Raw genomic sequence first — 56,541 nt, 5'->3', positions numbered from 1 at the left:
CCGGCCAGATCACCCAGACCTCGAACCAGGTTGCGGCCGTTGACGGCGCAAGCGCCTCCACCGAGGACGGCTCCGTCTCCGTGCAGGACGTGACCGTGGTGCTCGCTGAGGACGGCCAGGCCGCACTGAAGTTCACCGCCACCAACCAGGACACCTCCATGAAGGACCACACCTTGAAGTCCGTGGAAGTTGACCGCAAGCCGGCGACCGTTTCCAGCACCTCCGCAATCGCCTACAACTGCGCGCTGGTCGCGGATTCCAAGGACGGCCTGGAGCGCATGCCGCAGGACAAGAACGACAACTGCATCGAGTACACCGCCACCTCCCTGGTGAACGAGGGCTTCGCCTACGGCGGTAACGTCCCGGTCACCTTCAAGTTCGACACCGGCTCGGTGGACGTGGATGCGACCGTGTCCGCACCGACGTTGGCTTCCGGCCAGGTGGACCGCGAGGTTTAGTTCCTCTTTTAGAATTTGCCGCTGGTTTGACCAGCGGTTTTTTCGTGTTCGAACGCCGTGTCGGGGCCGTGTTATACGGTGTGGCGCATGGCAAAGAAACCCCGTGTTATCCACACCTGCACCGAGTGCGGCTACTCCTCCCCGAAGTGGCTCGGCCGCTGCCCTGAGTGCGGGTCCTGGGGCACGCTCCAAGAGGAGGCGCCGGTTGCGTCGGGCCCGGTGAAGACGTCCTCGCTGACGCCGTCCGCCCCCGCAAGCCCGATCACGAAGGTCGAGGCCGCGGCGACGAAGACGGTGAAGTCCGGCATCCTGGAGCTGGACCGCGTGCTCGGCTCCGGCGTGGTGCCCGGCTCTGTCGTTCTGATGGCTGGCGAGCCCGGCGTGGGCAAGTCCACCCTGCTGCTGGAAGTGGCGTCGCGCTGGGCGAAGCAGGGACGCAAGGCGCTCTACGTCACGGCGGAGGAGTCTGCGGGCCAAGTCCGCGCCCGCGCCGAGCGCACAGAGGCACTGGTGGACACGCTGTACCTGGCCGCCGAGTCCAACCTGGACGTGGTGTTCGGGCACGTGGAACAGCTCAAGCCCTCGCTGCTGATTGTGGATTCGGTACAGACCATGCACGCCGCCGGCGTCGAAGGCGTGGCCGGCGGCGTGGCGCAGTCCCGCGCGGTCACCGCGGCGCTGACCACGCTGGCCAAGACCACCAATATCCCGGTGCTGCTGGTGGGGCACGTGACCAAGGACGGCAACGTCGCCGGCCCGCGCGTGCTGGAGCACCTGGTGGACGTGGTGTTGAACTTTGAGGGGGACAGGCAGTCGTCGCTAAGAATGCTCCGGGGCATTAAGAACCGCTTCGGCGCGACTGATGAGGTCGGCTGCTTCGAGCAGACCTCCGGCGGTATCCGGGAGGTGCCGGACCCGTCGGGGCTGTTCCTGTCGCACCGTGGACAAACGCCGGACGGTTCCGCTGTGACGGTGGCGATGGACGGCGTGCGCCCCATCCTCGCCGAGGTGCAGGCACTGACCGTGGACCCGGTGAACAAGAGCCCGCGGCGCGTGGTCACCGGCCTGGATTTCAACCGGGTGCCCATGGTGTTGGCGGTGCTGCAAGCGCGCTGCGGGGAGCGCACGAACGACAAGGACGCGTACGTGGCCACCGTCGGCGGGGTAAAGATCACGGAGACGGCCACGGACCTCGCCGTCGCGCTTGCCACGTGGTCGAGCCTGCACGAGAAGCCGCTGCCTGCGAAAACCGTGGTTGTGGGCGAGGTGGGGCTGGCGGGCGAGATCAGGCGCGTGCCCAACCTCGGACGGCGCCTCCAAGAAGCGGCGCGCATGGGCTACACCGGCGCGATCGTGCCCGCGGGAGAGGAGCTGTCTATCGACGGCCTGACGGTCCGCCCCGTCTCCACCCTCGCGGAGGCGCTGTCCTTGCTACAGTAGGCGCCATGAAATCGGGGGAAATTCAGCGGGCTATTCACGTGCTCCGCGAACACACGGCAGATCCACACCACGTAGTTGCAGTCATCGAGACGGCGACGTTTCTGTTGCGGGGAGGGCTGCACGACCAGGCATTGGGCCTGGTCTCCGGCACCGAGCCGTTCATCGAGCATCCGGCGGAGGCGATGGGCGCGCTCGGGGAGTTCTTCGCGGCCGCGTTGGACGCTGGGCTGGGTGAGCGTCCGCTCGTGCGGTTCACCTCCCCGCGCTGGCCGGGCACGGACCCGCAGGTGGCGTCGCTGGCGGAGGCGTTCGGGGGGACGAGCAGGCGCGTGGATGGGTATTGCCTCGACCTGGCGGATTTCGCGGACACGGTGGTGTTTTCGTTGACGGCTCCAGTCGGGGCGCACCTGCCGGAGCCGGACCAGCTGGTGGAGCAGGTGATGGTGCTGCAGGACCTGGATCTGAGCACGGAGCAGGCCCGCAAGATCTTCGACGCCGCCGGCGCGGTGGCGTTCCACTTGTCGCTGGACTACGTGGTGGTGTTCCAGCTCGCCCTGCTTGCGGACGAAGCGCGGCGACCCCTGGACACCCTGGCGTTTCTGAACGCGCTGTCGCAGCTGCCGGAGCGCATGTGCCCCGGCATGGAAGAAGTAGATCTCGCACTGGTGAAGGCCGCGAACTACATGGACTTGGGCGCGATGCGCGACGCCGCGGCCTGCCTGCTGCTGGACACGGCCGGCAAAGAGCCTGACACCGCCCTGCGCCGGTATTCGCTGGTGATGCGCAGGCTTTTGAGCACCGACGAGTTCGACGCGGCGCTGTACCTAGTCTCCCCTACCCAGGACATTGTGGACGCTGGGCACGGTTCGCCGTGGTGGCGTCTGGAAGGGGCGTCGGCGGTGGCGCAGTGGGTCGCCTCCGCGGCCGATCCCGGGTTCGGGCAGCTCTGGCCGTCGGCGCGCGCTCGTCTTGAGCGCGCGTTTTCCGAGTACGTGGACAGCGGCGCGTCGGAAGGCTTGGGCGCGCAGTACGTCGGCAACGTGGTCACCGCGCTGCAGAAAACGCAGCGGGCGGAGGAAGCGGTGGACCTGTCGTCGTGGGCGCTGCCGGTCGCGGCGAAAACAAATAACCCGAAAGAGACCCTGTTTACGCTCTGCGACAATGCAGTGTCCCTGTTTTGCTGCGGGTGCTTCGAGGAATCCGCGATGGTGTTTGAGTCCGTGCACCAGCGGGCGCGCGAAGCCTGCGATGCCGAGGCGATGGGGTGGGCCGTTAACTACCTGCGCGACTTCGGGGTGTTCTCGGGATCGCCCGCGTATTCGCAGGCGCTCCAGCGGCTTAGGTGATGTTGAAGGGGCTGGCGTCGGAAGCGTTGTCCCCGATCACGCCGTGCAGGAAGTAGGAGCCGGCCTTCACTTCCGGGCGATTGTCGCACTGCCCCGGCTGCGATGCAGTGGCGGACCAGCGGGCCTCCCAACGGCGCTTCTCGCCCGGCGCGAACTCGACGTTTCCTGCGGCGACCGGCGGGTAACAGTCGGTGTCAGACCAGATGCGGTCGTTGGTGGCCATGTCGTAGACCTCGAAGCGCAGCAGGTCGTCGTCCAGGTTGATTACGCAGTCGGTGTCGGTGGGGTTTTCCACCTCCATGTAGAACACCGGCTGGACCCCAACCGCATACGAGGGCTGGTTGCTGGACGCGTGGATTTGCAGGTCAGCCAGTTCGCAGCTGCCCTTCTTCACCGGAGCGGCGGCGGTCTCCTCGCTCGGCTCGGTGGGTTCGGTGGGCGCCTCCGAAGATGACGGAGTCGTGCTCTCCTCAGAAAGCTGCACCGTCGGCTCGGTGGCCAGGGTGGTGGACGGGGCTTCCGCCACGGTTTCGGGGGTGGTTTCCGTCTCGTCCGTCTTTCCGCTGCGGGCGAACGCGGACAGGCCCCACACCAAAAGCGCCACAACCACCAGCAGGATGACGAGTGCCGCCACGCGGCGGCGCATGTAAATCTCTGGAGGCAGTGGGCGCTGGTTCGACATGCCTATAACTTAATCGCCGAAGTTTTCGTAGGTGGTCTCGACACGGCCGTCGGACAGGCGGTAACGCGCACCGACCACACCGACCGTCTTGTGCTCCAGCCCGGAAATGACGGCCGGGATGCGCGCCACCAGGTGCTCTGCGCCGTTGCGGGCGTGCGCCTGCTCCACCTGTTCGCCGCGGGTTTTCGCCTCCGCCACGGCCGGCGAAATCTTCTCCACGAACACGCGCGTCAGCCCCGGAGGGATGTCACCGGACTCGAGCGCGGACACCGCGGCGCCCACAGCGCCGCACTTCTCGTGGGCGAGGAAGAGCACCAGGTCCACCCCGAGGCCGTCCACTGCGTACTCGACGGACGCCGACACTGCGGAGTCCACGCAGCCACCGGCGGTGCGGATGACAAAGATGTCGCCGAAGCCGGCGTCGAAAAGCAGCTCAATCGGCACGCGCGAATCGGAGCAGCCCACCACGCACACTGCCGGGTTCTGGCCGGAGGTGAGCTGCTGGCGGGTTGCGGGGTCGCGGCGCGGGTCCGCGGTGTTGCCGGTGGCGAAGCGTTCGTTGCCGGCTTGAAGCAGCTCCCACACCTCGCGGGGTGTGGTGGCGGCCTGGAGATCGGTTACGTCAGTCATGACCACTATTGTTGCACGCATTGTGACGAAACTGCGCCCAAACAAGATCATCGACTGGTACCGAGCCAACGCCCGCGAGCTGCCGTGGCGAAACTCGTCAACGTCCGCTTGGGGCGTGCTGCTCAGTGAGGTGATGAGCCACCAAACTCAGGTCGAGCGGGTCGCCCCCATCTGGCAGGAATGGATGGAACGATGGCCCACCCCGGCGGCGTTCGCGCAGGCTGGCACGGACGAGATCCTGCGGGCCTGGGGCAGCCTGGGATACCCGCGCCGGGCGCTGCGCCTGAAGGAATGTGCGCAGGTCATCGTGGATGAGCATGGCGGGGAGGTGCCGGAGGACGTCGATAAGCTGCTGGCTCTCCCCGGCATCGGCGACTACACCGCGCGGGCGGTGGCGTGCTTCGCGTTCGGGAAAAACGTGCCGGTTGTGGACACGAACGTGCGGCGCGTGGTCGCTCGGGTGGAGCGCGGCGAGGCGCTCGGGGCGCCCGGCAAGAAGGAGATCGAACAAGTGGCGGCGCTGCTACCTGCGGAAAACGGCCCCGAGTTTTCGGTGGGTCTGATGGAGCTCGGCGCGCTCGTGTGCACCGCGCGGGCGCCGAAATGCGAAAAGTGCCCGGTGAGTTCTGAGTGCGCGTGGCTCGCAGCCGGCAAGCCTGAGGCCGAGGTGAAGAAGCGAACTCAGAAGTTTGTTGGCACCGACCGCCAAGTGCGCGGCAAGATCATGCGGCTGTTGCGCGAGTCTGAAAGCCCCGTTGAGCAAAAGCTTATCGACGCCCTCTGGCACGACCCCGCACAGCTTTCCCGCGCACTATTTTCCCTGCTCGAAGACGGTCTGGCCGAGCAGGACGAGAAGGGCTACTTCCACCTGCCGCGGTAGTGCAGCCCACCGGGTAGCTTCACGTACACGCCGCCGCGGGAGTTGAAGGTGACCGGCCCGATCTTTTTCGACGCGGACACGCCGGAATTGGAGTAGTTGAGCCAGCTGCCGTCGCTGATCTTTTGGCGCTTGCGGTACTGAATTCCCATGGAGGGGAGCTTACACTGCTTCCCATGCGTAAACGGTGGTGTCTTTTTGCTGTCCCGCTCCTGATTTGCCCCTCGGCACACGCTGAGGATTTGAGCGCGGAATCGTTGTCGTCCCTGTCGTCGGTTGGCTCGTCGACTTTCGAGGTCATCGGCGACGCGTCGTCGCTGTCTTCCATCCCGGAGCTGTCCTCGCATGCGCTGGGCGGCGCGGCGGGTGACGCTGCCGGCGAGCTCGACGCGAAGAAGCGGGTGCCGGGCACCAACGGCAAGCGCATCCGCTACACCTCCGTCAACGAGCGCGGCGAGAAAGTGCCGGTCACCGGCGCGTTGTACGACCGTCCGTTTGCGAAGGGCCTGGTTGTTCTCGCTCCGGGAACGCGCGGCCTGGGCGACCAGTGCGCGCCGTCGGCGGGGTCGTCGATGCTGTCCTCGCTCGGCCTCGACGGCACGGTGAACATCAACTACGAGGCACCGATGGTGCAAATGCTTCTCGACGACGGCTACCGCGTGGTCGTCACCGACTACATGGGCCTGGGTACCGACGGTCTGCACACCTACCTCAACCGAGTCGACCAGGGCCGGGCGGTGATTGACGCCGCCCGGGCAGTATCCAAACGTGGCGAGAAGGTGGCGTTCTGGGGCTACTCACAGGGCGGCGGCGCGGCTGCGGCGGCCGCGGAGCTCGTCGGCGACTACGCCCCGGAGCTCAACGTGGTCGGCACTTTTTCCGGCGCTCCCCCGGCCGACCCGTTGGCCGTGCTGCAGCAGGCGTCCGCGTCGATGCTCACCGCCGTGGCGGGCTTCGCCGCCGCCAGCTACTCGGAGACCTACCCCGAGTTCCGCGACGCCATCCAGGAGTACCTCACCGACGACGGCAGGGCCTGGATGGATGATCTGAAAACGTCGTGCGTGGTGGATGCGTCGATGCGCGCCCCGAAGATCACCGGCGACATCTTCGTCGACGGCAAGACCTTCGCCGACATCGCGGAGGAAGACGAGCGCATCGGCAAATACCTCGAACACAACAAGCTGGGCAAGGTGAAGCCGAACGCGCCGATCATGGTGCTGACCAACCCGGACGACGACCTCGTCCCGGAGCCGCAGGCCACCCAGTTGGCCGAGGACTACTGCGCGATCGGCGCCGATGTGGAGTACCGCCGCGTGGTGGTGCCGGGCTCGCCGACGCAGCCCTTGTCGTCCGGCCGCCGCGAGCTCACCCCGCGCGCGCCGGGTTCCGGCCACGCGCTGCCGCTGGTGCTGCAGACGGGCAACGTCTCGGACTGGCTTTCCGACCGCTTCAAGGGCAAGCCCTTGAAACAGGTGTGCCCCTCCGACCACCCCGAGTATGAGGTAGTGGAGGGGCTCAACGCCGTGGAGATCACTGCGATCGTTGTCGCAGTCCTCGGCGCCCTGGGCTTGTGGGCTTACACCGGCTCGGGGCCGTTGCCCTCGTTGCCTTCGCTACCGTCCTTGCCGTCACTGCCCTTCTGATCGTCGCGCTCATCCGGGAACTCTGAGGCCTCGGACTCCGGCTGGGTGCGCTCCGGCTCGATGTCGCGGACTTCGTCCTCCGGCTCCACGTCGAAGGCCTCGGCCGGCAGCGGGCGCGGACGCGGGGTGAAGGTGAACTTCGCGTCCGGCGCAGCCTTGCCGCGCTCCTTGCGCGCAGCCTCGACGTCGCCGTCCCAGCCTTCGACGTCCACGGTGATGATCTCGCCGGCGCCGATTTCGCCGAACAGGATCTTCTCCGACAGGATGTCCTCGATCTCGCGCTGAATCGTGCGGCGCAGCGGGCGGGCGCCCAGCACTGGGTCGAAGCCGCGGACCGCGAGCAGGTTCTTCGCGTTCTCGGTCAGCTCGATGCCCATGTCCTGCGCGGCGAGGTTCTTGTCCACGCGGCCGATGAGCAGGTCCACCATCTTGACAATCTCGTCCTGGCTGAGCTGCTTGAACACCACGATCTCGTCGATGCGGTTCAAGAACTCGGGGCGGAAGTGCTTCTTCAGCTCGTCGTGGACCTTGCCCTTCATGCGCTCGTACTGCGCATCGGAATCCGCGGCGGTGTCGCCGGTGAAGCCCAGGCCGACCGGCTTGGAGATGTCGGACGTGCCCAGGTTCGAGGTGAAGATCAGCACCGTGTTCTTGAAGTCCACGTTGCGGCCCTGGCCGTCGGTGACGTGGCCTTCTTCGAGCACCTGGAGAAGCGTGTTGTAGATCTCCTTGTGCGCCTTCTCGATCTCGTCGAAAAGCACCACGCTAAACGGCTTGCGGCGCACCTTCTCGGTGAGCTGGCCGCCCTCTTCGTAGCCGACGTATCCCGGAGGGGCGCCGAAGAGTCGCGAGGCGGTGAAGCGGTCGTGGAACTCGCCCATGTCCACCTGGATCAGGGAGTCGTCGTCGCCGAAGAGGAACTCGGCGAGCGCCTTGGACAGCTCCGTCTTACCCACACCGGACGGGCCGGCGAAGATGAAGGAGCCGGACGGACGGTTCGGGTCCTTCAGGCCGGCGCGGGTGCGGCGGATGGAGCGGGAGACGGCCTTGACTGCCTCGTCCTGGCCGATGATGCGCTTGTGCAGCTCGTCTTCCATGTGGAGGAGACGGCTGGACTCGCTTTCGGTGAGCTTGAACACCGGGATGCCGGTCCAGTTGGCCAGCACGTCCGCGATCTGGTCCTCGCCGACCTCGGCGATTTCCTCCAAATCGTCGGAGCGCCACTTCTTCTCCTTGGCTGAGCGCTCCTCCCCCAGCTTGCGCTCGGTGTCGCGCAGGCCGGCGGCCTTTTCAAAGTCCTGGGCGTCGATCGCCGCTTCCTTCTCCTTGCGCACCTCGGAGATGCGGTCGTCCACCTCACGCAGGTCCTCCGGTGCGGTCATGCGCTTGATGCGCATGCGGGCACCGGCCTCGTCGAGCAGGTCGACGGCCTTGTCCGGCAGGAAACGGTCGTTGATGTAGCGGTCCGACAGCGTCGCAGCCGCCTTGAGCGCGTCGTCGGTGTAGGACACGCGGTGGTGCGCCTCGTAGCGGTCGCGCAGGCCCTTGAGGATCTGCACGGTGTCCTCCACGGACGGCTCGTCAACCTGCACCGGCTGGAAGCGGCGCTCGAGGGCGGCGTCCTTCTCGATGTGCTTGCGGTACTCGTCCAGCGTGGTCGCGCCGATGGTCTGGAGCTCGCCGCGCGCCAGCTTCGGCTTCAAAAGCGACGCCGCATCGATGGCGCCTTCGGCGGCACCTGCGCCGACGAGGGTGTGGATCTCGTCGATGAACAGGATGATGTCGCCGCGCTGGTTGATCTCCTTGAGCACCTTCTTCAGGCGCTCCTCAAAGTCGCCGCGGTAGCGGGAACCGGCCACCAGGGAGCCCAGGTCCAGGGAGTAGACCTGCTTGTCCTTCAGCGTCTCCGGGACCTTGCCGTTGGCGATGTCCAGGGCGAGGCCCTCCACCACGGCGGTCTTGCCCACGCCGGGCTCACCGATGAGCACCGGGTTGTTCTTGGTGCGGCGCGACAGCACCTGCATGACGCGCTCGATTTCCTTGTCGCGGCCGACAACTGGGTCGAGCTTGCCTTCCTTCGCGGCCGCGGTGAGGTTGCGGCCGAACTGGTCCAGCACCAGCGAGTTGGAGCGCTCGCCGCCCTGCGGGCCGCCGCCAGTGCGCGGGCCTGCGCCCGCACCTGCGAAGCCCGGCTGGCCCTGCTGCGGGGACTCCGGGTTCTGGCCCTCGCCGCCCTCGTAGCCGGACAGCAGCTGGATAACCTGTTGGCGCACGCGCGGCAGATCCGCGCCAAGCTTGATCAGCACCTGTGCCGCCACGCCGTCGCCCTCACGGATGAGGCCGAGCAGCAGGAACTCGGTGCCGATGTACTTGTGGCCCATCTGCAGGCCCTCGCGCAGGGAAAGCTCCAGCACCTTCTTCGCGCGCGGGGTGAACGGGATGTGGCCGGTCACCGGCTGGGTGCCGTGGCCGATAATGTCGATGACCTCGCGGCGCACGTCGTCGAGGTTGATGCCCATGGACTCGAGCGCCTTCGCAGCGACGCCCTCGCCCTCCTTGATCAGGCCGAGCAGGATGTGCTCGGTGCCCATGTAATTGTGGTTGAGCTCGCGCGCCTCCTCCTGTGCAAGGACGATGACGCGACGGGCCCGGTCGGTAAACCGCTCGAACATGTGGCTGACCCCTTCTTTCCTAAATCAGTTGTCCACCACCATAACGCTGGGGTCCGACATCACTTCCCTGCTTTGTGCGTGCGTTCCCGCATGGACGTCGATAAGCGCAGGTGAGAGGCGATGTTCACCCTTAGCGAACAGGCCGAAAATACACGTCCTCGTGCGCCTTGCAGCCAGGGTTGAAAGGGTGCCCGCAGGAGGGGCAGGACGCGCCGTATTCGGCATACGTCATCATGCGCCCGCACGCGCCGCACATCACGGAGGGCAGTTGCCTATCGACGGGCACGAACCCGTGATCGGCCAACTCATCGTGGCACAGCGAACAGGCCCAGAATTTTTCGCATTCGCCGCACGTGTTGGCAACGACGTCGCGCTCGGAGTGCCAGTGAGCGCAACGCCCTTGCCCGTCGACGTCGATTCCGTGGATCAGAGCAGATCCTTCAGCACCGGATCCGCGAGGTTCAGCACGGCCTCGCGGGCGCCCGCGGCGGTGCGGGCGTCGACGGCGAAGTTGGCCATCTGGCGGCAAGTGTCGAAGTCGTGCAGGCGCAGTGCCGCGCGCACGGCGTTGACCTTGCCTGGGGCCATCGACAGGGACTTCACGCCGAGGCCCACCAGCACGAGAGCCATGAGCGGGTCGCCGCCTGCCTCGCCGCACACGCCGACCGGCTTGCCGGTGGCCTCGCCGCCGCGGCAGGTCTCGCGGATCATGGACAGCACCGCCGGCTGCCACGGGGAGAGCAGCTCCGCCAGCTCGCCCTGCATGCGGTCCGCGGCCATCGTGTACTGCGACAGGTCGTTGGTGCCGATGGAAGCGAAGTCCACCTCTTCCAGCACCTGGCCGGCGCGGATGGCGGCCGCCGGGGTTTCCACCATCACGCCGACCTTTTTCAGCCCGGCGCCGCGGGCGCGCTCGGCGAACCACTTGGCTTCCTCGGCGGTGGCGACCATCGGCGCCATGACCCACAGCTCGGAGTCGGGGACGTTGTGAGCTGCGTTCGCAAGCGCCTCCAGCTGCGTGGCAAGGAGGTCTTCGCGCGCCTGCGACAGGCGCAGGCCGCGGCGGCCCAGGGCGGGGTTTTCTTCTTCGCCGAGGTCCGCGAACGACAGCGGCTTGTCCGCGCCGGCGTCCAGGGTGCGCACCACAACGCGGCGGTTGCCGAACGCCTCGAGCACCTTCGTGTAGGTCTCGGTCTGTTCCTCCAGGCTGGGGGCGGCGTCGCGGTCCAGGAAGAGGAACTCGGAGCGGAACAGGCCGGAGCCCTCGAGGTCGTAGCCGGCTGCCTTCTCCGCGTCATCTGCGGTGCCGATGTTGGCCAGCAGCTTCACCTTGTAGCCGTCGCGGGTCGCACCCTCGCCGGAGGAACCGGCCAAGGCAGCCGCGCGGCGGCGGGAGCGTTCCTCGAGCTCGTCCACGTCGGATGCGTTCGGCGCGACGATCACTTCGCCGACGCCGCCGTCGAGGGCGACCAGCGGTGCGTCGACAGTCGCCTCCGCAATGCCTTTGACCTGCACGGCACACGGGATGCCCAGCTGCGCCGCCAGGATGGCGGTGTGGGACGTCGCACCGCCCGCCTCGGTGACGATGCCGAGCACCAGGTTCTTGTCCAGCGTCGCCGTCTCCGCCGGCGCGAGGTCGTGCGCGATCAGGATGGACGACTCAGTCAGGTCCGGGATTCCCGGCTCCGGCAGGCCGCGCAGGCGCGCGGTGGCGCGGTCGCGGATGTCGTAGAGGTCGGTGACGCGCTCGGCCATGTAGCCGCCGATTTTGCGCAGCTTGTTGGCGTAGAGCTCCACCGCGTCGTGGATCGCCTTCGTCGGGCCGGTGCCCTTCTTCAGCTCCTTGTCGATGCCGCGGATTAAGCCCTTGTCGGTTGCCAAGGAAGCCGTCGCATCCATCACGGCTTTCGCCGAGTCCGAGTTGGCGTGCTCGGCGCGTGCGGAAAGCGACGCCGCGACGTCGTGAAGCACAGCGCGAATGCGCTCGCTGTCGGCCTCCGGATCGGTGGAGGCGGGCTCGTGCTCGTCGATGCCCACTGCGGGCGTGACCACGGCGATAGGTCCGGACGCGGTGCCGGCCGAAACGCCGATGCCGTGCAGGACGGTGCGGTTAGACATTCGTGTTCACCTCAGTTGTGACCTCGAGAATAGGATCGCCGGCGACGACCGTGCCGTCCGCAACGTCACCCACGCCACCAAGCTTCTTCGAGTTCACCACTGTAGTGATTACCGTCGTGTCCACGCCGTGGCCGGCGATTGCGGCGAAGTCAACCTCCGCCAGCGGGTCGCCCGCGTTGACCATCTGCTTCTTCTCTGCCAGCGGGGTGAACCCCTCGCCGCCGAGCTTGACGGTGTCCACGCCGATGTGGACGAGCAGCTCCACACCATTATCGGTCTTGATGCCGTAGGCGTGGCCGGTCTTGGCCACGGAGATGACCTTGCCGGCCGCCGGGGCGACCACGGTGAGCTTGGCGTTTTCGGGGGTGATGCCGACGGCCTGGCCGAGGGCGCCGGAGGCAAACGCGGCGTCCGAAAGCGCTTCCATCGCGACAACCTCGCCCGCAACGGGCGCGAGCACAGTGGCATCCGCATCGCTTGCCGACGTCAGCTTCGCCGGGTCATTCGTGGCCGTGACCTCGTCCTCGACCAGCTCAGCCTCCTCAGCCTCGTCCGCATTGCGCGCGGCAGCGGCGCGGGCGAGCGCCTCCGCCTTCTCCTCCGGCGTGCGGTAGTCCGTGATGAGGATGACGAAGAAGGCGGTGAAAAAGGCCACCGCGATGGCGACCATGTAGACCCACTTCGGGTCGAACACGAACATGGTTGGCAGCGAAGTGAACACGAACGCGTTCGTCTTCACGCCCCCGAACGGGGTGCCCAGGATGGCAATGGTGAGGCCACCGGCGAAGCAGCCCACGAGCATGCGCGGGTAGATTTTCTTGTAACGCAGGTGGATGCCGTAGAGCGACGGCTCGGAGATGCCGCCGAGCAGGCCCGCGGCGAGCGCGGAACCGGAGGTCTGGCGCATGAGCGGGTCGTGGTCGCGGATGGACAGGGCAAGCACTGCGGCGGTGGCGCCGAAGCAGGCGAAGTTCCAGGCGCCCATCGGGCCCTGGATGAAGTCGTAGCCGAGGGTGTCGATGTTCACCAGCATCAGCGCGTTGAGCGGCCAGTGCAGGCCCAGCGGCACTAGGAACGGGTAGAGCATCGGAATCAGCAGGGCGAAGACGAACGGCGCGTTGCCGTTCATCCAGGCAAGGCCGGTGCCGATCCAAGCGCCGAGCAGGTAGCCGAACGGGCCGATAAGGAACGCGGTTACCGGGATCATGATCAGCATGGTCAAAAACGGCACGAAGACCATGTGCACCGCGGACGGGATGATCTTCTGCAGACCCTTATAAAGCAACGCCGCAACCGCGGCCATGATGAGCGGGACGAATACGTTGCCGTCGTAGCCGTTATGGATCATGGGCAGGCCGAAGACGTCGACAACATCGGTCGGCTCGCCGAAGAGCTCCACCACGCGCGCTTCGGGGTGGTCGGCCAGTTCCATGAAGTTCGGGGTGAACAGCGCCAGCATGATCGCGGCCGGCACCCACGGGTCGATGTCCAGCTTCTTGCCCGCGTTGTAGGCCACCGCCACCGGCAGGAAGAAGAACACGGAGTTCCACATGGCGTCCACGAACTGCCAGCCCGGGCTCTTCACTTCCGCGTGGAAGTTCACCAGTTCGAACGCGTCCAGCACCGCGGCGAACGCGATGATCAGCGACGCACCGAGCAGCACACCCAAAATGGGGCGGAAGGAGTCGGAGAGGTACTCGAAGAACGCGTCGAGCCACGGCACCTTGCCCTTGGCACGGTCGCGCTGCTGGGCTTTGAGGTCCTCGTTGGACACGTCGCGCCCGGCCAGCTCCGGCAGCTTGTTCATCGCGTTGTAAACGCTGGCCACGTCGCCGCCGACGATCACCTGGTAGTGGTTGCCGCCCTGCGGGACGGCACCCATGACCTTGGGGTTTGCCTCGAGGCGGTCTTTGTCGGCCAGGGAGACGTCGTTGAGCTCGAAGCGCAAACGTGTCGCGCAGTGCGTCATGGACGCGATATTTTCTGCCCCGCCGACGCCGGCGAGGATGTCGGCGGCCTGATCCTGCAGGCTCGCCTTGGTGGTTGCCATGCTGATGCTCCTTTCAACCACAAAGATTGATCGCATCAAACGTTAGTTGGTTATAACCACCGCACACAACTGCGGATAATTGTTACTTCAGCGGGATACCCCGGCTGTCTCTGTCATAGCCTTCCGCGCCGACAAGCACGAAGATGAATTCCACGAGCACCCACGTGCTCAAACCAAAGAACACGAGTTGCCCGAGAAACATCCACAGGAGCGGCACCGAAAGCAGGAGCAAGAACACCTTGCACGCGCCGCGGGCGTACTGCTTGAGGTAGAAATTGCCCGCCCCAAAGATTCCGAGGAAGAAAAACAGCAGCGCCGCGGTGGTCTTGCTCTTGTGCGGCTCGATGAGCGGTTTCCCACCCTGGTCTCCCGGGTAGTTGGGGTACGGGCTCACACTCACGGCGTATCCGCTTCTATGCTTCCGGCTTCACCATCGGGAAGAGGACCGTCTCGCGGATACCCAGGCCGGTCAGGGCCATCAGCAGGCGGTCCACGCCCATGCCGCAGCCGGCTGTCGGCGGCATGCCCTGCTCCATCGCGGCGAGGAAGTCCTCGTCAAGCTGCATCGCTTCGTCGTCGCCGGCGCTGGCCAGACGCGCCTGGTCCTCGAAGCGCTCGCGCTGGATCACTGGGTCCACCAGCTCGGAGTAGCCGGTGGCCAGCTCGAAGCCGCGCACGTAAAGGTCGAACTTCTCGGTCACGCCCTTTTGGCTTCGGTGGTCGCGAGTCAGCGGCGAGGTCTCCACCGGGAAGTTGACCACGAAGGTCGGCTCGTAGAGCTGGTCGGAGCACAGCTCCTCCCAGATCTCCTCCACCAGCTTGCCGTGCAGCCAGCCGGCGTTCTCCGGCACCTTCAGGCCGATGGTTTCCGCGATGCCCTTGAGGGTGTCCACGTCGGTGTCGATGGTCACTTCCGGCTGGCCCGGGAACTTGCGCTGCAGCGCCTCGTTCAGGCTCGGGTACATCTCCAGGACCTTCCACTCGCCGCCGAAGTCGTACTCCGTGCCGTCCGCAAGCGTGACCTTCTGGGAGCCGAAGACCTCCTCGGCGCAGAACTGCACAAGGCCCTTCATGGTGGCCGCGCCGTCCTTGTAGGTGCCCCACGCCTGGTAGGTCTCCAGCATGGTGAACTCCGGGGAGTGGGAGGAATCCACGCCCTCGTTGCGGAAGTTCCTGTTGATCTCGAAGACGCGCTCGATGCCGCCGACCACGGCCCTCTTGAGGTAGAGCTCGGGCGCGATGCGCAGGTACAGGTCGATGTCCAGCGCGTTGGAGCGGGTGACAAACGGACGTGCCGCGGCGCCGCCGTGCAGCGTCTGCAGCATCGGCGTCTCAATCTCCACGAAGTCCAGGCCCGTGAGGTACTTGCGCACCGCCGCGATGACCTTGATGCGGGTCATGGCGTTGGTGCGCGCGTCCTCGCGCATGATCAGGTCGGTGTAGCGGCGGCGCACCCGCTGCTCCTCGTTCATGTCCGCGAACGCCACCGGCAGCGGATTGAGCGCCTTGGACGCCATGTGCCAGGACTTCGCCATCACGGACAGCTCGCCGCGCTTGGAGGCGATGACGCGGCCGCGCACGGAGACGATGTCGCCCAGGTCGGTATCTGCCTTCCACTGCGCCAGCGCTTCTTCGCCGACCTCAGCCAGGGAGAGCATGACCTGCAGCTGGGTGCCGTCGCCTTCCTGCAGGGTGGCAAAGCACAGCTTGCCGGTGTTGCGCTGGAACATGATGCGGCCAGCGACGGCGACCTCGTCCTGGGTTTCCTCGCCGGGCTCCAGCGTGCCGTCGTACTTGGCGCGCAGGTCTTTCAGAGACGTCGTGCGATCGACTTCGACGGGGTAGGCGTCCCGCCCTTCGTCGATAAGCCTCTGCCTCTTCTCCCGGCGGATTTGCTGCTGCTCTGAAAAGTCCTGCGTAGTCACGGCGAATAATCGTAGCTTATTCGCACACCGGGAGGTCCAGTCGCTGGTTCTCCGCGTCGAAACCGTTGACGATGAACAGGTACTCCGGCTTGTCCTGCGGCGTCATCACGTACGCCGGCGGGTTCGCGTCCGGCAGCTCGTAGGAGTAAATCGTGCACTCGCCAGAGCCGAGCACCACGGCCTCGCTCGGGTCCGGCACCGCATCGTCGCGGTCGGACTCGGAGGCGTACTGCACGACGGAAACACCCAGCTCATCGTTGGCGCAGCGGATCTTGTCCACCTGGTCGGTGTCCAACGAGCCCGGCTCGCACGCAAGGTCCTTCCAGCCCTTCTGGCCCGAACGATCAGAAACAACCTTCGGGTAGTCCTGCGCGATCTGCGCCTCGGCGCCGGCCCACTCCTCGCCGCGGTGGGTGCTCCAGTACCACAGCGCCGCCAGCGCGATCAGCAGCAGCGCAAGGATGGCGATGATCCACGGCCACGGCGCCGTCTTCTTCTGCTTCGTCGGCACCGTGCGCACGTAGTTGCCGTCCGTGCCGTAAGCGTAGGGCTCCGGCGGCTTGCGGTAGCCGTCCTGCGGGCGCGGCGCCACGGACTGGTCCGGCGTTGCAATGTCCACGTGCTCCGCCGGGGCGGTCTCCAGCACGCCGGCGCAGGTGCGCGCCCCGGAACGCGGCGCGTCACCGGTCATCAACGCAACCACGTTGGCGAACTTTTCCACGTTGCCCTTCGCGGCCTCCTCGTCGTTGAGCGCCGGGTCGGTGCTCGGCCCCACAAGGGTGAGCTTGACCGGGGTGGTGGACCACTGCGGCTGCACCAGGAGGCGCTCCGGGGTAATGGAGCGCGAGACGAAACCGGACAGGCCCTTCAAGTCGTAGTCGTCGACCGCCTCGGCCACCGGCGCGAGCAGGTCGCGCACCTCCTGCGGGGTAAAGGTGGCGCCCTTCTGCGCGATCAGCTCCGACAGCGGGGTGCCGGTGGGCGCTTCGCGCAGGACGAACAGTTTGCCGTCCTCGGTGGTACCCACGCTGCGCGGCTGGAACGCGCCCGGGTGCGCCGCCAGCGCAAGGCGGGAGTTCAAGGTGTTGACTTCCTCGCCGATCGCGGAATCCACGGGGGCGTCGAAGACCTCTACTTCAACACCGTGGCCCGTGTCGTCGGCGGCGGTGTAGAGCGTGGACGTCTCGGTGCGCCCGGTTTGTTCAACCTGCTCCGGGGTGAAGGTGAACCCGAAGCGTTCTGCGAGCATTCCGGCGATGGTGGCGTTGGACATGCGCGAAAGTCTACCGGGTGTCATGCCTCAACGTGTTTGAAGCCAACCCCCAGCGGCAGACCCACGTTGTCCGTCAGGTGCACCCCGCCCAAATCCACCGCTCCGAGCAGCCGCGCGTCACCCTCTGCGGGAGCCTCGCGCATGGCTAAATCGCGCAGCTCAAGGTACGTCGGCGTGACGCCGGCGGCCTCCAGGACACCGCGGGCGGTTTCCAGGACTTTCGCTTTTCCGTGCTCCGCGGCGTGCGCCCCGGCGGTCAGTGCGGCCGAGAGCGCGAGAGCAGCTTCCCGCTTATCGACGGCGACAAGCGCGTTCCTGTTCGACAGCGCCAACCCGTCGGGCGTTCGCACCGTGGGCACGCTGTGGAGCTTGCACTCCATGCGCAGCCCGGACACCGCGTACTGGGTTGCCACCAGCACCTCGAAGTCCTTCTCCCCCAGCACCACGTCCGTGGCGTGGGTCGCGTTGATCGCGGCGAGGATCCGCGCGACTGCTGCTTGCGTGAGTTGCGGGTCCTCCAGCGGCTCCACGCCGGAGTCCACGCGCACCGACGTTGCCAGCTCACCGTGGAAGACCACGTCCACCTTCTCGCGGGCGAAGACCTCGGGGACTTCTTTGCCCGAGAACGTGACCGCCACGTAGGAGCCGAGCAGCGACTTCGCCGCGCGGATGAGCTCCACGTGCCCGCCGTGGATGTCCGTGCCCAGCGGCACCACAACCACCGACTTGCCAATCTTGCGGAATGCCCGGCCGTAGGTGGCCAAGAGCTTCTCGTCGGTGACCACCACTGCCTGGCCTGGTTCGAAAGCCATTTATCCTCCCTCGTATTTCTGAATCACCCATAGCTCGGTGTCGGTGTCCTGGTCCACCTCGCCGCGCCTGCGCGCAAGATCCACGAACAGGCGGCGCACGCCCGGATCCGGCAATGCGTGGACGAGCTGGTCCAGCTGCCGCGTGTCGTGGGCATGCCGTGGCGCCGGCGGGGCCTGAAGAAACTGCTGCGCCACCGCATCGAAGCCCGGCACTGCCTCGGCGAGAATCGCCTGTGCGTCGTCGCGGATGACGGCCTCCATCGCCCGCAGCTCCTGGGCGGCGGCGATCGCGGGGCGTGCGTCGTCGTTAATGCGCAAGCTCACCCCGCCGATCTCCGCGATGAGCAGCCCCACCACCGTTTCGCCGAGCTCGTCGGCGGCCGAGGTCACCCACACGTTGTCGAAGATGTTGTGGGCGCACATGGTAATCGCCTGGGCGGTCTCCACGTCGTCGAGCAGCTGCTGGCCCTCGTCCAGCGCGGTGTGCAGGAACATCTGCCGCGGGCGGGCGTGGTCGGCCAGAATTTCGCAGGCGGTGCGGATGTCGGCCGACGGGCCGTCGAGAAGCACAAGATCCACGTGCGCGACCGCACCGGGGTCTTGCTCGATGTCCAGCGCGCGCACCGTGTGGCCGGCGCGCTCGAAGCGCTCCGCGAGCGGCGAGACGCCGAACACCGCCCCCACCAGCAGGCGAGGCGGCATTTACTTCCCCTGGCGGGCGAGCAGCTCAGCCACGGAAACCGCGCCGTCTCCACGCTCATCGGCGCGGCGGCGGCCAGAACGGCGCTCAGGCTGCGGCTCTGGGGTCGGATCCGGGGTGGGTTCCGGGGTTGGTTCCGGCTTCGGCTCTGGGGTTTGCTCCGCCTTCGCCTTCTCCGCCTCCCGCTCGCTGATCAGGTCGGACAGCGGGTTGCGCGCCGGGCGGGCCGGCGGCTGGGTGCCGATGCGGCCCGCGATCGCGTCCGAGCTCGGCGCACCCGTCGGGCGGGAGGGGCGCACGCGGCTGATCACGACGGTGTCGTCCGTGGACGGGCTTTGCGCCGGCTGCGGCTTCGGCTCCGGGGCGGGTTCCGGAGTTGGCTCTGGTTCTGGCTCCTTCTTCGACTCCAACTCGCTGATGCGGCGGGCGCGAGCCTGCACGGCGGCGGGCTCGTACTCGAAGACTCGGCCGTTGAGCTCCTCCAGCTGAGCACGCAGCGCCTGGATCTGCTCCTGCAGCTCGCGCAGCGTCTTCACGTCCACGGACGGCGCGGTCTTGGCCTCCAGCTCTTCGCGGTGACGCTGCTCCTGCTCCTGGATGCGCTGCTCAGCGGCCGCAGCCTCGGTCGTGGCCGCGTCACGGTCCCGGCGCACCTTGGAGTTGATCAGGATCCCGGCTGCACCAGCCCACAGCGCGAAGATCAGCGCGATCTTCAGCGCGTTAGCGGAGTTGGTGAACAGCATGACCACGGTGCCGATGACAGCGACCACAAAAGGCACGATGACCCACAGGCTCGCGCGGTCTGGGGACGCATTCTGGGCACTCATGCCCAACACTCTAGCTAACGCCTTGGCCCTCGTTGGGTGGCGACACCTCGCAGTTTTTCTCCAGCCAGATTCCGGCCGCGCACAGGGCTAGTCCGCCCAGGGTGCCGGCGACCAGCGGTGGGACGTCGCCAGGCGCCGCCTCGAGCACGCCGAGTTTGGTCACCACGTAGCTCAGCGTGCCGCCGTACATGCCGCCGAACACCGCGCCGGCCCAGGCGCTCGCCTTGCCAAAGACCATGAAGTTCGCCGCCTGCATGGGGTTGAGCTGGCTGCGATCCAGCCCGACCTTGCCCTCCTTGCGGCGCTTGCGCACCACCAGCGCGAGCCAGGTGGCGATCACGGCCATCACCCACAGCGACAGCGGCACCACCATGCTCAAGGATTCCAGCAGGTTGTAGAACCTTCGCACCAAAATCACCGCTGCGGCGGCGAAGAACCCGGCGACCGCGATCAACCCCTCGTACGGCGTGCGCTTCATAGCTTCCGCACCCCCTGGTCCTCGAGGTTTTCGAGCAGCTCGCTTATCGACGCTCCGTTGAGCACCGCACCCGGATCCACCTCGAACCAGGGCTCGAGCACGAACTGGCGCAGGTGCGCCCGCGGGTGCGGCACGGTCAGCTCCGGGTTGTCAGAGGTGTAGCCCTCGACCCAGATGATGTCCACGTCCAACGTGCGCGGGCCCCACCGCTCCTCGCGGACCCGGTGCGCGCGCTGCTCCAGCTCCTGGCAGCGGGCTAGTAGTTGCTGCGGGGTGTCGTCCACATCCACCAGCAGGGACTGGTTGAGGAAGTCCGGCTGATTGGTGTTTCCCCATGGCGCGGTGGCGTAAATGGAGCTCGCGGCGAGAGTTTCGCCGGCGAACTCGTCGGCGACCGTCTGCAGGTGGGCGCGCGCGTCGCCAATGTTGGACCCGGAGGACAGCACGGCACGCATTGGCTACATCCGCTTCCGGGAGCGGCGGGCGACCACCGAGACGTCGTCCAACACGGCCGGAATCGGCGCGTGCGGCTTGTGCAGGGTGACCTCCACGGCGTGCAGCGCGTCGTAGCTGCGCATCGCGGTTTCGGCGATCTCCACCACCACCGTCTCAATCAGCTGGCGCGGGGTGCCGGTGGCGATCTTTAAAGCCGCGTCCGCCAGCTCGGCGTAGTTGACGGTTTGCGTGAGGTCGTCGTCGCGCGCCGCGCCGGCGAAATCCAGCCAGCAAGTGATGTCCAGCGAAAACGCCTGCCCGAACTCGGTTTCGTGCTCGAGCACGCCATGGTTGGCGTGGAACTTGAGGCCTTTCAGTTCGATCCGGTCAGCCATTTTTCCACCTTTCCGCCACGTCAACGGCGTCGCGCGAGACCGCCACCTCGTGCACCCGCACGCACCAGGCCCCGGCCTGGGCTGCAAGTGCGGTGACTGCTGCGGTGGCGGGGTCGGCGTCGATAGGCGAATGCTCCAGGCCGCGCTGTTGGCGGATTTCCATGAGGAAGCGCTTGCGCGACGCGCCGACGAGGATGGGGAACCCGCTGGCGATGAACTCCGGCAGCGAGTTCAGCAGCGCCCAGTTGTCCGCGGCCGTCTTGGCAAAACCGAGGCCCGGGTCCAGGGTGATCTGGCTTTCGTCCACGCCGGCAGCCGTCGCCTTGTCGACGAGCTCCGCCAGCACCTCGTGTACATCCCCCACCACGTCACCGCCGTGGTCCGCCGCGCCGGAGGCGTTGACGAATGCGTCCGCCCGCCAGTGCATCAGGCACACCGGGAGCTTCGTCTCAGCTATCACGCGGTACATATCAGCGTCGGCGAGGCCGCCGGAGACGTCGTTGATCAGGTCCACGCCCTCCTCGGCCGCTGCCAGGGCGGTGGCGGCGCGCATGGTGTCGACGGAGGTGCGGATCCCGTCGGCGTGCAGCGCGCGAATCACGGGGCGGATGCGCTGCGCCTCCACCTCGGCGGGGACGCGGGTGGCGCCGGGGCGGGTGGATTCCGCGCCGACGTCGATGATGTCCGCGCCCAAGCGCACCAGCTCGTGGGCGTGCGCGATGGCGTCGTCAGTGGCCAGCCACTTGCCGCCGTCCGAAAACGAATCCTCCGTGACATTGACAATGCCCATCACGCTCGTGCGCCCCGGCACGGTCAGATCGGCAACGGTAGTCATCTTCTATCCCCTAATCAGGCTCAGCACTTCCGCGCGCGAGGCCGCGTTGTTCTGGAAGCCGCCGCGCACCGCCGAGGTGGTGGTGGTCGCGCCCGGCTTGCGGATCCCGCGCATGGCCATGCACAGGTGCTCGCACTCGATGACCACGATAACCGCAGAAGCATTGAGCTTATCGACGATCGCGTCCGCAATCTGCGCCGTCAACCGCTCCTGCACCTGCGGGCGCTTCGCGTACATGTCCGCCACCCGCGCCAGCTTGGACAGGCCGGTGACCTTGCCCTCCGGGCCCGGGATGTAGCCGATGTGCGCTTCGCCGTAAAACGGCACCAGGTGGTGCTCGCACGTGGAGTAGATCGGGATGTCGCGCACCAGCACCAGCTCGCGGTGGTTCTCGGAGAACGACTTCTCCAGGTGCACCTTCGGGTCCTCGCGCAGGCCCGCGAAGACCTCCTCGTAGGCGCGCGCGACGCGGGCCGGGGTTTCCACCAGGCCCTCACGGTCCGGGTCCTCCCCGACCGCGATGAGCAGCTCGCGCACCGCGGCCTCAGCGCGCTCGCGGTCGAACTTCGGGTTAGTCATCGTCCCTCCTGTGCTTCGGCGCGCGCTCCCCGCGCGGCAGCTGCGTGGTCTCCGCATCCGGCGTCGTCTCCGGCTCCGGGCCGCGGGAGGCGTGGTCCGGGCGCTCGTTCTCCGGCAGGCGGAAGCCGATCTGCTCTGTGTTTTCCGCCGGGTAGTTGCGGGTGCCCGGGTGCTGCTGCGGCTGCTCCTGTTTCGGCGCAGGGGCGCCCTTGTACGTCCAGCCTTCCGGCGGCTTCGGGCCGCCGTACTGCGGCTCCTTGTGTTTCGGCTGCTGCCAGCGGGTGGAGCCCTTCTTCGGCGCCGGGTTCTGCTCCGCCTCGCGTTCCTTGCGGCGGCGCTCGCGGGTGGCCTTGGACGCCTCCAGGATGGAGAAGCGCTTCGGCGGCTCCTCGCCGCGCTCCTTGGCAAGCTCCACCGGGGTCTTCACCGGCTCGCGGTCCGCCTGGCGCCCGAAGCGGGCGTCGTGGGCGGGCAGGGCCGGGCGGGTCGGCTCGACGGTGTCGAAGATGGCCTCCAAATCGCCGCGGCGCAGCGTCTCCTTCTCCAGGAGCTTCGAGGCCAGGGTGTCCAGCTCGTCGCGGTAGCGCTCGAGGGTGGCGTAGGCGACCTTGTGCGCTTCGTCGAGAAGCAACTGCATCTCCTCGTCGATCTTCGCGGCAACCGCCGGCGAGTACTCGAGCGAGCCTCCGGAGCCGCGGCCGGAGAAGGGATCGCCCTGCTCCTGGCCGTACTTCACCGCGCCGAGCGCGGAGGTCATGCCGTACTCGGTGACCATCGCACGCGCGATCTTGGTCGCCTGCTCGATGTCGTTCGACGCGCCAGTGGTCGGCGCGCCGAAGACCAGCTCCTCGGCGGAGCGGCCGCCCATGGCAAAGACCATGCGGGCGAACAGCTCGTCGCGGGTGTACATGCCCTTGTCGTCCTCGTCGGCAGTCATGGCAAAGCCGCCGGTGCGGCCGCGGGCGAGGATAGTCACCTTGTACACGCGCTCAATGTCTTTCAGCGCCCAGGCGGCCAGGGTGTGTCCGCCCTCGTGGTAGGCGGTGACCTTCTTCTCGTGCTCGGAAATGACCTTGCTGGAGCGGCGCGGGCCGCCGATGACGCGGTCCGTCGCCTCCTCCAGCGCGTCCGCGGTAATGACGTTGCCGCCGATGCGGGCGGTCAGCAGCGCGGCTTCGTTGAGCACGTTGGCCAGATCGGCGCCGGACATGCCGGCGGTGCGCTTGGCCAGGGCATCGAGCGAGACGTCGTCTGCAAGCGGCTTGTTCTTGGCGTGCACCTTGAGAATCTGCGCGCGGCCGGCCAGGTCCGGGTTGGTCACCGGGATCTGGCGGTCGAAGCGGCCGGGGCGCAGCAGCGCCGGGTCCAGGATGTCCGGGCGGTTCGTCGCCGCGATGAGGATGACGCCCTCGCGGCCGGAGAAGCCGTCCATCTCCACCAGCAGCTGGTTCAGGGTCTGCTCGCGCTCGTCGTGGCCGCCGCCCATGCCGGAGCCACGTTGGCGGCCCACCGCGTCGATCTCGTCGACGAAGATGATGCACGGGCTGTTCTCGCGCGCCTGCTTGAACAGGTCGCGCACGCGGGAGGCGCCCACGCCGACGAACATTTCCACGAAGTCGGAGCCGGAGATGGTGTAAAACGGCACGCCAGCCTCGCCGGCGACGGCACGGGCGAGCAGCGTTTTACCGGTGCCGGGCGGGCCGTAGAGCAGCACGCCGCGCGGGATCTTCGCGCCGAGTTCCTCGTACACGGTCGGGTCGGTGAGGAAGTCCACCACCTCGTGCAGCTCGTCCACCGCCTCGTCGGCGCCGGCGACGTCCGCGAACGTGTTGGTCGGGTTGTCCTTGGTCAGCTGCTTCGCCTTCGAGCCGCCGATGCCGAACGGCCCGCCGCCGCCCGCCTGCATGCGGTACATGAAGTAGAAGATCAGGCCGAACACCAGGACCATCGGCAGCATGAAGCCGAGCATGGACATCAGGAAGGATTCCTGCGTCACGTTCGTCTCGTACTTGTCCGCGCCGGATTCGCGCACCGCGCCGAAGATCTCCGGGGTGGTGCGAGCCGGGTACTGCGCGGAGATTGCCTCGACGCCCTCGCGTTCGTCCACGGTGATCGGCTCGCGCAGGTCGATGCGCACGCGCTGCTCGCGGTCGTCGATCTGCACTTCTTCAGCGTTGTGGTTCTGCAGCTGCTCGATGGCAACAGACGTGTCCACGCGCTGGTAGGCGCGGGAATCGTCCCCGATCAGCGTGAGCAGGTAGAGGACGATCAACGCGATGGCGCCGATGATGCCCCACCGCAAAACCTTGTTATTTTTGCTCATAAACCTTTGTTCTAGTCAGCGTCTGAGTACACGCGCGGGTGCAGCGTGCCCACATACGGCAGGTCCCTGTAACGCTCGGCGTAATCCAGGCCGTAGCCGATGACAAACTCGTTGGGAATGTCGAAACCGATGTCCAGCAGATCAATCTTCGCCGTCTGCACATCGGGCTTGCGCAGAAGAGTAACGACTTCGAGGCTCTTCGGGTTCCGGTTACGCAGATTGCGCAGCAGCCAGGACAGGGTCAGCCCGGAGTCAATGATGTCTTCCACCACGAGCACGTCGCGGCCGGCGATCTCCTTGTCCAGGTCTTTCAGGATGCGCACCACGCCGGAGCTGGTGGTGGAGTTGCCATACGAGGACACGGCCATGAACTCCATCTCCGCCGGGATGGACAGCTTGCGCGCGAAGTCGGTGAGGAAGAACACCGCCCCTTTGAGCACGCAGACCAAGATCAGGTCTTCTTCCGAGTCGCGGTACTTTTCCGAGACCATGTCCGCCAGCTCCTGGATGCGCTCCTGGAGCACGTCTTCCGGGATCAGGATCGCCTCGACATCATCGCCGTAGCGGTTCGCTGGGACATTGAAGTCCTTCTTGTCGTGCAACTCGGTCATGGGCTGGCCCTTCCCTCTCGCGGTTCTAGCGCTTCAGTTTGCGTTTACGTGCGCGTAACTTCCACATCTTGCCACCTGCCAGGCGGTAGGTACAACCATCTGCGGGGTTCGGGTCAGCTAAAACGTTCCGATCAGTTCAGCTCGGTCTCGTCGCGGCTTAGCACCGCGTCATCGAAGAGCCCGTCGCAGTCTTCAAGGATGCCACCCTCAATGCCATGCGCAGCTTGAAATTCCCGAAGACGGCGAACCGCATCGCTATTTCCCGAATCAAAGACCTGCGTTGCCACCTTGTCCATGCAGCACCTCCTGTATGCAAGCAGACCATATACACGGCGGGGTTAGTCCACAATGGTCAATTTTCCTTTTCGAAGCACCGTTGCAAATTTTTGAGCAACCATGCGATGATCGCGTGCAGGAACTCCGAGAGAGACTCCGTTGGTTCACGACCAAGATTTCCACGAAAGAGGGAGACTCGGGTTCGATTCCCGGCCCACCTTGGTGGTGTAGCTCAGTGGCAGAGCCCCTCTTTACTTTTATCCACTGTGGAACTCCCCCAAAATAGCCAGCTGTCCGCCCTCACGCACCACTGCGCGCCCGCCCGCGACAGCCACGGGCCCTTGCCCGTGCCAATCGACGACCAAGGCTTCCACCGCGTCGAGCTGGTCCCCTTGCACCGGCACGCCTTCCCCCAAGAGCCATGCTGCTAATCGACGCCTCCGGACCGGCTCCGCATCCGCCTTCAACTCCGCACAGCAGGTAGTCGGCGCGAGGTCTGTGAGCGACGCGATGAGAGCCTGGTCCGCCGCGATCCGGTCTGCCGTTGCCGCGAGCGCGGGGACAGCGTCGCCGCCGAGGAGCTCGCTGAGCAGGGGCACAACCTGGTTGCGCATGGCCACGCGGCGGAAGGCCGGGTCGGCGTTCATCGGGTCGTGCCACGGATCGAGGCCGAGCTCCCCGCAGGCGCCGACGGTGTCCGCGCGGCGGATGCCCAGAAACGGCCGGACGATGCGCCCGTTGCGCGGCGCCATTCCGGACGGGTTTCCGCGCAGCGCGCCGAGCAGAAGCGTTTCCGCCTGGTCGTCGTCGGTGTGGCCGACCCAAACGTCACTGCCGTACGCCAGCAGGGCCTCGTACCTGGCGCTGCGCGCGGCCGCCTCCAGGTTGCCCTCGCCCACCTCGACGCGGACGACTTCGGCTTCGAGGCCAAAGGCTTCGACTGCCTGAACTGCGCGCCTGGCTACCTCCGCCGATTCGTCCTGGAGGCCGTGGTCCACCACCACGCACCGCACGTCCTTCTTCTCTGCCGCTGCCGCGGCGGCCAAGGCGAGCGAGTCGGGCCCGCCGGACAGGCCGATGATGGCGGGGGCGTCGAAGGGGCGGAGTGCTCGTCGGCAGGCAAGGAAGTGCGGCGAGCGGCGCGGCCAGAATGGGTCCATCAGAACTCGCGCAGTGCGGAGGTGAACTCGTCCATGGCGCGGCGCGCGGCGAGGACGTCGGCGTCGTTGCAGATCAGGGCGAACGTGTAGACGTTGCCGTTCACGCTGGTCACCGTGCCGGCCAGCGACGCGGTGCCGTCGAGCGTGCCCGTTTTCGCGCGCACCCAGCCGCGGCCCGCGAGGTCGCTGTAGCGGTCCAGGAGCGTGCCCTCGCCGGCGGCCACGGGCAGCGCGGACAGCAGAGGACGCAGCGCGGGCTGGGCGGTGGCGTCGTACAGCAGCGCGTCCAAAAGCTTCGGCGCGATGCGGTTGTCCGCGGACAGCCCGGAGTTGTCGTGCAGGACGAGCCCGGCGGTGTTGAAGCCGCGCTCCTCCAGCACGCTCTGGGTCGCGCCCGGCGCGTCCGTGGTGCCGCGCGCCAGCGCCACTTCGCGCCCGATGGCTTCGGCGTAGACGTTGTCGGAGTTTTTCATCATCAGCTCGAGCCGCTCCACCAGCGTCGGCGACTCCACCGCGGCGACAACCTCGCCGTCGCCCTGGCCTTCACCGACGTTCTGCGCGCCGACGCGCTCCGCCAGCGCCTGCGCCACCTCGAGCGCCGGGGTGTGGGAGCGGGGCACGTCGCCGGAGGTCTCGCCGTTTAACCGCCCGCCGGACAGCATCGCGGGCTGCAGAGGCGCGACGAACCCGCCGTCGATGTCCAACGGGTCCCAGCCCGGCATGAGCTCCGGCATGCCGTCCCAGGCGGAGGTGTCGATGAGCACCGTGCCGGCCTCCCCCACCTGCGCCGCGAGCTCATCCAGAGCTTCACTGTTCAGCCACACGTCGCCTGCCGCCTTGATCACTACTTCCCCCGGGTTCGCACCGCGCACCACCTCCGTGGTGATGCGGTCCTGTGCGCCCAGGCTCAGCAGCGCCGCCGACGCGGTGAGCACCTTCGTCACACTCGCCGGCTTCAGCGCCTCGTCGGAGGCGCGGTCGAACACCGCCTCGCCGGTGCCAGCCTGTGTGACGTGGCCGTGGAACACGCCCAGGTCAGGGTTGTCGGCGAGTGTTGCCAGGGTCGTTCGCAGCGAAGCGTCGTCGATAGGCGAAGGCTCCGCGGGCTCCAACACGGTCGGGGCCGACTGCAGCTGGTACGGCGGCGCGTGCGTGATCTCGGAGAGCTGCTCGTGCGCCGCGATGCCGAAGCCTGCGACACCGCCAACCGCAGCGAGCGCGACGGCGCCTGCGACCCAAGTCCATACCTTCATCGGCCAAAATGGTAGCCGAAGTATGATGGCGTGCGGACATTCACCAAATTCAGGCACCGAACAAAGGAGAAGTAATGGCTATCGAGGTCATCATCGAGATCCCCAAGGGCTCCCGCAACAAGTACGAGGTCGACCACGAGACCGGTCGCGTCTTCCTCGACCGCTACCTGTTCACCCCGATGGCGTACCCGGCGGACTACGGCTTCATCGACAACACCCTTGCCGACGACGGCGACCCGCTCGACGCACTCGTGATCACCCCGGAGCCCGTCTTCCCGGGTGTCACCGTGATCGCGCGCCCGATCGGCGTGTTCAAGATGACCGACGAGGCCGGCGGCGACGACAAGCTGCTCTGCGTCATCGACGACGTGCGCTACGAGTCCTACCAGGACATCTCCGACGTCTCCGACTTTGTCAAGGACGAGATCGAGCACTTCTTCGTGCACTACAAGGACCTCGAGCCGAACAAGGAAGTCACCGGCTCTGGCTGGGGCGACAAGGCCGAGGCGGAGAAGATCCTGCAGGCCGCGCTCGACGAGTTCAAGCGCGTCGGCGACAACTCCCGCGAGAGCCTCGAGGAAGACAAGGAAGCCAAGACCGTCAACTAACTTGCTTATCGACGGCTAAAGCCGGGCCCGCATTCTCGCGTCGGCCCGGCTTTTGTTTTGCGCTGCTAGAACCAGCTGCGCATGAACGCGAGACCGAGGCCGATCGCGGAGATCGCGGCCGCGGCCACCGGCAGGATGATCGCCAGCGGCGAGACGCGCTTCGGCTGTTCGGGGGTGGGCTCCGGCGCGACCGTAGTCTCGATGACGGTCGTGCGACGCTCGGTGGACGTCTGGCTTGTCGACGGCTGCGTTTTCACCGTCGTACGGACCGGGGTCGGGGCAACCTCAACGACCGTGGAGTTGCGCTCGCCGACCCACTCGTAAACGTTGCCGTTGTTCGCCGGGGTGGGCGTCGGCGTCGGGGTAGCGGAGCTCGTCGATAGGCGAGCTGCTCGCAGGTCGTTCGCCTGGATGAGCACCTGGGCATCCAGCGGCTGCGGGGTTTTGGCCACCTTGCCGCGGTTGGTGCCGTCCTTCATCAGCGCGCCGTCGCAGGAGTGCGCCAGGCCCATGGCGTGGCCGAGCTCGTGCGCGATGGTCATGACCAGGCTCTCGTAGTAGCCGCTGCGCAGAATGTCCGGGTTGAGCAAAAGCTCCATGTTGTTCACGTTGCCCTGCACGCGGCCGACGACGTAGCCGCCCAGGTTGGCCTCCCGCACGGTGACCACCTTGTAGCCGGGCTGGTCCACGTACTCGAAGCGCATCAGGCCGCCGGTGGCGCTGACCCACTGGTCCGTGGCCTGGGTGATGTACGGCTTGTACTTCGCCGGCGCGAAGATGCGCAGGACGCCGTTGTCGATGGCGTTCTCGTTGCCGCTGAGTAGGTAGTTGCCGATGTTCGGGATCGGCTGGCCCATGTTCGCCGCTGCGGTGGCGGCGCGGCACTCCCGACCAATCGGGTCGACGGCGGCCTGGGCCGGGGTGACGATCGTACCTGCCGCGACGGCGGCGGCACAGCAGGATGCGAGCAGATGTCTATAATTCACCAACTCAGAGAACACCATTCTCCAAGCTGGCGCAAATCTGCGCGGCTAGATCAGGCGGCGGCGGGCGAACGCGAAGAAGCCTGCGCCCAGTGCGCTTGCCAGCGCAAGCGCGAACAGCGCGCGGGCGACGGTGTTGGAACCAGTCTCCGCTTCCAGGCCACGGGCGGGTGCGGCGTACGGGGATGCGATCTCGTCGTTGACGGCAGCCTCTACAGCCTCGCCTGCAGCACGCGCGGCCTCAAGCCCCTGACGACCGATCTCGCCAGCGTTGGCCTGGATCATCGCCTCGGATTCCGCAGTCTCCTCCGGGGTGACGTCCGCGTTGACGCGGGTGACATCGGCGACGAAGGTGTGGCCGTCCTTGTTCAGGAAGTACGTCTTGCCGTCCAGCGTGAGCACCGGCGGGAACTTCACCAGGCCGTGGGCGACGGGGTTGTCGTCGGCGGGATCCACGTCCTCGGCGCCGAGCGGCTCCTCCGGCGCGTTTTCCGGAGATGGGACGGGCGCTTCGGTGGGCGTTTCGGCGGGCGTTTCGGTGGCTTCCGTAGCTTCCGGGTCGGTCGGCACCGGCTCGCCCGTCGGCTGGTCGGCGGGCTGGTCCCGAATCACACCGGAGCCGATCAAACCTGCGACCGCGGCATCCGCGACCGCGACCGCGCGCTCCTGCTGGCCGCTGTCCAGCTGCGCATACGGCTGCGCCGCCTCCTGGAGCGTGCGCACGTAGTGGGAGCCCTCCTCGTTGAGGAAGTACTGCTCGCCGCGTGCGTCGGCGGTCTCGGCCGGCAGATCCTGCGCGGTTGCGGCGACCGGCACTGCGAGCAGAGCTGCGGCGGCAGCAGTTGCGACAGCGGCGGCGCGGGTGGTGCGGTTCATGACGGACTCCTAGGAAGTTCGGGGAAGCTCGAGGGGTCAAACCTCAAGCGTTGGTTGAGAGTTTACACACTTTGCCCCCATTTTTCACTCCAGTAACAGCTGTTTTCTTCCTGCTTGGGACTAACCAGACCTCAGCAGCAAACCAGACCTCAGCGGCGGGCGCGACCAGGGGTTTTAGGTACGCAAAACGCTTGAGGTCTGGTTACGCGAAAGTAACCAGACCTCAAGCGAAGAAGAGGGGGTCGCCTAGACCAGGAAGCGGCGGCCAGCCACGAACGCGGCAGCGCCCAGCACGGAAGCGATCACCAGCGCGAACAGGGTGCGCACGAGCGTGTTGGAGCCGGTCTCAGCCTCGACGCCACGGTTAGCGGCGGCAGCGACCTGCTGCGCTGCGATCTCGTCGGCGTGCTCAGCGCGGAGCTGGTCGGACTTCTCCTTCTCCTCCGGGGTCGGCTGCTGGTTCACGCGCTCGGAGGAGCCGACCAGGGTCTCGCCGTCCTGGTTGAGGAAGTAGGTCACGCCAGCGATGACGACCGGGATGCCGATCGCAGCGGCTGCGATGCCCGCGATCGCGCCCGGGGACAGCTCGGCGTTGGCCTCGCCAGCTGCACCGTTGGAGCTGCCCGCGCCAGCGCCGGCGCCGCCCAGGTTTGCATCCACAGTTGCGGAGACGGTGGTGTCCGTACCCGCCGGCACCGTAAGCGTGGTCGCGGTGGAAGTGGAGGTTGCAGTAGCGGCAGCCTCGCCGGTCGCCTTCGGCGCCGGGGCCTGGGGAGTGGTGGTGGTGGACTCAGCGGCCGGCTCGGCCTTCCCCAGCACGATCGTCTCACCGGAGCCGTCCGCAAGGGTGGCGACAATGTCACCGTTGTCTGCCAGGGAAACCTCCGCGGCGTTCTCTGCGCCGGCCGGGGTGGTTGCGGCCTCCTTGTATTCGCCGTTGACCAGCTCGTAGTACGTGCCGTTCGGGGCAACGATGACGGCCGGGAAACGAGCCTCGATAGCCTTCGTGGCGATCTCGGTCGGGTCGATGGTGGTCTGGGCGTCGGCGGCGGGGGTCACGGAAATTGCGATCGCGCCGGCCATTGCGGCTGCGGCGAGCGTGCGGACGGTGCGCTTCATTGGGGCTCCTATCGGGAAAGTCTAAACCTCAGGTCGAAGGTTACGCCACAACAGTAAACACGTTTCACACAAGTCTCAACTAAAACTTCAGACTTTTTGGACAACACCTGTAAAGCCGCAGGTCAAACCCCGCAAAAGAGACGCAAAAATCTTGACTACCGCGGCTCGAAGGCCGTCTCAACCTCGTCATCGGTCGCCGTTCCGGCCAGCTGCCACCCCACCACGGCGTTGCGCACGCTGTCCGCCAGCAGGTTCGCCGGCTGGATGCAGGAAATGGTCAGCAGCCGCCCCGGCATCGGCCCCGTCCCCCAGATCTCCGCGTTGCCCGCCAGCGCGCCCTTGTCCGGATCGTGCAGGTCGGTCGCGGTGTACTTCAGCCAGTCGTCGCCCGAGGCTTCCGTGCGCAGGAACAGCGTGTCGCCTTTGGCTACGGTGTGGCGTTCGGCTTTGCCGTCGTAAAGCTTGTTAAACACCGCATCCACGCCCGCGCCGGTATGCCCCGCCACGACCACGATGTCGCCGGCGTCCGTGCCCGGCAGCTCGTACGGGTAGCCCTCCCCCGTCAGCGCGCACGCCTTATCCATGCTTTTCGGGTCGATCTTGCCGTCCACCACGCGGCAATCCGCCTGCTCGAACCCGGCGCGCAGCCCCAGCACCGGCACCACCATCTCCACCGGTCGCCCCTGCGGAATCGAGGCAGCAGCTTGCCGACGAGGCTCCGCCGACACCGACGTCTCCTGCGTTGGCTCTGCCGCTGGGGGGTCCGAAGGTTCGTCGTGAAGCAGTGCCTTGAAACCTGCGCGCACCAGAAGGAACAGAATCAGCAGTGCGACGATGCGGCGGACGTGGTACTTCACGGCAGTTATCATACGAGCCATGAAGGAAGTTTCCGTAGATAAAGTCCCCGCAGGCGCGCAGCTTATCGACGTCCGCGAGCCCGACGAGTACGCCGCCGTCCGCGCCGAGGGCGCCGTGAACATCCCACTGTCCGAGTTCGTCGCACGCACCGACGAGATCGACCCGGAGCGCGACATTTACCTGATCTGCAAGTCCGGCGGCCGCAGCGCGCAAGCCGGCGAATACCTGGAGCAGGCCCGCGGCTGGGACAACGTCATCAACGTCGCCGGCGGCACCACTGCCTGGGTGGAGCAGGGCCTGCCACACCAAAATTAGGCAGTCTTAGGCGTTCCCAATTGTTGGGCGCCTAAACATAGTTATGATGAAGGCCATGCCCACGCTCCCCGAACTGCCGTCCACACTGGCCAAGTCCCCCCACTTCCAGGTTGAACGCGTGCGCAGGCACACCAAAGACGAGGTCGAGCGCACCCTGGCCAAGCACGACTCCACCATGCGCGAGTACTGGATCCTCACGTGCGTGGACGGGGAGCCGATGAGCCAGCGCCAGCTGTCGGAGCTGCTCACCATCGACGCGTCCGACATGGTCCGCCTCATCGACAACCTGGAGAACAACAACTGGGTCACCCGCGAGCGCGACCCGAAGGACCGCCGCCGCCAGATCGTCGCCGCCACCAAGAAAGGCACCAAGGTGCTGGCGAAACTTGCCGCGGACGTGGCTGAGGCGGAGGACCGCGCGCTGGAGGCGTCTTCCAACAAGCAGCTGAAGAGCCTGCGCAAGCTCTCCCAGGCGCTGGACGGCGACGACTAGAACGTGGGCGGGCGCAAATAGTTGGCGTTTCCCATAATTTGCGGATTTTCGTTGCGCTATTAGCCTTATCCGCATGTCTCAGCCCGACAACCCCCTCCTTCGCAGCCACCTGGCCCCGCCGGAGCGGACGCTCATCGACGTCCTCACGGCCACCGCCGCCGAGCACCCCGATGCCGCCGCCATCGACGACGGCGGCGCGAACTCCGCCGACGACGGCGTGCTCACCTACGCCGAACTGGTGGAGGAAATCGAGCGCCGCGCCGCCGACATGCGCAAGATGGGCGTGCGTGATGGGGGCCGCGTGGGGATCCGGATGACGTCGGGAAGCAGGGAGCTCTACCTTGCGATCCTGTCCACCATGCGCGCGGGCTGCGCGTACGTGCCGGTGGACGCGGACGACCCGGACGAGCGCGCGGAGACCGTGTTCGGAGAGGCGGACGTGGACGCGATCTGGACCGACGACGGCCTGCGGGTGCTCAAGCCTGCGCAGCCGACCCCGCTCGGCGAGGTCACCCCGGACCACGACTGCTGGATCATCTTCACCTCCGGCTCCACAGGAAAACCGAAAGGTGTGGCGGTGACGCACCGTTCGGCGGCCGCGTTCGTGGACGCGGAGGCGCGCCTGTTCTGCCAGGACAACCCGCTCGGCCCGGACGACCGCGTGCTGGCCGGGCTGTCCGTGGCCTTCGACGCGTCCTGCGAGGAGATGTGGCTGGCCTGGGGCCACGGCGCATGTCTGGTGCCGGCCCCGCGCGCGCTGGTGCGCTCCGGCCAGGACTTGGGCCCGTGGCTGATCCGCCGCGACATCACGGTCGTGTCCACGGTGCCGACGCTGGCCGGCCTGTGGCCGAAGGAGGCGCTGGACAACATCCGCCTGCTCATCGTGGGCGGCGAGGCCTGCTCGCAGGAACTGACCGACCGCCTGGCGGACGGCCGCGAGATGTGGAACACCTACGGCCCCACCGAGGCGACCGTGGTGGCCAGCGCGAAGCAACTGTTCCCGGGCGAGGCCGTGACCATCGGCTGGCCGCTCGACGGCTGGGATTTGGCAGTAGCCGACGACGGAGAACTCATCATCGGCGGCGTGGGCCTAGCCCGCTACCTGGACCCGGAAAAGGACGCGGAGAAGTACGCGCCGATGGGCGACTGGGAGCGCGCGTACCGCACAGGCGACCACGTCAAACTCACGGACAACGGCCTTGCCTTTATCGGCCGCGCGGACGACCAGGTGAAGATCGGCGGGCGCCGCATCGAGCTGGGCGAGGTGGAGGCCAACGTCGCCGCGCTCGAGGGCGTGTACAACTCGGCCGTGGCGGTGCAGGAGTTGCCGTCGGGCGACAAGGTGCTGGTGGGCTACGTCTCCCCCAACGACGGCACCGAGCTGGACGTGCAGCAGATGCGCGAGCGCCTCGCCGACACCATGCCCGCGGCGCTGGTGCCGCGCCTGCACGTCATGGACGAGCTGCCGATCCGCACCTCCGGCAAAGTGGACAAGAAGGCCCTGCCGTGGCCGCTGCCCGCCAGCGTGGACGCGGTCGGCCTGACCGAGACTGAAACGTGGGTGGCCGAGCAGTGGGTCGAGGTCCTCGGCCTGGACGTGCCGGGACGCGACGCGGACTTCTTCGAGCTCGGCGGCTCGTCGCTCGCGGCCGCCGCGCTGATCACCCGCCTGCGCGAGCGCGTGCCCACCATCGCGGTGCGCGACCTCTACGACCACCCCAGGCTAGAAACGCTTGCCTCGCTTATCGACGAGCTCACGCTTGCCAACCGCACCGCCAAACGCGAACGCGAGGTAGCGCCCGTCGGCGCCGGCACCCGCGTGGCGCAGACAGCGTTGATGGTGCCGGTGATGACGTTGAAGGCAGCCACGGCGGTGACCTGGGTGGCCATCGCGGCGAACCTGCTGGGCCTGACGGATCTGAGCTGGTCCTGGCTGGCCGCGGCGTTTTTGGTGCTGTGCACCCCGTTCGGGCGCATCCCGATCGGCGCACTGGGTGCCCGGCTGATCCGCGGCCGCGTGAAGCCCGGCGTGTACAAGCGCGGCGGCGCGCAGCACGTGCGGCTATGGGCGGCCGAGCGCTGGCTGGTCGCCTCCGGCGCGCTGAACATCTCCAGCGCCAACGCCGCGAAAATCACCGCCCGCATGTTGGGCGCAAAAATCGGCAAGGGTGTGGACATGCACGCGTTCGCACCGGTGACGGGCCTGCTCACGGTCGGCGAGGGCTCCGCCATCGAGCCGGAGGTGGACCTGTCGGGCGTGTGGCTCGACGGCGACGAATTCCACGTCGGCGAGGTGTCCATCGGCGCGGAGGCGCGCGTCGGTGCGCGCTCCACGCTCATGCCCGGCACCGAGATCCGCAACGGCGCGCACGTGGAGGCGGGCTCCACAGTCACCGGCCGCAAACCCGTGAAGAAGCGCTCGCGCTGGGCGGGCTCGCCCGCGCGCAAGGTGGGCCGCTCCAAGCACCGCTTCCCCGACGAGCGCCCGCCGCGCCGCCCAATGTGGGCGCTGGGCTACGGCCTGACGTCGCTGTTCCTCGCGCTGCTGCCGGCTACTGCCGGTGTCGCCGGCGCCGCCGCGACGGTGGGGCTGGCACACATTGCGCACACCTCGTCGGTGTGGGGCCTTCTCGTGTTCGCCCCGGTCGGCGGACTCGTCTACATCGGTTGCGGTTTGCTGTTGACGTGGCTGGCCGTGAGGGTGGCGTCGATAGGCGTAAAGCCCGGCGTGTTCCCGGTGCGCAGCGTGCACGGCTGGGCGCTGTGGACCGTGACCAGGCTTATGGACGACGCCCGCACCCGCTACTTCCCCATCTACGCAGGCCTGGCCACCCCGGTGTGGCTGCGGTCGCTGGGCGCGCAGATCGGCGAGCGCGCCGAGGTGTCCACCGCCGTGATGGTGCCGAAGCTGACCGAGGTGCGCGACGGGGCATTCCTTGCCGACGACACGATGGTCGGCACCTACGAACTCGGCGACGGCTGGATCCGCACCGACCACACCGTGGTGGGCAAACGCTCCTTCGTGGGCAACTCCGGCATGGTCGCGCCCGGCCGCAAGCTGGCGAAACAGTCGCTGGTGGCGGTGCTGTCCGCGTCGCCGAAAAAGTCCAAGGCGGGCTCGAACTGGTGGGGCTCGCCGCCGGAGCGCATGCGCCGCGTCGAGGTCGAAGCCGCCGGCGAGGCGACCTACAAGCCGTCCGCGTCGCTGATGCGCAAGCGCGGGTTTGTGGAGACGCTGCGCCTGCTCGCGCCCATGACGCAAGCCGTGCTGGCGGCGGTGTTCGCCGCTTTTGTGGTGACGCTTCTGGAGCGCTTCGGCTTCTGGACGTACCTCCTCGGCGGCCTGGTGTGGATGGCCGTGGGCGTGCTGGCCGTGCTGTCCGCCGTGGTGGCGAAGTGGGTGTTGGTTGGGCGGCATAAGGCTGCCGAGCACCCGCTGTACTCCTGGTTTGTCTGGCTCAACGAGCTGCAGGACCAGTTCGTCGAGGTCGTGGCCGCGCCGTGGTTCTTCAACTGGGCCTCCGGTTCCGGCGAGATGAACCTGGCGCTGCGCGCGCTGGGCGTGCGCGTGGGCCGCGGCGCGTGGATCGAGTCCTACTGGTTCCCGGAGACGGACCTGTGCGTGGTGGGCCGCGGGGCGTCGGTCGGCCCGGGCACGGTGGTGCAGACGCACCTATTCCAGGACCGCGTGATGTCGCTGGACACAGTGTCGATCCTGGACTCCGCGACGCTGGCAGCGCATTCGGTGTCTCTGCCGGGGTCCGCGATCGGCGCCGGCGCGACGGTGGGCCCGGGCTCGCTGGTCATGCGTGGCGACGAGGTGCCGGCCATGACCGTGTGGCAGGGCAACCCCGTGGAGCCGCAGTAGGGGTTTACGGCGCGGTTTCGTCCGCGGTCACCGCTCCCGAAACTCATCGGTTTGCCGAACGGGCTTTCTGCATCGAACAACTTCTGAAGCTTCGTTGTCTCAGCTGACCCCTCCAGAATCCGCTGCACTTGGCGAAAGTCCTCTTCGGAGAGGAAAATCTGCTTCTCTTCCATCGCTGCCTCCTGTGTATGACAGTTTGTACACGTTCCATGGCCGGTCATGGTCCTTGGCGGTGCGGAGGTTGCCTTCCCCCAGACATACTTTCCTATCCAGGAACGGCGCAGGCGTCCTTTCAAGGTTAAAGGCAAACCTCGAGCGCCTGCTTGTTGGGTAAAACCACTGCAGCGGAGGTTCCTCTTGCTCCTCAAACCATTCCAGTTTCGATCCCGCGAATCGGTCGGAGTACGTCATCTCAGCCGCGGCTCTAATCAATCGATCCCAATCGGTGTCTCCAGTCGATTGTGGAGCAGAGTGCGCGAGCAAGAACTCTTCGTCTTCGGGTATATCTCGGATGTCAGAGACCACCCGTTTGAGAACCCGAACAGCGAAAGACGGGTCGTTCTCGGTCTGAATTTCGTTGCGCAACCAGTCCGCGAACTTGGGATACGAATAGTGCCGTTCCACAACCACACCTCCTTCCACCGAGGTCAATCAACCTAATGAGCAACAGATTACTTGGTTGGGCAAGCGAAGGCCCCGCCTTGCGACGAATCGCAAAGCGGGGCCGACGATCTCAGAGCACTTCGGCGCTATAGAGCCTTAGACCGTCTCGCGGCGGCTGAAGGCGTAGCCCGCAGCGCCCACGATGGACAGGATCAGCAGCGCGACCAGGCCAGCGGGCAGCTCTGCCACACCGGTGGAGGCGTTCATGCCGCGCTCGCCGTTCGCTGCGGCGGCGTTGCCGGCACCGTTCGCCGCGGCGCCAGCGTTGCCAGCGCCTGCGTTACCTGCGGCCGGGACGCCGCCGTTGGCCTCGACCTGCTTGGCGATCTCATCGCCGTGGTCCTTCTTCACCTGCTCGGACTCGGCCTTCTCCTCCGGGGAGGCCGGCTGGTCGACGCGGTTCGGGTCCTTGACCAGGTCGCCGTCCTTGTTCACGAAGTACTGCACACCGGCGATGATCAGGCCCAGGCCGGCGAGTGCACCCAGGGAGCCGAGCACGATCGCGGCAGTGTTGTCCTTGGTGGTCGGCGTGGCGGTGGCAGTGGCGGTACCGGTCGCGGTCTCCGTCGCAGTTGCCGTCGCGGTGCCGGTGGCGGTGCCCTCAGTGCCCGCGGCAGCGCCCGAGTCGCCCGCCGTTGCCGTTTCCGTGGCCGTCGCGGTGGCAGTGGCGGTTTCGGTCTCGGTCGCAGCCTGCTCATTCGTGCCCAGGGAGTTCGACGAGGCCGGCTCCGAGCCCTCCGGGGCGCCCGGAAGCAGCTGGTCGTTCGGGTTTTCCGGGGCGTTGCCGGTCGCCTGCGCGGCACCGTCGCCAGTGCCGTTGCCGAAGATGCTCATATCGGCATCGTTCGGGCTGTCGGTGGCCTGCTGCACGCCGTCGTCGAGCTTCGGCGCGTTGCTCTCCTGAGCACCCGCAGTCGGGATTACGCCAGCACCAAGTGCAGCGGCGGTCGTCAGTGCGATTGCAGTCTTGTTCAAACGCATTGTCTGCTCCTTCACTTTCGGTTGTTTATCCCACCCACCTAATGCATCGGCCAGGTGGCGCGGTTACGTTACAACCGGACCCTCCACACACCCTGTCAGTTCAATACGAAATCCACGCACGATGGGCGCCGCGAGCTATCCCCGGGGGATGACTGGGGCGGGTTCAGCGGAGCCGTCGATAGGCCCGGCGACACCTGCAAACTGCCAGCCCACAACCGCATTTCGCACCGACTGCTGGTAGAACGGCGGCTGGATGCAACTGATTGTCAGCAACCTGCCAGGGGTGGGGCCGTCACCCCAGATGGAGGTGTCGCTGCTGAGTGACGCTTTCACCGGGTCGTGGAAATCCGTCGCCGTGTACTTCAGCCACGCCTCGCCGGAGGCCTCGGTGCGCAGGTACAGCACATCGCCGGCGCGGACGGTGTGGTGGTCGGCGGAGCCGTCGTAAAGCTTGTCGAAGACTGCCTCCACCCCGGAACCCGTGTGCCCCGCGATGACCACAATGTCCTCGGCTTGCGAGCCTGGCAGCGCATACGGGCGGTCGGGTGAGGTGTACGCGCACGCGAGGTCCAGCGTCGCCGGGTCGATGGTGCCGTCGTGCGCGCGGCAATCGTTCGGTTCGAAGTCCGCGACCAGGCCAATCGCGGGAATGTACATCTCCAGCGGGCGGCTGTCCGCGATGAACGGCGCCTCCTGCTGCGGCGCCGGGGCTTCGGCGGTGGGAGGCTCGGGCGCGGGCTCGTCGCCGGGCTGGTCGTTGCCGGTCCACCACAGGTATACGAGGGCCAGCAGCGTAACGACGACCAAAGGTCCAACCACGGACCCGCCGCGCCGTGGCGCGTGGGAATGGCGAGCCGCCATGACAGGCCTCCTTCCCGGTTCGGTGTGGGTGCGATCGTAGTGCGCGCGGTGAGAGGCCGGAAACCTAGGGCGGTTGTGTTCTTTTTATCGCCCAAGTGGCATCTCGGTCTGGAGCAGTGGTGGTACCGGGATGACCCCCTGGGGCCGTAAACGTCTCATCTCTTGCAGCGCCTCGCCCCAATGCGTCTGATCAAGGGGCATCCAATTTTCAACCTCGGACAGGTACGAGCTGGAGAGGATCTTGTTTACCCCAGCGCGTTCAGACTTTGTCAGCTCTCGTTTCGCCTCAGTTCTATCCGCGCACGCGAGTAAGGCGAGCGCATCTTGGACATGGCGCTCCCGGTTCGCATCGGGGAGCCGAAGGGCATGGCCCTTCATCGCAAGGGCGGACCAGGCGTTAGGCAACCTGACCGTATGTGCCGCGCTGACCGGAACCTCAAGCACGTCTTTCGGCGTGCCGCTTGCAAGTCGCCCGAGCGCTGACTTGGAACCAGGGCATTTCACAACGTTGTATCCACGCCATCGGTCGGGCGTGCGGTCGCTGTCGATTCCCATCACGTCCACTTGGGGCCCCTCTTGGTGACGAAACTGGTGGAGAAACCCTTCCCGCCTCAGTGGCGTGATTTGCTCGTACCCTCCCTTCTCCAGCGCTTCCGCCACGCCGACCAGCGTCGAATGGTTCATCGGATCAACGACGACGTCCACGTCTTCCGTGGATCTTCCGTAGCCAACATCATTTAAGGTGCAATGCAGCTGGGTCATTGCCCCACCTACGAGCAACCAGTCCTCACCATCCAACACAGCTGCGACCTGGTGTAGCCCGGGGTACACGCCGCCCACCATGCCTATGCCGCGCTCGCCGCGTTCTCTCTGATGTATGTCCGGACTGCACCTTGCACACGTGCTCCCCCAAGCATGTAGGCATCTGCGAGCGCTTGCTTTTCTGAGCAATCTGGCTCTCTGACGAGGACACCTACGCGCGATGTCTGATCGCTCAGCCCTAAAATTCCTGCGTTGATGAGGTCCCTCAAACCAGCTGCCTGAACGTACCTCCGACCCCCTGGGGCAAGCCCCAACGCACTGGCATCCAACAGTCCGAGTTCAGCCGGGAGCAGCCGATCAGCGTGGTTGAAGTACTCCGCTTCAACAAAGCCGATATCCCGAGCAACGAAAGCCTGATCCGTACCGAAAAACTCAACAAACTCGTCGGACACATAGCGCGCCAACGCTTGGGCAAGCATGAGATTGACAGTCCCCTGCTCATCCAGAGCCACGCAACCGCTTTCAACGACACGCGCGATCTCATCGAAATCAGAGCGAAAGTAGTCGGCAGCCTGCGCTAACGTAACCCTCATCTCGCTTGCCCTCCTTTCTGGCCTCTCGGCTCAAGTGGAACTCAGCTTAAACGCTTGAGCTGCGTCTTTCTAGTCCCCTACTGCTGCACCCACCGCGGAATCAAGCGGTCCGGCGCGGGGCTTCGGCGGTGGGAGGCTCGAGCGCGGGCGCGTCAGTGCCAGCCCGAAGCATGCTAGCCGTTGCCCCAGGCGGTCAACTTCTGTACCATAAATGATACAAACCGTGACAAGAAGGGGGAGTCCTGTGAGCGATACATTCAACGCACTGCTGCGGGCACAAACAGAGAAGGACCCAGCGTTCGCTGAAGTCTATGAGCGTGAGCTGAAACGGATCCAAACCTACGACCGGATCGTCAACACGATTGAGGAGCACCGCGAAAATCTGGGGCTCACCAAAAAGCGCATGGCTCAAGATTCCGGCATCCCCTACTCTTCCGTTCGCCGGTTGCTTACCTCGTCTGGGCGTGAAGTGAATCCAACTGTTGGCACGCTCGCGGACTTGGCAGCATCTGTAAATCTACGTCTCACGCTAGAGCCTGATGCTGAACGCTTGGAAACACATTCGTAGGTTCACGTCCGAGCAATATAACTCGCAACCAGGCTAGCCGGGGCAAGAGACCGAACTGGCCGACCGTTTTCGTCGGGCCTGAAGTACTCGTCTCGAAGCTCACTTAATTCCACATAACGGCTCTCCGCGAATACCTCGCCATTCGGCTTCGAATCTGCGTCGATGACGGTTAACAGTGGCCGGTCCACGTTCTCCGCAAGAACATCGAGCACGCAGAACAGGCGGTAGTGCACGCCGTCGATCCTCGCCCTCACCTCATACATCCCAGTGCAGGTGCCATGCATTGCTTCCCACTTACCACCACCAGCGAACTTTTTCGGAGGAGCCTCTGCTACAGCAGCGAGGACAGGTAAGAGCTTCCTCGCTGCTTTATTTGGCCACGCGGCAAAGGTTTCAAGAGACGGCTGTTGCGACCGGCTAGTTGGTAGCGGTGTGGTGACTTTCGGGTAGCGGTTTAGTGGGTTTCCGGTAGCGGGGTTGGCGGTGGCGGGTGATGCTTTCGGGTGGTTGCACCACAGGGGTGTAGCCGGTTACCGGAAGGAGTCCGCTGATGACGGATTACCGGGCGGTGATGAAGCTGCTTGTGCAGCAGCGTTCGTACCGCCAGATTGAACAACAGCTCGGGTGCTCGCACCGCACGATTTCCCGGTCGAATCAGGTGCTTCGATCCCTTGGGATTCGCACCGTCGACCAGGTTTTGGCGTTGACGGATGATGAGCTCGACGAGTTATTCGTAGATGGGCGCAGTACCGGCCAGGGCGATTTCGTCCCTATCGATTTTGATGGAGGGTGTCAGGAAGTTTGTGTGTGAGGCTCTGATCTAGAAGGAGTTTCACCGATAATGACTACGGTGTCACCGAAGAAAAACCATGACCCGGCAAAGGTCAACGAGATCAGCGAGAAGCTGATGGAAAATCCTGAGCTTGCCAGCTTGATAAGCGAGCTGTCGACCTCCGCTGATGATGCCAGCGAGCTGGTCAAAGGCCTACTGCAGGCATCGATCAACGCTGGTCTACAGGCGGAGATGGATGCGCATTTGGGCTACGGCCATTCTGACCGCAAGACCAAAGCCCAGGTGGAAACCGCGCAGAGCAGCAATCACCGCAACGGGTCGTATACCAAGACCGTCAATTCTGGCTACGGCGCAGTGGAAGTGACTGTGCCCAGGGATCGTGCCGGCACGTTTGCTCCGAAGATGGTGCCCAAGGGTGCACGCCGACTGACTGAGCTCGATGACATGATCGTCTCGCTGTACGCCGGCGGGATGACCGTGCGTGATATTCAGCACCATCTCGCGACCACGCTCGGGGTGGATATGAGCCCGGATACGATCAGCACCATTACCGATGCGGTGTTAGACGAGGTCATGATCTGGCAAAACCGCCAGCTTGACGAGTTTTACCCGGTGATCTTCCTCGACGCGCTACGCGTCAAGATCCGTGACGGCCACCGCGTGGTCAACAAGTCCTGCTACATGGCGGTTGGTGTCGACATGGACGGCATCAAGCACATCCTGGGATTGTGGATCGCGGAAAATGAAGGCGCTGCATTCTGGGCATCGGTGTGCGCGGACCTGGCCAACCGTGGTGTCCAGGACGTGTTCATCGTGTGCTGCGACGGGCTCAAAGGCCTGCCGGAAGCCGTGGAGGCAACCTGGCCGAATTCCATGGTGCAAACCTGCATTGTGCACCTGATTCGGGCTGCGAACCGGTGGGTGTCCTACCAGGACCGCAAATCTGTCTCCCGGGCGCTGCGTGAGGTCTACACGGCCGCCAACGAGGACACCGCACGTGCCAGCTTGGATGCGTTCGAGGCCAGTGAACTCGGCCGGAAATACCCGCAGTCGGTCAAAGTCTGGCGCGACGCCTGGGAGCGGTTCGTGCCGTTCCTGCAGTTCCCGCCGGCGGCACGCCGGGTGCTCTACACCACCAATTCGATCGAGTCGCTCAACGCTGAACTGCGTAAAGCTACCCGCAACAGGGGCCAGTTCCCGAACGATACTGCGGCGCTGAAGACGCTTTGGCTGATGATTTGCAACATCGAAGACAAGCGCGCTGCGCAGCGAGCGAAGAAAGCAAAGCGCGACGTTGAGTGCAACGGCTATATTGAAGGAGCGACAGCCACCGGGTGGAAACAAGCCATCAACCAACTAGCCGTGGCTTACCCCGACCGATTCGCGGACTACTTGTAAACCAAACCCCCGCACACAAAGAATCGGACACTCTCATTTTGATGCGGTGGTCAAAGCCCGCACGGGGCGTAACAAGCAGACACTGCAAGTGCTGTGGGCGCGCTACACCACCACACCTGCTTTACCCGGCCAGCTCCATTACAGCTACGACCGGTTTCGCCAGTTGGTGGCGTCTCATGTCGATGCGGCCGGTTTGACCGCACGCATCACCCACACACCGGGGCACACCATGCAGGTGGATTGGGCAGGCACCAAGATGCGCCTGTTAGACCCTTATGGCGCACCGGGGGTGAAGGTCAGCGTGTTTGTCGCCTCAATGCCGTATTCCGGGATGATTTTTGCCCTCGCATGTCCGGATGAGCGCCAGCATTCCTGGCTTGATGCCCACCACCACGCGTTCGCCTACTTCGGGGGCGTGCCTGAGGTTGTGGTGCCGGATAATGCCTCGACTGCGTCGAACGCGATCAGCGCGGCGGATCGAAACCGCAAGGTCAACGACACCTACGAGCAGTTTTTGGAGCATTACAACACCGCAGCACTGCCCACGAGGGCGAAACGGCCGAAAGACAAAGCGAATGTCGAAGCCGCAGTCAAGATCGTCACCCACAAGGTCATCCACGCACTCGATGGCCACCAGTGCGTCGACCTTGACGAGCTCAACACGCGTATTAAACAGCTGATTGGCCAGATCAACCAGGCGGTACCGTTTCGTCACCAGCAGTCAAGCCGCAAAGACATTTTCGATGCGCATGAAAGGCACCTGTTGACAGCACTTCCCGATACCCCGTGGCAGCGCACCGAGTGGAAACGCGCCAAGATCGCCCCAGATTTCCACATCACCGTAGCTAGCGTGCGGTACTCCGTGCCGCACCAGCTCGTTGGCCGCACTGTCGATGTGCGCATCACCGGGCAAGTGCTCACGGTCTTCGATGGTGGCCGTGCCGTTACAACCCACACGCTTGCCCACACCCGCGGGGCGTATGTCACCGATGCCGACCACATCCCGGCGAATATGGATCACACCCAGGGACTGTGGACGAGCGATTACTTCCTGCGCGAAGCCCAAAAGATCGGGCCGGCGACACGCACCGTCATCGAGGAAATGATCGCGGCGAAAGCAATCCCGGCCCAGGCGTACCAATCGTGCCGAAACGTGCTGTCAATGGGCAAACACGCCAACAAGCTCGTGTTGGAAGAAGCATGTAAGCGCTTGGTCTCCTCCGACGGGACCCGCCGGGCGGTGTCCTACACCGCGGTCAAAAACATGATGGCCGCCGTACGCAAAGAAGCCGCAACCCGACCACACGGCTTCGACCAACCGGCACCGGCCACACCTGGGCACCGGCCACACCTGGGCATCGGGCCCACGCACCCGCCGCTGCCACACGCGACACCAGCGGCGCCTACCTCGGTGGCGCAGCACAGTTCAGTCTGGACAACCTCATCAAGAAAGGAACCACAACGCCATGACCCCACCGACCCCGCCTCAAGAGCGTTTCCTCGACGAATCCGTCCTCGCGGACTTCACAGCGATGCGCATGACAGCCTTCGGCAAAAGCGTCATCGACATCGCCAACGACCCAGCCTTCGACACGTGGACCTTCTCCCAAAAGGTGCTCTACGCACTCGACAAAGAAGTCGCGGCCAGACGCGAACGCCGCATCAACAAACTGCTCAAGGCATCACGATCGCCAAACCCCGATGCCTGCCTCGAAGACGTCGTCTACGCACCTGACCGCAACATCAACCCAGAACAAGTCAGCCGACTCGCTCACGGACAATGGTGCCACCTGGGCCAAAACATTGTCATCTTGGGCAAATCCTCAGTCGGCAAGACCTACCTCGCCCAAGCACTGATCACCGCAGCATGCCGCAACGACTACTCCGCCAGGTTCTACCGCACCGACATGCTTGCCGCGCACTTCGCAGTGATGCCACTCGACGACCCAGCCCGGCTCAAACTCACCCGCGAGCTGATCAACGTCGACGTGTTAGTCCTCGACGACTTCCTCACCACCCCAGTCGATGCCACCACCGCACACCTGCTCTTCAACATTCTCTCCGAACGAGAAGGCAACCGATCAACAATCGTGACCTCACAGTTCACCCCGCAAGACTGGTACAGATCCATCCCGGACGCCGTCATCGCCGAATCCATCCTCAACCGACTCGTCGCTGGCGCCGAAATCATCACCCTCGAAGGACCAAACATGAGACTGGAAACTAACCAGTAACCCCACAAAACGCCTGAGCAGGGACCGCTACCGGATCCCCACTCAAGCGCTACCACAAACTCACCACACCGCTACCATTCCGATCTTCTAAACAACGGCACTGCACCATCATCAGGACGCATGAAGAACTCAACCGAGTGCGATGCGTCGGACGAAAGCCGCGGTGTAGCCCTTTCGCGCGATTTCAACCGTTTACGTTTCCCCACCATTCCCCCTTGATGTTGGGGCAAACTTTAACAAACGCTGCGTCGACGCGCAGCCGAGTGTTCCCCTCAGCGCTACCGGAGCCCCGGGAGCAACCCGCGCAGCTGATCGCCGAACTGCGAGGCGACGAACGCGAAGGCCCCGCCGAGCGCGGCCACGATGCCGATGACCAGGGCGGCCTTCGCACCGGCAGAGGATCCCTCCACCGAAACGGAATCAGCATCTGCCTCCGGGGTGGGCTCTGCCGGGGGCTGCACCGGAGGCGTCGATAGGCGGTGCTGCTTGGCAAAGTCCTGGTACTTAATCATCTTCGCCTCGCCGTCGGGGTTGAGCAGGCTATGGCCGTCCTTGAAGTCCCAGGCCTCGACGCGGATGCGATCGTCGTAGACCTTCACGCGCAGGCCGGTAGCGGCCTTGTCATCCACAATCTCCTCGTCGTGGTCGCCGTCCGGCAAGTACTCGTTGAGGATCGCGCCGGTGTTGACCACGGGAAAGCCGATGGCGCCTTGCGGGGTGCCGTCGTAACGCCTGGTGCCCCACCAGTTGTTCTGCTTCAGCGAGGAATGCGAGTGGCTGGTAAACGCCACGATGTCGTTGTACTTGGACAGCACGTCCGAGATGGCCTGCTCGTCCTCGAAATCGTTCTGGTACCAGGCGGAATGGCTCATGGACACGGTCCCCGGCAGCAGCGGGTGCGTGAACACCAGCGCGGTCACGCCCTGCTTATCCCAGTGCGCGAGGCGCTCATCCAGCCACTTCAGCTGCTCGGCGGAGATGCGCTGGAACGGCTCCTTGCCTCCGCGGTCGACGTCCGAGTAGTACTCCGTGTTGATGGAAATCAGCGGCGTGCCATTCACCACCACCTCGTTCCACGGCCTCTCCTGCCCGGAGTATTTGAGGAAGCGCTGCATGTGCACCTCCGAGGATTCCTTGCCGTACATCTCGTGGTTGCCGATAGTCCACAGCTCCACGCCCGAATCATGCGGGACCTCCTTGCGCGCGGCGAGGAACTTGTCCCACTGCTCCTGGCTGCCGTTATCCACCAGGTCGCCGTTGATCACCAGCGCGCCCGCCTTCTCCGGCATGGCGTTGAGGCGCCGGACGGCCAGCTTGAAGTCCTCCGGGTCGTCCTGCGTATCGGAGATGACGTCGATGACGGTGTTCGGCTTCTCCGCGGCCTGGGTGAACGGCGCGCGCACCGCGACGTTGTCCACGGCCCACCAGTAGTCGTCGTTGCCGCCGAGGTAGCTAAACGTCACCTGCATCGTCTTCGCACCTTCCGGCACGTCGAGCTCGAAGTACTCGTGGGAGGAGTAACGGTTGCTAGTTAGCCTATCGACGACCTCCGGTTCCCCACCATCGAACCCCACCGCAACCAGTGCGGTTTGGCCCTTCTTACCCTGCCGGTAGTGCTGGTCGAACTCGAGGGCGACCTTGCTCTGGCCGGCGACGTCGATCGGCTCGGTGGTCATGCGCGCATCCATGGAGTCGCACTCGGCGAGGCGCTGCTGCTTCGAATCGATGATGGCGAACTGGTCGTGCCCCTGGGTGAAAAAGTGGCGCTCGTCGGTGCCGGCGGCCCAGGTCCAGTGGCGCACATCCGAGACGGTCCAGCCGTTCCAGCGGGCCTCGCCGGAGGACACGCCCTCGACGTCCTGCGACCAGCCGTCCGGCAAGTCGTGCGTGAAGTGGGCGGGGTTGTCCACCCCGTCGAAGCTCTGGAAATAAGTGAAGCGGGGCGCCACAGGAAGACGGCGCCAATCGATTGAACCCGAGCACGACAGAAGGCGCAACGAGCTGCTCGCCATGTGGGCACTGGGTTTGAATACTGTCGGTGGGTTACGTCAGGCGCGCTAGAGAGTTTCTCCTTGCCACAATCGCACCGATCAACAGGAGAATCGCGCCGAATAGCGCGTGAGCGCCGACCCCGTGCCCGCCCGTGGCAGGGAGATTTCCTTGCCTAACGTTGGCAAGTTCCATCGATGCTGAAAGTCCGTCAATCTTCACTGAAGGGACCGCGATCGGTGGAGTAGACGACCAGGATTCAATGCCGTTCCTGTCCTCGAGAAACTCGACGGATTTACCATCCTCCGCTGCACTAATGCGGAAGACTATGGGCGCGGTCAGAAGGCTATACCTAGAGCCGTCGGCGGCTAACGGGGATCGGGTCTCGAACAGACGGTAAATCCTTCCGATCTCCAACCCATCCACTGCCTTATAGATTCCTGAAGCACTGTCTTCGAAAATAAATACATTGGGGTCGGATTGCCACGTTGAGCGGTCCCAATTCATTTCGTTTTCATCTAGAACTCCATTATTGTCGGCTGTAACGTCAAACAGCACAAACTCCGCACCGTTTAAAGGCACTTGACCTCCGCCTGAATCGACTTTCTTGATTTCAAAAGCGACCTTTTCAGGTTCCGGCTTAGGGCAAGCTGCTTCCGAAGAGTTGTTCCCCGGGTTCGAATCCTTGTCGTTATTCACAATTTCCGCGAGATTCGGGCCACATTTGCCCGTCGTTGAGTTTGCTCGCACGTACAGCCTCAACCACGCATTTGGCTGCATTTCCGGCAAACCGATCTGGAATACGTAGCCTTCGCCTGCATACTTTCTGTAAGATTTCGGGTTTCTGATGTTTTGGCTTTGCCCTTCGGACGCCGCCGTTCCGACCAGGCCAAACGTTCCCGGCTCGTACACCTCGGGTAGGTTCTCGATGAGTGTAGATCCCGAATTGTATGTGCGACCATTTCTAACCTCAATACGCCAAATGTCGCTGTACTTTTCAGCGTCCGGCAGGTTACTCAATTGCGCGTAATCTTGAGCCGTCTCTGGGTCATCTGGTGAAAGTCGCACTTTCCTCACAGACAGATCGCTTTCAGGCGTGGGGTACTGCAGGCCGTTACTTGCCGCATCAGTGTTATACGAAAATGGGGCTTCATCGAGAAGCTGTTCGACTCGGATAACCGGATTATCGGGGTACTGAATACTAATCTGAACGGTTTTGACGGAGCTGTTGCTTTTTCCACCCACACCGAAACCTAGATTACCGTTTCCGTATGTCCAAGCTTTTCCCCAGGTGGTTTGAACCTTAAGTTTCTCTCCATTGAGAGCCTCTGCACGCTCACCCTTCACTTCATAGTAATCAATTTCACCTGTATCTAGATTGATTCGCTCCATAACGGGAACCCCGTTAGGAAGGCTAAGTCCGGGTTTGGCGTTGTACGCGCCCGTACTGACTAGACCCCAGGCATAATTTGGCGCGGATGCAAGCTGGGCATAGTCCTCGGAAAGGGCTAGCACTGCATTGCCATTGTTGGTCATCTTTTCCACCGGGGGTAGCCCCGTAGAAAATTTCTGGTTGTCGGGCAGGGCGACTCTGTAGAGCTGTCTAGTACCCGAAGTTGCGGAGTTTGATACGTACAGATAGCCGTTATAGATGACACCGGAGTTCAGAAGTTCTGCGTCGTTATTCTTGGTCGCGCCTTCATTCGGAAGAGTCACTCCGGTCAAGGGACCTAGATTGGTCACTGCACCCGACAGCGGGTTGATTTGAAGAAGGTGTGCAGCGGGGAAGCAATCTTTGTCGGCTCCCCGGTACTGACTGACCGCATAAAGCCAGTTATCCGCGGGGTTATAGGCCAGCGCGTTGTAGATCCACTCGCTCTTACCCAACTGCTGGAATTTATCGGATCCCTGCTTCTCAAGGTTTAGTACAGTTCGGACCATTTTCCCACGATCAGTTGTCCCTCCGTTAGCATCTTCCGACGTAGAAACGTAGATGCGAGTTCCCGCCTGCTCCTCGGGCGTCAACGTTCGAGCTGGTTTCGGGTCGTTCACGAAACTTTCTGCAGGGCACTTGTAGTACACTTGGTTGCCCCACATTCGTACATCGTAGGTCCCCTTTCCAGGTCCTGAAAGATCGAGTTGCACAACGTCCCCGGAGCTCAACACGACGTCTTCATAGTTAGGCACCAACTCAAACTCAGTCTCGTACGACTTGTTGGCAGAGTTAAGACGCCTGAAATCTAAATTGGCCTTATCAAGCGTTCGGGAATAGATAAGCTTTCCATCCCTGACGACACTCATCCGGAGAGGGCCAGCAATGTCAACGGTGTCTGAATTATCTTTCTTCTTGCTCACCCTTACCCTGGTTATTCTGTAATTTCGCGTACTTTCATCAATGGTGAACTCGAGATGCGGATTCGAATTCGGGAAAGTCACTTGCAGATTCTCGACGTCAAGCGAAGAGTCCGAATAGCCGCTAACGCTCGCACGCGCCATCCCCGCGCCCTCCGGATTCACGGTGGCGGCGGCTTGGTCGATGCGTCCGTACCCGGTCTCCGAAAGTTCGCGTGCCGTCGGAACCTCATCCGGTTCCGCAATCGCGTACTCGCCGGCCTCGGTGGTTTCGACCTCGATCTCGAGCTTCATCGGCGGAATCGTCCAGAAGGCGTCCTCGTCGATGCCGATGACGTCGAAGCCCTCGCCGTTGACGTAGCCGAAGTACTGCGGGTCCAGCTCCTCGCCGTCAGCGACAACCTTCACAATGCGGGTGATATCGCCGTCGCCAATGCGCTTCACACCCCAGATGTACTCGTCAGACGCCTTGCGCCCGGAGTCCCACGGGTTGTCGTCGGTGTCGCGGATGGTGATGTGGTCAACATCGCCGTCGCGCTCGACCGTCACAGAGTTCGGCTCGACCACGACCGGCTTAGGCGCCTCGGAAGACGCTTGAGCAGAAGTAGGCGTCTCCGCCGTAGTCGTCGTGGAAGCTACGGTCTCGGCCGTCGCACTCGTCGTGGTTTCGGCGCTGGTCTCCTGCGCGTCCACCGGGTACGAACCCAGACCAGCGGCAAGCGCCACGGAGGCAACCACGGCAGCGATGCCACGGAGCGAGCGACGCGTGCGCGAGCTAGCAGTTCGCGCTGCAGGCTTCAAGATGTTTCGCATAATCGTTTTCCTAAATCCGCTGTCTTACCGTGATTGCTCTTCGTTTTTGCTGCCTCGGGCCAGGAAGAACCCGACCAGGATCAGCAGGCCGCCCAGGCCCGCCGCCCACAGGACATTCGCGCCGGTGTAGGCCAGGTCGCCGCTGCGTTCCTTATCCGCCGGCGGCTGCGTCACCGTGGTGACAGAACCGTTCGGCTGGGTGGTCACGTACGTCGACGGCCGGGTGGTGATCACCGTGGTCGAGCCGTTAGGCATGGTGGAGGTGATCGTGGACTCGACCGGGGTGAACTCCGTGGTGCGCTCTGTGGAGGTCTCGGTGGTCTTCTCCGTGGTGTTCTCGGTCGTGCGCTCCGTCGTCGTCGACGTCGATGGTGACGGCGTCGGGGTAGAGGTCGGCGGCTCGCCACCGTCGCTGCCGTCCCACTTGGTCACCACCACGTTCTCATACTTGAACTGGGTGCCACGCACGTCACCGAGCGGGAGGATGATCAGCTGTGGGCTGGACACGTGGTACTCGTGCCCGTCGTCCGGGGCGTCTTCCTCCAGCAGGTAAAGCCCGGGCTTCAGGTTGTCGAAGCCGGCTGCACCCTTCTCGCTCGTCTGCGTGGTGGCGATTGGGGTGAGGCCTTTGGCTTTAGCGTCGTCAAGCGAAAGCTTCTTGGCACCCGCGCGCCCTTCATCCGTGGTGACATCCACGCCCTTGACCAACGACAACTTGAACGTCGCACCGGCGATGGCCGGCGGCTTCTCCCCTGCCGGCACATCGTCGTACGGGTTCGTCGCTGCTTTCTTCACCACCAACGAGATCGGCTGGGTGGTGTCCACGCTCGCTGCGGGGATGTCGCGGTCGTTGCCGCTGATCACCTTCGCATCGGCAGCGGGGCCGAAGAACCCGCACGCAAGGACTGACGCCGCGCCGAGCGCCGCCACAAACTTCGAAGTGCGCATTAGGACAGAACCTCTCTAGTCATGGCGTCCTTGCGGTCGCTTTTCTTCTTCTCGCGGATGATCCACCAGATCAGCGCCAGCAGCACCAGCAGGGAAACGCCGCCGAGGGCCCACATCCACCACTGGAAGGTGGACGTGGATTCGTCGAGAATCTGCGCTTCGTCCGGATCCATCGGCACGCGCTCGGCGTGCACGAGCAGGCGGTGGGTGTTGATGCCGTACGGGGTGCACGTGATCAGCGTGAGCAGGTCGCGGCCGGGCTCGGCACCCAGGCTGTCGGTCTCGTCGGGGAGGACGATCTCGATGTCGTACACCTTGTACTTCATGCGCTCGCCGAACGTGGAGACGTAGACTGCATCGCCGACTTCGACGTCCGCGAGGTCGTCAAAAAGCGATGCCGTAGTCAGCCCGGTGTGGCCGGTGATCACGGAGTGAAAGCCCTCGCCGCCGGTGGGCAGCGCCGAGCCATACAGGTGGCCGAGGCCCTTCTGCAGGGTGTTTTCGCTGGTGCCGTGGTAGACGGGTAGACGCACGTCAATCGACGGGATGGCTAACTGCGACATCGCTGACACCCCCGCCAACTGCGCCTCATACGCTTTGTACTCGGCGTTGTCTTCGCTGATGCGCGCAAGCCAGGGGTCCAGAATCGGACCGTCGGTATGCGCGCGGTTGTAGGCGACCGCAGCCTCGTACGCACGGTTGACCTGCTCCGGCGGTGCCGCCTCGAGCTGGTCTTCGTATGTTTTCGCTACTTGTTCTTGCACGCGGTTATTCAGCTGAGTAGCAACCACCGGGTACATCAGTACCGCCAGGCCGACGAGGATGATGAGGACAGGTAATGCGACACGCTGGAAGAACGACTTCTGCGCCGGCTGCTTCCGGTGCTTCGCCTTCACTGCTGTGGTCACGTTGTTGTCCTCTCTGGGGCCATCGCTTATCGACGACAACCCTTCCTATTCAAAACTGGAGCAGGAATTTAACGCCCTCCTGCTGGCGGGCGTGCGCCCCGGCGGGTCCGGGGCGCCTCCCGGTCAGCGGTTATGCAGACTGGGAGTTGCGACGTGCCGCGTAGACACCGCCACCGATGATCGCGAGACCAGCCAGGGCGATGATCAGAACACCCATGCCACCCGTTCCAGGCAACAGCGGCTTGGTGTTAACAACCGTCACGGTCTTCTGGACCTTTTCGTACTTAACGTCGCCTACCTGCAGATCTTCATTCAGGTCGCTGCGCTTGAAATCGATCACAACAGGCTTGTTCAGCTTCTGGTAGCCCTCTGGAGCCTGCGTCTCCACAGCGCAGTAACGCTTCGTTACTTCAGCGACTTCTTTATCGTCGATGTAGTCCGTAACGTGAAGCGACTTGTTAAACTTCACCAGACCGTCCTGATCAGAAACAATGCCAGTTTCGATGGCATCACCAGTAGTTTCACCGGACTCATCACAACGGAAGAGGTCGAACTTAGCGCCCTTCAGCTTGGTTTCCCCACCATCAGTCTTCACGAGTCGAAGCTCACCAAGGTAGGTCTTGACTTCATCCCAAGGGGTTTCCTTGGGCTTGTCGGTGGACTTGGTGTTCGGTCCGCGAACGATGGAGCGTGCATTGTTGACGATTTCGCCGTCGCCAATCTTCTGCATCGTTGCAGTGAGGTAGACCTTCACCTCTACAGCTTCTTGCTTGCTCACACGATCGAGACCGGCGTCCTTGAACTCGACGGTCTTCGTAGTGTCAGCATCAGCTGGTCCACCTTCGATGGTGCCGTCCACCACGTCGTATTCGGCGGGTGGGACCTCTTTCCCACCAACTTCAACCTTCGTAACCTTCACATCGGTCAGCTCGCTGCCACGGAAAGCATCCTGCACCGCAAAGGAGGTCAGCGTGTTACCGGCCGGAACCACCGGTGCATTCGCGGTAATGGTGTAGTCGATGGTATCGCCGGAGTTCTTGTCTTCATCCTCCACGGACTTCTCGACAGTCGTTTCCGTGTTCTTCGGGTACACAACCACATCATTGATGTTCTTGGTGCCGTCTGCGGTAGTTACCGGAACGCTGACCAGGAAGGCCGGACCGGTGATGTAGTTGCTGTCGGCTGGAACGCCAGCTTCCTTCACGCGGTAAACACCTTCAGGCAGGTTGGTGAACCGCACTTTACCGTCGGCACCCGTCGTGCCTTCTGCCGTTGCGCCACCTTGAACCGGGGTCGCGGCGCTTGCGTCATTAATGTTGTCGGGATCCGGCGTCACCTGTTCGATGGAGAACTTGAAACCTGCGCCGAGATCGGTACCCGGCGCTTCATCCAGAGCACCGCCGTTGTAGTTGCTATTCTCTTGCCAGTTTCCACCGCGCTTGTGCACGGTGAGCGAGTACGCGGTGGTTGCTTCGCCAACAGCGGCGTTCACGTCTGCAGCGAACGCATCTTGCGCCGCGATACCAGCGGAGCCGGCGAAAGTCAGGCCCGCGGCGATGGCGATCGCGGCGGTCTTCTTGATGGCAATTGCCATGGGAAATCCTTTCGGAGAATCGAAGTTCGCTGGGCCCGAGTAGCGGTCAGCGATGGGAGGTTGAGCTGGCAGACGACAAACTCGTCCACACCACCTCTGGGCCCAGCTTGGGCGCCAACGCTGACCATAACGGAACCGTAATTCGGTGTCCATACTCGCTTCACGCGAGCTGCCAAAACCATAAAACGCTGAGAAAACATCAGGTCAGGTTTGCTTATCCGCAAAAAGGTGCCACCCCAAGATTGCTTCGCGTCTACCTCTAGATTTTCCCACGCTTGCCAGCTGTACTGCCGTAATCAGGAAGCGTGAATCCGTCAAAAAGTGAGGTTCTCTCAGTATTCAGAGGCCGAAGGGGGTACAGCACGGGGGTGCACCGCTATCAGCGGGTTAACTGCCCATCCGATCAATGTCCCTGGGCATACTCGACGGGGGTAAGCATGCGGCCGCTGCCCCGTCCGGAATGTTACTAGCAAGATGCCGTTTATCGCCGTCGGGCCAGTGGATCAGCGGATCAGCTCCAAAGGCACTGCCGGCAGGCCGAGGCCACCCAATACTTCCTGTACACGCGGCGCAAGCACCGCGAACGCCCCGCCAATCGCGGCGAGAATGCCGATAGCTACCGCGATCTTCTCGCCGGTGGAGGAACCGCCAGCGGTATCCGTGGGCGTATCCGGGTTGGGCTCGGCTGGGGCGTTGGCCGCGGGCGCCGCCACGCGCTTCTGCTTGGAAAAATCCTGGTATTTGATCATCTTCGCCTCGCCGTCGGGGTTGGCTAGGCCGCGGCCGTCTTTGAAGTCCCAGGCCTCGACGCGGATGCGGTCGTCGTAGACCTTCACGCGCAGGCCGGTGGCGGCCTTGTCGTCCACGATCTCCTCGTCGTGGTCGCCGTCCGGCAGGTACTCGTTGAGGATCGCGCCGGTGTTGACCACGGGGAAGCCAATGGTGCCTTGCGGGGTGCCGTCGTAACGCCTGGTGCCCCACCAGTTGTTCTGCTTCAGCGAGGAATGCGAGTGGCTGGTAAACGCCACGATGTCGTTGTACTTCGACAGCACATCCGAGATGGCCTGCTCGTCCTCGAAATCGTTCTGGTACCAGGCGGAATGGCTCATGGACACGGTCCCCGGCAGCAGCGGGTGCGTGAACACCAGCGCGGTCACGCCCTGCTTATCCCAGTGCGCGAGGCGCTCATCCAGCCACTTCAGCTGCTCGGCGGAGATGCGCTGGAACGGCTCTTTACCTTCGCGGTCGATGTCGGAGTAGTACTCCGTGTTGATGGAGATCAACGGCGTGCCATTCACCACCACCTCGTTCCACGGCTTGTCTTGCCCGGAGTATTTGAGGAAGCGCTGCATGTGCGCCTCCGAGGTTTCCTTGCCATACATTTCGTGGTTGCCAATGGTCCACAGCTCCACGCCCGAATCATGCGGGACTTCCTTGCGTGCGGCGAGGAACTTGTCCCACTGCTCCTGGCTGCCGTTATCCACCAGGTCGCCGTTGATCACCAGCGCGCCCGCCTTCTCCGGCATGGCGTTGAGGCGCCGGACGGCCAGCTTGAAGTCCTCCGGGTCGTCCTGCGTATCGGAGATGACGTCGATGACGGTGTTCGGCTTCTCCGCGGCCTGGGTGAACGGCGCGCGCACCGCGACGTTGTCCACGGCCCACCAGTAGTCGTCGTTGCCGCCGAGGTAGCTAAACGTCACCTGCATCGTCTTCGCGCCTTCCGGCACGTCGAGCTCGAAGTACTCGTGGGAGGAGTAACGGTTGCTAGTTAGCCTATCGACGACCTCCGGTTCCCCACCATCGAACCCCACCGCAACCTGCGCCTGCTGGCCGTCCTTGCCTTGGCGGTAGTGCTGGTCGAACTCGAGGGCGACCTTGTTCTGGCCGGCGATGTCAATCGGTGCGGTGCTCATGCGCGCGTCCATGGAGTCGCGCTCGGCAAGGCGCTGCTGCTTCGAATCGATGATGGCGAACTGGTCGTGCCCCTGCGTGAAGTAGTGGCGCTCATCCGTACCTGCGGCCCACGTCCAGTGGCGCACGTCCGAGATGGTCCAGCCGTTCCAGCGGGCCTCGCCCGAGGTCACACCCTCGACGTTTTGCGACCAGCCGTCCGGCAGGTCGTGCGTGAAGTGAGCGGGGTTGTCCACCCCGTCGAAGCTCTGGAAG

Annotated in this window: 50 protein-coding genes and 1 pseudogene (1 of these 51 only partly in view); 14 read left to right on the top strand and 37 right to left on the bottom strand. The window is 64.7% G+C overall.

The window, feature by feature from the left end; genetic code table 11:
• The 3 genes from ACF3NP_RS00255 to ACF3NP_RS00245 all read left to right on the top strand — a co-directional run.
• Nucleotides 1-458: the 3' portion of a hypothetical protein gene (locus ACF3NP_RS00255; protein WP_181889643.1), read on the top strand. 88 nt of this gene lie to the left of the window's left edge; the window shows 458 of its 546 coding nt (coding positions 89-546); the start codon falls outside the window, past its left edge; its stop codon occupies nucleotides 456-458.
• Between the two features lie 87 nt (nucleotides 459-545).
• Complete coding sequence (gene radA / locus ACF3NP_RS00250) at nucleotides 546-1,898, top strand: DNA repair protein RadA (protein ID WP_181889065.1); 1,353 nt, start codon at nucleotides 546-548, stop codon at nucleotides 1,896-1,898.
• 5 nt (nucleotides 1,899-1,903) lie between these two features.
• Complete coding sequence (locus tag ACF3NP_RS00245) at nucleotides 1,904-3,244, top strand: hypothetical protein (protein WP_181889066.1); 1,341 nt, start codon at nucleotides 1,904-1,906, stop codon at nucleotides 3,242-3,244.
• Here the strand turns inward: ACF3NP_RS00245 and ACF3NP_RS00240 are convergent.
• Together ACF3NP_RS00240 and ACF3NP_RS00235 are read right to left on the bottom strand one after the other, a co-directional pair.
• A complete protein-coding gene (locus tag ACF3NP_RS00240; protein WP_392398766.1) occupies nucleotides 3,237-3,926 on the bottom strand; it encodes a hypothetical protein in 690 nt (229 codons plus the stop codon). The two genes, ACF3NP_RS00245 and ACF3NP_RS00240, sit on opposite strands and share 8 nt — an antisense overlap.
• Nucleotides 3,927-3,935: 9 nt before the next feature.
• Nucleotides 3,936-4,556, bottom strand: a complete 621-nt coding sequence (locus ACF3NP_RS00235; RefSeq protein ID WP_181889068.1) for a carbonic anhydrase — start codon at nucleotides 4,554-4,556, stop codon at nucleotides 3,936-3,938.
• Here ACF3NP_RS00235 and ACF3NP_RS00230 point away from each other — a divergent pair.
• On the top strand, nucleotides 4,555-5,436 hold the full coding sequence (locus tag ACF3NP_RS00230) for an HhH-GPD family protein (protein WP_181889069.1): 882 nt from the start codon (nucleotides 4,555-4,557) through the stop codon (nucleotides 5,434-5,436). The genes ACF3NP_RS00235 and ACF3NP_RS00230 overlap by 2 nt on opposite strands.
• Here the strand turns inward: ACF3NP_RS00230 and ACF3NP_RS00225 are convergent.
• Nucleotides 5,415-5,585, bottom strand: coding sequence for a DUF4236 domain-containing protein (locus ACF3NP_RS00225; protein WP_392398765.1), 171 nt, complete (start codon nucleotides 5,583-5,585; stop codon nucleotides 5,415-5,417). The genes ACF3NP_RS00230 and ACF3NP_RS00225 overlap by 22 nt on opposite strands.
• Nucleotides 5,586-5,675: 90 nt before the next feature.
• Here ACF3NP_RS00225 and ACF3NP_RS00220 point away from each other — a divergent pair, with 90 nt between their 5' ends.
• Nucleotides 5,676-7,076 carry an alpha/beta fold hydrolase gene (locus tag ACF3NP_RS00220; protein WP_392398764.1) on the top strand — a complete coding sequence of 467 codons (1,401 nt, stop codon included), beginning with the start codon at nucleotides 5,676-5,678 and terminating at the stop codon, nucleotides 7,074-7,076.
• Here ACF3NP_RS00220 and ACF3NP_RS00215 read toward each other — a convergent pair.
• The 20 genes from ACF3NP_RS00215 to dacB form a co-directional block, all read right to left on the bottom strand.
• Entirely contained in the window at nucleotides 7,010-9,748 is a 2,739-nt protein-coding gene (locus tag ACF3NP_RS00215) for an ATP-dependent Clp protease ATP-binding subunit (RefSeq protein ID WP_392398763.1), read from the bottom strand. The genes ACF3NP_RS00220 and ACF3NP_RS00215 overlap by 67 nt on opposite strands.
• 130 nt (nucleotides 9,749-9,878) lie before the next feature.
• A complete protein-coding gene (locus ACF3NP_RS00210) occupies nucleotides 9,879-10,277 on the bottom strand; it encodes a CHY zinc finger protein (RefSeq protein ID WP_392398762.1) in 399 nt (132 codons plus the stop codon).
• The gene (ptsP, locus tag ACF3NP_RS00205) at nucleotides 10,175-11,866 is read right to left on the bottom strand and encodes a phosphoenolpyruvate--protein phosphotransferase (RefSeq protein WP_392398761.1); all 1,692 of its coding nucleotides are present in this window, start codon (nucleotides 11,864-11,866) and stop codon (nucleotides 10,175-10,177) included. Before ptsP ends, ACF3NP_RS00210 begins: the two co-directional genes overlap by 103 nt.
• Nucleotides 11,859-13,916 (bottom strand): glucose PTS transporter subunit IIA, encoded by a 2,058-nt coding sequence (locus tag ACF3NP_RS00200; RefSeq protein ID WP_392398760.1) that lies wholly within the window; start codon nucleotides 13,914-13,916, stop codon nucleotides 11,859-11,861. Before ACF3NP_RS00200 ends, ptsP begins: the two co-directional genes overlap by 8 nt.
• Before the next feature lie 82 nt (nucleotides 13,917-13,998).
• A complete protein-coding gene (locus ACF3NP_RS00195) occupies nucleotides 13,999-14,310 on the bottom strand; it encodes an NINE protein (RefSeq protein ID WP_392398759.1) in 312 nt (103 codons plus the stop codon).
• Between the two features lie 19 nt (nucleotides 14,311-14,329).
• Nucleotides 14,330-15,841, bottom strand: coding sequence for a lysine--tRNA ligase (gene lysS / locus ACF3NP_RS00190; protein WP_239306362.1), 1,512 nt, complete (start codon nucleotides 15,839-15,841; stop codon nucleotides 14,330-14,332).
• Nucleotides 15,842-15,857: 16 nt separating this feature from the next.
• Nucleotides 15,858-17,114 carry a hypothetical protein gene (locus ACF3NP_RS00185; protein ID WP_392398758.1) on the bottom strand — a complete coding sequence of 419 codons (1,257 nt, stop codon included), beginning with the start codon at nucleotides 17,112-17,114 and terminating at the stop codon, nucleotides 15,858-15,860.
• A gap of 20 nt (nucleotides 17,115-17,134) precedes the next feature.
• The gene (locus ACF3NP_RS00180; RefSeq protein ID WP_392398757.1) at nucleotides 17,135-17,926 is read right to left on the bottom strand and encodes a pantoate--beta-alanine ligase; all 792 of its coding nucleotides are present in this window, start codon (nucleotides 17,924-17,926) and stop codon (nucleotides 17,135-17,137) included.
• Nucleotides 17,927-18,628, bottom strand: a complete 702-nt coding sequence (locus tag ACF3NP_RS00175) for a 6PGD fold domain-containing protein (RefSeq protein WP_392398756.1) — start codon at nucleotides 18,626-18,628, stop codon at nucleotides 17,927-17,929.
• A complete protein-coding gene (locus ACF3NP_RS00170; RefSeq protein ID WP_392398755.1) occupies nucleotides 18,629-19,453 on the bottom strand; it encodes a DUF6779 domain-containing protein in 825 nt (274 codons plus the stop codon).
• A gap of 10 nt (nucleotides 19,454-19,463) precedes the next feature.
• On the bottom strand, nucleotides 19,464-19,931 hold the full coding sequence (locus tag ACF3NP_RS00165; RefSeq protein ID WP_392398754.1) for a DUF3180 domain-containing protein: 468 nt from the start codon (nucleotides 19,929-19,931) through the stop codon (nucleotides 19,464-19,466).
• Nucleotides 19,928-20,386: a 2-amino-4-hydroxy-6-hydroxymethyldihydropteridine diphosphokinase gene (folK, locus tag ACF3NP_RS00160; protein ID WP_392398753.1), complete on the bottom strand. Its 459-nt coding sequence runs from the start codon at nucleotides 20,384-20,386 to the stop codon at nucleotides 19,928-19,930. Before folK ends, ACF3NP_RS00165 begins: the two co-directional genes overlap by 4 nt.
• 3 nt (nucleotides 20,387-20,389) lie before the next feature.
• Nucleotides 20,390-20,761 (bottom strand): dihydroneopterin aldolase, encoded by a 372-nt coding sequence (gene folB, locus ACF3NP_RS00155; RefSeq protein WP_239306357.1) that lies wholly within the window; start codon nucleotides 20,759-20,761, stop codon nucleotides 20,390-20,392.
• Entirely contained in the window at nucleotides 20,754-21,596 is an 843-nt protein-coding gene (folP, locus tag ACF3NP_RS00150) for a dihydropteroate synthase (RefSeq protein WP_392398752.1), read from the bottom strand. Before folP ends, folB begins: the two co-directional genes overlap by 8 nt.
• A 3-nt stretch (nucleotides 21,597-21,599) precedes the next feature.
• Nucleotides 21,600-22,175, bottom strand: coding sequence for a GTP cyclohydrolase I FolE (gene folE / locus ACF3NP_RS00145; RefSeq protein ID WP_392398751.1), 576 nt, complete (start codon nucleotides 22,173-22,175; stop codon nucleotides 21,600-21,602).
• Nucleotides 22,168-24,498 (bottom strand): ATP-dependent zinc metalloprotease FtsH, encoded by a 2,331-nt coding sequence (gene ftsH / locus ACF3NP_RS00140; protein WP_392398750.1) that lies wholly within the window; start codon nucleotides 24,496-24,498, stop codon nucleotides 22,168-22,170. The genes folE and ftsH overlap by 8 nt, the downstream gene beginning before the upstream one ends.
• An 11-nt stretch (nucleotides 24,499-24,509) precedes the next feature.
• The gene (gene hpt, locus ACF3NP_RS00135) at nucleotides 24,510-25,109 is read right to left on the bottom strand and encodes a hypoxanthine phosphoribosyltransferase (RefSeq protein WP_239306353.1); all 600 of its coding nucleotides are present in this window, start codon (nucleotides 25,107-25,109) and stop codon (nucleotides 24,510-24,512) included.
• Between the two features lie 131 nt (nucleotides 25,110-25,240).
• Nucleotides 25,241-25,405: a hypothetical protein gene (locus ACF3NP_RS00130; protein WP_239306352.1), complete on the bottom strand. Its 165-nt coding sequence runs from the start codon at nucleotides 25,403-25,405 to the stop codon at nucleotides 25,241-25,243.
• Nucleotides 25,406-25,642: 237 nt separating this feature from the next.
• On the bottom strand, nucleotides 25,643-26,545 hold the full coding sequence (gene tilS / locus ACF3NP_RS00125; protein WP_392398749.1) for a tRNA lysidine(34) synthetase TilS: 903 nt from the start codon (nucleotides 26,543-26,545) through the stop codon (nucleotides 25,643-25,645).
• Entirely contained in the window at nucleotides 26,545-27,798 is a 1,254-nt protein-coding gene (gene dacB / locus ACF3NP_RS00120) for a D-alanyl-D-alanine carboxypeptidase/D-alanyl-D-alanine endopeptidase (protein WP_181889089.1), read from the bottom strand. The genes tilS and dacB overlap by 1 nt, the downstream gene beginning before the upstream one ends.
• Before the next feature lie 74 nt (nucleotides 27,799-27,872).
• On the opposite strand from dacB, the gene ACF3NP_RS00115 reads away from it, so the two are divergent.
• Nucleotides 27,873-28,406 carry an inorganic diphosphatase gene (locus ACF3NP_RS00115; RefSeq protein WP_239306349.1) on the top strand — a complete coding sequence of 178 codons (534 nt, stop codon included), beginning with the start codon at nucleotides 27,873-27,875 and terminating at the stop codon, nucleotides 28,404-28,406.
• Between the two features lie 65 nt (nucleotides 28,407-28,471).
• Here the strand turns inward: ACF3NP_RS00115 and ACF3NP_RS00110 are convergent, their stop codons facing one another.
• The 4 genes from ACF3NP_RS00110 to ACF3NP_RS00095 form a co-directional block, all read right to left on the bottom strand.
• Nucleotides 28,472-29,392 (bottom strand): zinc metalloprotease, encoded by a 921-nt coding sequence (locus tag ACF3NP_RS00110; RefSeq protein WP_181889091.1) that lies wholly within the window; start codon nucleotides 29,390-29,392, stop codon nucleotides 28,472-28,474.
• A gap of 45 nt (nucleotides 29,393-29,437) precedes the next feature.
• Complete coding sequence (locus ACF3NP_RS00105) at nucleotides 29,438-30,265, bottom strand: hypothetical protein (protein WP_239306347.1); 828 nt, start codon at nucleotides 30,263-30,265, stop codon at nucleotides 29,438-29,440.
• A 246-nt stretch (nucleotides 30,266-30,511) separates the two neighbouring features.
• A complete protein-coding gene (locus ACF3NP_RS00100; protein WP_181889093.1) occupies nucleotides 30,512-31,384 on the bottom strand; it encodes a hypothetical protein in 873 nt (290 codons plus the stop codon).
• Between the two features lie 155 nt (nucleotides 31,385-31,539).
• Complete coding sequence (locus ACF3NP_RS00095) at nucleotides 31,540-32,241, bottom strand: hypothetical protein (protein ID WP_392398748.1); 702 nt, start codon at nucleotides 32,239-32,241, stop codon at nucleotides 31,540-31,542.
• A 19-nt stretch (nucleotides 32,242-32,260) separates the two neighbouring features.
• On the opposite strand from ACF3NP_RS00095, the gene ACF3NP_RS00090 reads away from it, so the two are divergent.
• From ACF3NP_RS00090 to ACF3NP_RS00080, 3 genes are all read left to right on the top strand, one after another.
• Nucleotides 32,261-32,557, top strand: coding sequence for a rhodanese-like domain-containing protein (locus ACF3NP_RS00090; protein ID WP_181889094.1), 297 nt, complete (start codon nucleotides 32,261-32,263; stop codon nucleotides 32,555-32,557).
• Nucleotides 32,558-32,612: 55 nt separating this feature from the next.
• Complete coding sequence (locus ACF3NP_RS00085) at nucleotides 32,613-33,050, top strand: MarR family winged helix-turn-helix transcriptional regulator (protein ID WP_181889095.1); 438 nt, start codon at nucleotides 32,613-32,615, stop codon at nucleotides 33,048-33,050.
• 73 nt (nucleotides 33,051-33,123) lie between these two features.
• Nucleotides 33,124-36,918 (top strand): Pls/PosA family non-ribosomal peptide synthetase, encoded by a 3,795-nt coding sequence (locus tag ACF3NP_RS00080; RefSeq protein WP_392398747.1) that lies wholly within the window; start codon nucleotides 33,124-33,126, stop codon nucleotides 36,916-36,918.
• A gap of 759 nt (nucleotides 36,919-37,677) precedes the next feature.
• Here ACF3NP_RS00080 and ACF3NP_RS00075 read toward each other — a convergent pair.
• The 4 genes from ACF3NP_RS00075 to ACF3NP_RS00060 form a co-directional block, all read right to left on the bottom strand.
• Complete coding sequence (locus ACF3NP_RS00075) at nucleotides 37,678-38,562, bottom strand: hypothetical protein (protein ID WP_392398746.1); 885 nt, start codon at nucleotides 38,560-38,562, stop codon at nucleotides 37,678-37,680.
• A gap of 135 nt (nucleotides 38,563-38,697) precedes the next feature.
• Nucleotides 38,698-39,423: a hypothetical protein gene (locus tag ACF3NP_RS00070; protein ID WP_392398745.1), complete on the bottom strand. Its 726-nt coding sequence runs from the start codon at nucleotides 39,421-39,423 to the stop codon at nucleotides 38,698-38,700.
• Nucleotides 39,424-39,507: 84 nt separating this feature from the next.
• Nucleotides 39,508-40,185 carry a hypothetical protein gene (locus ACF3NP_RS00065; RefSeq protein WP_392398744.1) on the bottom strand — a complete coding sequence of 226 codons (678 nt, stop codon included), beginning with the start codon at nucleotides 40,183-40,185 and terminating at the stop codon, nucleotides 39,508-39,510.
• 83 nt (nucleotides 40,186-40,268) lie between these two features.
• Complete coding sequence (locus ACF3NP_RS00060) at nucleotides 40,269-40,778, bottom strand: hypothetical protein (protein ID WP_239357105.1); 510 nt, start codon at nucleotides 40,776-40,778, stop codon at nucleotides 40,269-40,271.
• Between the two features lie 244 nt (nucleotides 40,779-41,022).
• Between ACF3NP_RS00060 and ACF3NP_RS00055 the strand changes: the two genes are divergently transcribed.
• From ACF3NP_RS00055 to ACF3NP_RS00035, 5 genes and pseudogenes are all read left to right on the top strand, one after another.
• On the top strand, nucleotides 41,023-41,346 hold the full coding sequence (locus tag ACF3NP_RS00055; protein WP_181889102.1) for a helix-turn-helix transcriptional regulator: 324 nt from the start codon (nucleotides 41,023-41,025) through the stop codon (nucleotides 41,344-41,346).
• A 550-nt stretch (nucleotides 41,347-41,896) separates the two neighbouring features.
• Nucleotides 41,897-42,157, top strand: coding sequence for a helix-turn-helix domain-containing protein (locus tag ACF3NP_RS00050; RefSeq protein ID WP_236883441.1), 261 nt, complete (start codon nucleotides 41,897-41,899; stop codon nucleotides 42,155-42,157).
• Between the two features lie 30 nt (nucleotides 42,158-42,187).
• Entirely contained in the window at nucleotides 42,188-43,537 is a 1,350-nt protein-coding gene (locus ACF3NP_RS00045) for an IS256 family transposase (RefSeq protein WP_181889445.1), read from the top strand.
• A gap of 46 nt (nucleotides 43,538-43,583) precedes the next feature.
• Nucleotides 43,584-44,468 (top strand): annotated as a pseudogene (gene istA / locus ACF3NP_RS00040) (IS21 family transposase); the annotation flags it as partial.
• Nucleotides 44,469-45,003: 535 nt separating this feature from the next.
• The gene (locus ACF3NP_RS00035; RefSeq protein WP_181889444.1) at nucleotides 45,004-45,771 is read left to right on the top strand and encodes an ATP-binding protein; all 768 of its coding nucleotides are present in this window, start codon (nucleotides 45,004-45,006) and stop codon (nucleotides 45,769-45,771) included.
• A 278-nt stretch (nucleotides 45,772-46,049) separates the two neighbouring features.
• Here ACF3NP_RS00035 and ACF3NP_RS00030 read toward each other — a convergent pair whose 3' ends face one another.
• The 6 genes from ACF3NP_RS00030 to ACF3NP_RS00005 form a co-directional block, all read right to left on the bottom strand.
• Nucleotides 46,050-47,720, bottom strand: coding sequence for a metallophosphoesterase family protein (locus tag ACF3NP_RS00030; protein ID WP_392398743.1), 1,671 nt, complete (start codon nucleotides 47,718-47,720; stop codon nucleotides 46,050-46,052).
• A gap of 94 nt (nucleotides 47,721-47,814) precedes the next feature.
• On the bottom strand, nucleotides 47,815-50,838 hold the full coding sequence (locus ACF3NP_RS00025; protein WP_181889105.1) for a DUF6923 family protein: 3,024 nt from the start codon (nucleotides 50,836-50,838) through the stop codon (nucleotides 47,815-47,817).
• Between the two features lie 111 nt (nucleotides 50,839-50,949).
• Nucleotides 50,950-51,873 carry a prealbumin-like fold domain-containing protein gene (locus tag ACF3NP_RS00020; RefSeq protein ID WP_181889106.1) on the bottom strand — a complete coding sequence of 308 codons (924 nt, stop codon included), beginning with the start codon at nucleotides 51,871-51,873 and terminating at the stop codon, nucleotides 50,950-50,952.
• Entirely contained in the window at nucleotides 51,873-52,673 is an 801-nt protein-coding gene (locus ACF3NP_RS00015) for a class C sortase (protein ID WP_375713418.1), read from the bottom strand. Before ACF3NP_RS00015 ends, ACF3NP_RS00020 begins: the two co-directional genes overlap by 1 nt.
• 238 nt (nucleotides 52,674-52,911) lie before the next feature.
• The gene (locus ACF3NP_RS00010) at nucleotides 52,912-54,375 is read right to left on the bottom strand and encodes a SpaH/EbpB family LPXTG-anchored major pilin (RefSeq protein ID WP_181889108.1); all 1,464 of its coding nucleotides are present in this window, start codon (nucleotides 54,373-54,375) and stop codon (nucleotides 52,912-52,914) included.
• 503 nt (nucleotides 54,376-54,878) lie between these two features.
• A complete protein-coding gene (locus ACF3NP_RS00005) occupies nucleotides 54,879-56,522 on the bottom strand; it encodes a metallophosphoesterase family protein (protein ID WP_392398742.1) in 1,644 nt (547 codons plus the stop codon).
• Nucleotides 56,523-56,541 lie beyond the last annotated feature (19 nt).

Source organism: Corynebacterium lehmanniae (genome assembly GCF_043161975.1).
Classification (GTDB): domain Bacteria; phylum Actinomycetota; class Actinomycetes; order Mycobacteriales; family Mycobacteriaceae; genus Corynebacterium; species Corynebacterium lehmanniae.
Note: the sequence above shows the minus strand (reverse complement) of the source record. Positions and strands in the feature narration are given on the sequence as shown.

What these genes read in the sequence shown, in the direction of transcription:
- ACF3NP_RS00105 (WP_239306347.1), bottom strand. Translation starts at nt 30,265, where the DNA reads ATGAACCGCACCACCCGCGCCGCCGCTGTCGCAACTGCTGCCGCCGCA.
- ACF3NP_RS00175 (WP_392398756.1), bottom strand. Translation starts at nt 18,628, where the DNA reads ATGCCGCCTCGCCTGCTGGTGGGGGCGGTGTTCGGCGTCTCGCCGCTC.
- ACF3NP_RS00225 (WP_392398765.1), bottom strand. Translation starts at nt 5,585, where the DNA reads ATGGGAATTCAGTACCGCAAGCGCCAAAAGATCAGCGACGGCAGCTGG.
- ACF3NP_RS00115 (WP_239306349.1), top strand. Translation starts at nt 27,873, where the DNA reads ATGGCTATCGAGGTCATCATCGAGATCCCCAAGGGCTCCCGCAACAAG.
- ACF3NP_RS00130 (WP_239306352.1), bottom strand. Translation starts at nt 25,405, where the DNA reads ATGGACAAGGTGGCAACGCAGGTCTTTGATTCGGGAAATAGCGATGCG.
- ACF3NP_RS00200 (WP_392398760.1), bottom strand. Translation starts at nt 13,916, where the DNA reads ATGGCAACCACCAAGGCGAGCCTGCAGGATCAGGCCGCCGACATCCTC.
- ACF3NP_RS00180 (WP_392398757.1), bottom strand. Translation starts at nt 17,926, where the DNA reads ATGGCTTTCGAACCAGGCCAGGCAGTGGTGGTCACCGACGAGAAGCTC.
- tilS (WP_392398749.1), bottom strand. Translation starts at nt 26,545, where the DNA reads ATGGACCCATTCTGGCCGCGCCGCTCGCCGCACTTCCTTGCCTGCCGA.
- ACF3NP_RS00060 (WP_239357105.1), bottom strand. Translation starts at nt 40,778, where the DNA reads ATGAGGGTTACGTTAGCGCAGGCTGCCGACTACTTTCGCTCTGATTTC.
- ftsH (WP_392398750.1), bottom strand. Translation starts at nt 24,498, where the DNA reads ATGAGCAAAAATAACAAGGTTTTGCGGTGGGGCATCATCGGCGCCATC.
- ACF3NP_RS00010 (WP_181889108.1), bottom strand. Translation starts at nt 54,375, where the DNA reads ATGGCAATTGCCATCAAGAAGACCGCCGCGATCGCCATCGCCGCGGGC.
- ACF3NP_RS00215 (WP_392398763.1), bottom strand. Translation starts at nt 9,748, where the DNA reads ATGTTCGAGCGGTTTACCGACCGGGCCCGTCGCGTCATCGTCCTTGCA.
- ACF3NP_RS00240 (WP_392398766.1), bottom strand. Translation starts at nt 3,926, where the DNA reads ATGTCGAACCAGCGCCCACTGCCTCCAGAGATTTACATGCGCCGCCGC.
- hpt (WP_239306353.1), bottom strand. Translation starts at nt 25,109, where the DNA reads ATGACCGAGTTGCACGACAAGAAGGACTTCAATGTCCCAGCGAACCGC.
- ACF3NP_RS00045 (WP_181889445.1), top strand. Translation starts at nt 42,188, where the DNA reads ATGACTACGGTGTCACCGAAGAAAAACCATGACCCGGCAAAGGTCAAC.
- ACF3NP_RS00185 (WP_392398758.1), bottom strand. Translation starts at nt 17,114, where the DNA reads ATGTCCAACGCCACCATCGCCGGAATGCTCGCAGAACGCTTCGGGTTC.
- ACF3NP_RS00075 (WP_392398746.1), bottom strand. Translation starts at nt 38,562, where the DNA reads ATGCGTTTGAACAAGACTGCAATCGCACTGACGACCGCCGCTGCACTT.
- ACF3NP_RS00100 (WP_181889093.1), bottom strand. Translation starts at nt 31,384, where the DNA reads ATGAAGCGCACCGTCCGCACGCTCGCCGCAGCCGCAATGGCCGGCGCG.
- ACF3NP_RS00070 (WP_392398745.1), bottom strand. Translation starts at nt 39,423, where the DNA reads ATGGCGGCTCGCCATTCCCACGCGCCACGGCGCGGCGGGTCCGTGGTT.
- ACF3NP_RS00230 (WP_181889069.1), top strand. Translation starts at nt 4,555, where the DNA reads ATGACCACTATTGTTGCACGCATTGTGACGAAACTGCGCCCAAACAAG.
- ACF3NP_RS00080 (WP_392398747.1), top strand. Translation starts at nt 33,124, where the DNA reads ATGTCTCAGCCCGACAACCCCCTCCTTCGCAGCCACCTGGCCCCGCCG.
- ACF3NP_RS00085 (WP_181889095.1), top strand. Translation starts at nt 32,613, where the DNA reads ATGCCCACGCTCCCCGAACTGCCGTCCACACTGGCCAAGTCCCCCCAC.
- dacB (WP_181889089.1), bottom strand. Translation starts at nt 27,798, where the DNA reads ATGAAGGTATGGACTTGGGTCGCAGGCGCCGTCGCGCTCGCTGCGGTT.
- radA (WP_181889065.1), top strand. Translation starts at nt 546, where the DNA reads ATGGCAAAGAAACCCCGTGTTATCCACACCTGCACCGAGTGCGGCTAC.
- ACF3NP_RS00245 (WP_181889066.1), top strand. Translation starts at nt 1,904, where the DNA reads ATGAAATCGGGGGAAATTCAGCGGGCTATTCACGTGCTCCGCGAACAC.
- ptsP (WP_392398761.1), bottom strand. Translation starts at nt 11,866, where the DNA reads ATGTCTAACCGCACCGTCCTGCACGGCATCGGCGTTTCGGCCGGCACC.
- folK (WP_392398753.1), bottom strand. Translation starts at nt 20,386, where the DNA reads ATGCGTGCCGTGCTGTCCTCCGGGTCCAACATTGGCGACGCGCGCGCC.
- ACF3NP_RS00090 (WP_181889094.1), top strand. Translation starts at nt 32,261, where the DNA reads ATGAAGGAAGTTTCCGTAGATAAAGTCCCCGCAGGCGCGCAGCTTATC.
- ACF3NP_RS00065 (WP_392398744.1), bottom strand. Translation starts at nt 40,185, where the DNA reads ATGACCCAGCTGCATTGCACCTTAAATGATGTTGGCTACGGAAGATCC.
- folB (WP_239306357.1), bottom strand. Translation starts at nt 20,761, where the DNA reads ATGGCTGACCGGATCGAACTGAAAGGCCTCAAGTTCCACGCCAACCAT.
- ACF3NP_RS00235 (WP_181889068.1), bottom strand. Translation starts at nt 4,556, where the DNA reads ATGACTGACGTAACCGATCTCCAGGCCGCCACCACACCCCGCGAGGTG.
- folP (WP_392398752.1), bottom strand. Translation starts at nt 21,596, where the DNA reads ATGACTACCGTTGCCGATCTGACCGTGCCGGGGCGCACGAGCGTGATG.
- ACF3NP_RS00035 (WP_181889444.1), top strand. Translation starts at nt 45,004, where the DNA reads ATGACCCCACCGACCCCGCCTCAAGAGCGTTTCCTCGACGAATCCGTC.
- ACF3NP_RS00015 (WP_375713418.1), bottom strand. Translation starts at nt 52,673, where the DNA reads ATGTACCCGGTGGTTGCTACTCAGCTGAATAACCGCGTGCAAGAACAA.
- ACF3NP_RS00050 (WP_236883441.1), top strand. Translation starts at nt 41,897, where the DNA reads ATGACGGATTACCGGGCGGTGATGAAGCTGCTTGTGCAGCAGCGTTCG.
- ACF3NP_RS00170 (WP_392398755.1), bottom strand. Translation starts at nt 19,453, where the DNA reads ATGAGTGCCCAGAATGCGTCCCCAGACCGCGCGAGCCTGTGGGTCATC.
- ACF3NP_RS00165 (WP_392398754.1), bottom strand. Translation starts at nt 19,931, where the DNA reads ATGAAGCGCACGCCGTACGAGGGGTTGATCGCGGTCGCCGGGTTCTTC.
- folE (WP_392398751.1), bottom strand. Translation starts at nt 22,175, where the DNA reads ATGACTAACCCGAAGTTCGACCGCGAGCGCGCTGAGGCCGCGGTGCGC.
- ACF3NP_RS00020 (WP_181889106.1), bottom strand. Translation starts at nt 51,873, where the DNA reads ATGCGCACTTCGAAGTTTGTGGCGGCGCTCGGCGCGGCGTCAGTCCTT.